Source organism: Quyinboa ferrireducens, assembly GCF_042436675.1.
Classification (GTDB): Bacteria; Bacteroidota; Bacteroidia; order Bacteroidales; family UBA5342; genus JBHJHP01.
The window spans coordinates 173,015-220,226 of the sequence record NZ_JBHMVA010000007.1 but is presented as its reverse complement, the minus strand read 5'-3'; the positions used below and the strand labels follow the sequence as shown (position 1 = coordinate 220,226).

General features: G+C 41.9%; 27 protein-coding genes (1 of these 27 only partly in view). 24 read left to right on the top strand and 3 right to left on the bottom strand.

The features are described from left to right. The 12 genes from ACE01N_RS12095 to ACE01N_RS12040 all read left to right on the top strand — a co-directional run. Window positions 1-381, top strand: a 381-nt coding sequence (locus tag ACE01N_RS12095) for a T9SS type A sorting domain-containing protein (protein ID WP_380589087.1), incomplete at its 5' end; no start/stop codon positions are given. Between the two features lie 325 nt (window positions 382-706). Continuing rightward, on the top strand, window positions 707-1,732 hold the full coding sequence (locus tag ACE01N_RS12090; protein ID WP_380589084.1) for a T9SS type A sorting domain-containing protein: 1,026 nt from the start codon (window positions 707-709) through the stop codon (window positions 1,730-1,732). A gap of 120 nt (window positions 1,733-1,852) precedes the next feature. Further along, complete coding sequence (locus tag ACE01N_RS12085) at window positions 1,853-5,116, top strand: SusC/RagA family TonB-linked outer membrane protein (protein WP_380589081.1); 3,264 nt, start codon at window positions 1,853-1,855, stop codon at window positions 5,114-5,116. Between the two features lie 41 nt (window positions 5,117-5,157). Further along, window positions 5,158-6,984: a RagB/SusD family nutrient uptake outer membrane protein gene (locus tag ACE01N_RS12080; RefSeq protein WP_380589077.1), complete on the top strand. Its 1,827-nt coding sequence runs from the start codon at window positions 5,158-5,160 to the stop codon at window positions 6,982-6,984. Window positions 6,985-7,013: 29 nt separating this feature from the next. After that, window positions 7,014-8,819: a T9SS type A sorting domain-containing protein gene (locus ACE01N_RS12075; protein WP_380589073.1), complete on the top strand. Its 1,806-nt coding sequence runs from the start codon at window positions 7,014-7,016 to the stop codon at window positions 8,817-8,819. 1 nt (window position 8,820) lies between these two features. Then, a complete protein-coding gene (locus ACE01N_RS12070) occupies window positions 8,821-10,284 on the top strand; it encodes a pectinesterase family protein (protein ID WP_380589070.1) in 1,464 nt (487 codons plus the stop codon). A 65-nt stretch (window positions 10,285-10,349) separates the two neighbouring features. Then, the gene (locus ACE01N_RS12065; protein ID WP_380589067.1) at window positions 10,350-12,050 is read left to right on the top strand and encodes a pectate lyase family protein; all 1,701 of its coding nucleotides are present in this window, start codon (window positions 10,350-10,352) and stop codon (window positions 12,048-12,050) included. Between the two features lie 69 nt (window positions 12,051-12,119). Then, window positions 12,120-13,859 carry a pectate lyase family protein gene (locus ACE01N_RS12060; protein ID WP_380589064.1) on the top strand — a complete coding sequence of 580 codons (1,740 nt, stop codon included), beginning with the start codon at window positions 12,120-12,122 and terminating at the stop codon, window positions 13,857-13,859. A 93-nt stretch (window positions 13,860-13,952) separates the two neighbouring features. After that, entirely contained in the window at window positions 13,953-16,733 is a 2,781-nt protein-coding gene (locus ACE01N_RS12055) for a glycoside hydrolase family 78 protein (protein ID WP_380589061.1), read from the top strand. Beyond that, window positions 16,730-17,860 (top strand): glycoside hydrolase family protein, encoded by a 1,131-nt coding sequence (locus ACE01N_RS12050; RefSeq protein ID WP_380589058.1) that lies wholly within the window; start codon window positions 16,730-16,732, stop codon window positions 17,858-17,860. Before ACE01N_RS12055 ends, ACE01N_RS12050 begins: the two co-directional genes overlap by 4 nt. A gap of 78 nt (window positions 17,861-17,938) precedes the next feature. Further along, window positions 17,939-18,601: an aspartate/glutamate racemase family protein gene (locus ACE01N_RS12045; RefSeq protein ID WP_380589055.1), complete on the top strand. Its 663-nt coding sequence runs from the start codon at window positions 17,939-17,941 to the stop codon at window positions 18,599-18,601. Between the two features lie 2 nt (window positions 18,602-18,603). After that, window positions 18,604-19,905: a bile acid:sodium symporter family protein gene (locus ACE01N_RS12040; protein ID WP_380589052.1), complete on the top strand. Its 1,302-nt coding sequence runs from the start codon at window positions 18,604-18,606 to the stop codon at window positions 19,903-19,905. A gap of 91 nt (window positions 19,906-19,996) precedes the next feature. Here ACE01N_RS12040 and ACE01N_RS12035 read toward each other — a convergent pair whose 3' ends face one another. Genes ACE01N_RS12035 through ACE01N_RS12025 form a run of 3 tightly spaced genes read right to left on the bottom strand, consistent with a single transcriptional unit; the run spans window position 19,997 to window position 23,111 of the window. Next, window positions 19,997-21,238, bottom strand: coding sequence for a pyridoxal phosphate-dependent aminotransferase (locus tag ACE01N_RS12035; RefSeq protein ID WP_380589049.1), 1,242 nt, complete (start codon window positions 21,236-21,238; stop codon window positions 19,997-19,999). Between the two features lie 42 nt (window positions 21,239-21,280). Continuing rightward, window positions 21,281-22,225: a transketolase family protein gene (locus ACE01N_RS12030; protein WP_380589046.1), complete on the bottom strand. Its 945-nt coding sequence runs from the start codon at window positions 22,223-22,225 to the stop codon at window positions 21,281-21,283. Beyond that, the gene (locus ACE01N_RS12025) at window positions 22,218-23,111 is read right to left on the bottom strand and encodes a transketolase (protein WP_380589043.1); all 894 of its coding nucleotides are present in this window, start codon (window positions 23,109-23,111) and stop codon (window positions 22,218-22,220) included. Before ACE01N_RS12025 ends, ACE01N_RS12030 begins: the two co-directional genes overlap by 8 nt. Before the next feature lie 259 nt (window positions 23,112-23,370). Here ACE01N_RS12025 and galB point away from each other — a divergent pair, with 259 nt between their 5' ends. The 12 genes from galB to ACE01N_RS11965 form a co-directional block, all read left to right on the top strand. Then, a complete protein-coding gene (gene galB, locus ACE01N_RS12020) occupies window positions 23,371-25,776 on the top strand; it encodes a beta-galactosidase GalB (RefSeq protein WP_380589040.1) in 2,406 nt (801 codons plus the stop codon). Between the two features lie 9 nt (window positions 25,777-25,785). Further along, the gene (locus ACE01N_RS12015) at window positions 25,786-29,097 is read left to right on the top strand and encodes a glycoside hydrolase family 2 TIM barrel-domain containing protein (protein WP_380589037.1); all 3,312 of its coding nucleotides are present in this window, start codon (window positions 25,786-25,788) and stop codon (window positions 29,095-29,097) included. Window positions 29,098-29,109: 12 nt separating this feature from the next. Next, complete coding sequence (locus tag ACE01N_RS12010; protein WP_380589034.1) at window positions 29,110-32,601, top strand: glycosyl hydrolase; 3,492 nt, start codon at window positions 29,110-29,112, stop codon at window positions 32,599-32,601. Then, the gene (locus ACE01N_RS12005) at window positions 32,573-34,057 is read left to right on the top strand and encodes a sialate O-acetylesterase (RefSeq protein ID WP_380589031.1); all 1,485 of its coding nucleotides are present in this window, start codon (window positions 32,573-32,575) and stop codon (window positions 34,055-34,057) included. The genes ACE01N_RS12010 and ACE01N_RS12005 overlap by 29 nt, the downstream gene beginning before the upstream one ends. Window positions 34,058-34,139: 82 nt before the next feature. Further along, window positions 34,140-36,482 (top strand): DUF5703 domain-containing protein, encoded by a 2,343-nt coding sequence (locus ACE01N_RS12000; protein ID WP_380589028.1) that lies wholly within the window; start codon window positions 34,140-34,142, stop codon window positions 36,480-36,482. After that, the gene (locus ACE01N_RS11995; protein WP_380589025.1) at window positions 36,479-37,525 is read left to right on the top strand and encodes a uroporphyrinogen decarboxylase family protein; all 1,047 of its coding nucleotides are present in this window, start codon (window positions 36,479-36,481) and stop codon (window positions 37,523-37,525) included. Before ACE01N_RS12000 ends, ACE01N_RS11995 begins: the two co-directional genes overlap by 4 nt. A gap of 55 nt (window positions 37,526-37,580) precedes the next feature. Beyond that, a complete protein-coding gene (locus tag ACE01N_RS11990) occupies window positions 37,581-37,907 on the top strand; it encodes an L-rhamnose mutarotase (protein WP_380589022.1) in 327 nt (108 codons plus the stop codon). Between the two features lie 27 nt (window positions 37,908-37,934). After that, window positions 37,935-38,981, top strand: a complete 1,047-nt coding sequence (locus ACE01N_RS11985; protein WP_380589019.1) for an L-rhamnose/proton symporter RhaT — start codon at window positions 37,935-37,937, stop codon at window positions 38,979-38,981. Between the two features lie 61 nt (window positions 38,982-39,042). Then, window positions 39,043-40,371 carry an MFS transporter gene (locus tag ACE01N_RS11980; protein WP_380589090.1) on the top strand — a complete coding sequence of 443 codons (1,329 nt, stop codon included), beginning with the start codon at window positions 39,043-39,045 and terminating at the stop codon, window positions 40,369-40,371. Window positions 40,372-40,499: 128 nt separating this feature from the next. Beyond that, entirely contained in the window at window positions 40,500-43,214 is a 2,715-nt protein-coding gene (locus ACE01N_RS11975) for a family 78 glycoside hydrolase catalytic domain (RefSeq protein ID WP_380589016.1), read from the top strand. Then, window positions 43,211-45,247: an aceric acid hydrolase gene (locus ACE01N_RS11970; RefSeq protein ID WP_380589013.1), complete on the top strand. Its 2,037-nt coding sequence runs from the start codon at window positions 43,211-43,213 to the stop codon at window positions 45,245-45,247. The genes ACE01N_RS11975 and ACE01N_RS11970 overlap by 4 nt, the downstream gene beginning before the upstream one ends. A gap of 215 nt (window positions 45,248-45,462) precedes the next feature. Further along, window positions 45,463-47,212 carry the start of a malectin domain-containing carbohydrate-binding protein gene (locus ACE01N_RS11965; protein WP_380589010.1) on the top strand. 1,754 nt of this gene lie beyond the right edge of the window, so the window shows 1,750 of its 3,504 coding nt (coding positions 1-1,750); it begins with the start codon at window positions 45,463-45,465; the stop codon falls past the right edge of the window.

Here is a 47,212-nt window from a genome sequence, read left to right as displayed (position 1 = left end):
TGTCAGAACTATGGTTCAATTATACGTAACTGGGGCAATAACCTGACAAGTGAAGGTTTGACATTATGGCGGAATGCTGTTTACATGTTGGCTGGACTTGAAGTACCAACCGAACTTGTACAAAGTTCAGTTGGAGTAAACAAAGTACAGAGTGAAGCTTCTGTAACTGTATATCCAAGTATAACTTCAGGCACATTCACAGTAGAATTTGCAAACGAACCTGGTATGATAACTGTTTACAACTTATCAGGAAAGGTTATTAAGCAGGTTGTACCATCTTCAAGCAAAGAAAACATTAGTATTGACGGCTCAGGATTATATATCATTAAGGCTGAAAGTGCTGGTGTAAGTAAATTGTTTAAAGTTGTAAAAACTAACTAATAAATTTAAACTAAATGGGGGACGCTCTGCGTTCCCCATTTTTAAACTTTTTCTATAGAAAATTTTTTTTACTCTTTAATTGGATTTACGCCTCGAATAAAGGATATCTAGGTTCGTTGCAGGTTTAAAAAATACAATTATAACAACATAAAGAATTTTAGTTCAGTAAAGTATGTGCATATATTATACTTTTCAAACATGCGGAATAAGAACCATAAGGAAGTTTTAGTTTGGAGTAAAAAATTAAAATTCGGTAAATTAAAGGAAAAGGCCATTACTTATTAAGAGAGATATAGCATTTCATATTAACTAAAAGTAGAAGATTATGAGAAAAAGAATTTTTACATTTATTGCAATAGCCACATTGGGTTGTGGATTAGGTTTATACGCCCAGGATACGGGTACAGGTACAGGATGGGAAACACTAAATCCCGGATCACCAAAGGTTTTAGATGAGGATTTTTCAGGGTTTGACTTTTATGGCAACTGGGATCTGATGGCTAACAGAACAACGGATAGTAAACCGGTGACAGATGACGAAACACTGGAAACAATTCCTGCAAATATTAGCGGAAGCAAAACTGTTAAGTATCTGAATTCTGATCTTGAAGTGATTTATACCTGGGATTCCTGCGCTTTTGCGCCGCAATGGGGTGTTGCAGCATCTATGGAATCTGATGGTACACCAATTGAACCTGATCCAACTACTCCCGGAGTGTCAGATGGATTTGTTGAGATAGCGCGTCTGGGCTATGGCAATAAGAGGGGTGAGTTCTATATTGACCTCAGGGCAATGGAGTTTGTAGAAGCCATACAATATTCGCATTCAAGCTGTGGTGGTCAAAGAAGAGGATTTATGGTTCTTTTTAGCCTGGATGATGGTGCAAACTGGGATACCTTGCGGTATCAACCCGGTGATGCTGCCTGGGCTTCAAGTTTTACAAAAGATCCGTTTACACTGGAAAAAACAGAAAGTACTTTTAACTGTACCCCATCAGCCAAAGGGATGTTGTGGGAGGATGCAATTTATGCTGAAAATGTGATGTTACAAATCCGTCCTGCGGATCCGGTTCAGCAGGCTGTTCGTATTCATGACTTTAAAGTCTATGGTGATTTGCCATCAGCAAACCAGAATATTCAGAATGATCTGATCAAAGTATTTAGCTATAAAAACACGGTAAAACTGAATAAGGTGGCTGATATTGAAATATTCAAACTGAACGGTCAGCTGGTTAAGTCAGAAAAGCAAACCAATCTGGTTACTTTGGATGATGCCCCTTCGGGGATTTATTTGGTAAAGGTTCAATCAGGAAACTATATCAAAACATCCAAGTTAGTACTATATAAATAGTATAATTCACTTAATTGTTTTATTGGAAGGATAGCGTTTGCTATTCTTCCAATTTTAATTAAATATAGCAGGTGAAGCATTTGAATTTATTTGATAATTTAAAATCTAATTCTAATATTAATGAAAAATTCCACATTTTTTAAATTAAAGGATATCTGGACTGATCTATTTCCCTATCAATTATCAAAAATGTTAGTCGCATTTTTCTTACTTTTTGTTGTGGTATTTGCTTCATTTGCTCAGCAAACTGGACAGATAAGTATTTCAGGTGATATAACTGATGAAGAGGGAGAACCTTTAATCGGGGTAAATATTTTAATCCTGAATAAAGCAAGAGGTGCGATAACAGATTTCAACGGTCATTATTCAATTCAAGCTAATGCAAGTGATACATTGCAGGTTACTTTTATTGGTTATGTTAAGAAGTTAGTTCCAGTAAATGGAAGAACTCTTATTGATATCACCTTGGAAAATGATAATGTAAATCTCCAGGAGGTAGAAGTTGTTGTCGGTTATGGAACAGTTAAAAGGGCTAACTTAGTTGGAGCCGTTTCTAGCATGACTACAGCAGAAATTGAAGATATTCCTGCAACAAGTTTAACGAACTTATTAGAAGGTAGAATGGCTGGCGTATTTGTTTCTCCCGCTCAACCAACAGGTAATCCGGGTGCTCAAACTAGAGTCAGAATTAGAGCTGAAACAACTTTTGGAACTTCCGGTGGAGGAGCTAAAGATCCATCTCCACTTTATATTGTAGACGGATTTGAAATGTCACAGGAAGCATTTGATATGCTGGATCCTTCTGAGATACAAAGTATTTCAGTTCTGAAAGATGCTTCTGCTGCAGTTTATGGTAGCAAAGGAGCCAATGGTGTAGTTTTAGTAAAAACAAAAAGAGGACGTAAAGGTAAGTTGAGAGTGAATTATTCAGGAAGTCAGGGAATAATGGACGCTACTCAATTGACTGAAATGTTAAGTACACATGATTTATTCAAATCTGTAGATGCTATTCAAAGTGTTAGAAATCCAGGATCATGGGTGCCAATTTCTGATGAGGAGTTAAGTGCTTTAAGTTCAGTAAATTATGATTGGCTAGGAGGGGTGTGGCAACCATCATCAATATCCAGACATACTATTAATATATCAGGAGGGGGTGATGTTTTTACCTATTATGCTGGTGGTACCTATGTATACACAGAAGGTAATTTCCCAGATCTGGGTGTTGGGAAATATACTTATCGTATTGGTTTAGATGCTAATATTACAGATAATTTAACAGCATCCGTTACTTTGGCTCTTGATAACAGAGATTTTAAAAGACCTTATTTGTCGGGAGTAGGTAATAATACGATGGAAGGATTATTTTTAGAACTTCTACAGGCACCGCCCTGGATGCCGCCTTATATGGATGGGAAACCGGTTAATAATAACCTTGATTTTAATCCATACGCTTTGTTTGATACTAAAAGTTTTAAGGATGATATAGATAAGGGAAATACACTTAATTTAAGATTAGAATATAAGTTTAAAAAACTTGATGGGCTTGTAGCAACAGCAACCTATAGTAGAAGAGAGAATCACAGTTATTCAAAACAATATAGTGTTCCATACACTTTATATGAATTTCAGGTATTGGATGGAAGATATATGCTGAGTGATATTGTTTTGGATGAGAAAACAATAACAAATAATGACAGAATTTCTGAATCTTACAATTTTGGACAGAATTATCAGTTTAATTTCAGTTTAACTTACAAGAAGAAATTTGGTCTTCACGATATAACATCTTTTTTTACTTATGAACAGACCGAGGGTAGATCATATGGATTTAGTGCTGTAGCACAGGGACTTCAGTTTTATGGTGTTGAAACACAGAGAGCATTTGACAGACTCGCTGCAGTTAGTGATGGTAATATGGGCGAAAGTGGTGATCTGGGTGCCGTTTTTAGATTAAACTATTCGTATGCAAACAAATATTTATTTGAATCAACATTAAGATATGATGTAAGTACATTATTTGCGCCAGGAGAACGTGCCGGACTGTTTCCTGCTTTTGCAGTCGGATGGGTACTTTCTGAAGAAGATTTTATTAAAACCAAATTGAGGTTTGTTGATTTTCTTAAAATTAGATATTCATATGGTTTAACAGGTTATCCTTCTGTTGGTCCTTATGAATATAAATTGAGCTATGGGCCATCTGGCAGTTATTTATTTGGTAGTGGTACCGCTATTGCTGGAATGGATGTTGCTGGCAAAACAGATGTCATAAGTTCTGGAGTTTCTTGGGAAAAATCTCAGATGCAGAATGTCGGTATTGATTTGAAATTTTTAAACAACAGATTAAGCATCACTGCTGATGGTTATTATACATATCAGTATGATATTCTTGATCAGACAACGACCACTTTGCCTGAAACAAGTGGAATTGGAGATATGCCAAGCCAGAACCTGGGCCGTTTGGAAGCCTGGGGGTATGACATGTCAGTTGGTTACAGAGGGAGAGTGGGCTCTGATTTTAGTTGGAATGTTAATGCAATATTTTCATTTTATTCAAACCGTATTCTGGAGAGACCTACCCAATATGATACAAATGATTTTAGGTATCCGATAGGTCAGGCTACATTCGCAGCAGGAAGAGAAGAAGGTTTTTTAAATAATGGAATAATTCGAACACAGCAACAAATGGATGCTATAAATGCTGAATGGAATGCAAAGTGGGGGCATGATTATTACGGAATGGATGGTACACCTGAAAATCCAAGTTCAGGCTTAGGAAGCTTTTATTTTCAGGATATTGGACGTCCCGGAGATCCGTCATTAGGTGAGCCTCAAATCGTATACGAACCAGATGGTTGGATAAATGAGGCGTATGACAGAACTTATGTGGAACGTGTAAATGATCATTTTGTTCTGAAGAACTTACTTCCAACATTTGTTACCATGGGGGCTGGTTGGAGACAACTCAAAATGAGTATGAATTGGGGAATGGCCTATGGTATAACAAATAAAGTTGTTGATAAAGCCGCAAGAAAAGCCCCAACATCTCCATACGAGAATGCACCATCTTTTTGGAAAGATATTTGGACACCGGATAACATTAATGCAGAATATCCAAATCCGGCTTATGATTCAGAAAATAGCCTTGTTTCAACATTCTGGATGAAAGACGTTTATCAATTAAGGCTGAAAACATTGAATATATCTTATGAGATGCCAAAAAAATTAGCTGATAAGTATAAGATACCTCAGTTTAGGGTGTTTTTTGTAGGCACCAATTTATGGACTCCAGTATCAACATTTAGTTATAAAGAAGATGCTATTGCCAGATTTAACACATATCCTTATTTGAAGAAATTTAATCTAGGATTAAGCTTTAGTTTTTAAATGATCAAGTCAGGATTTTAAAAAACATAAAAATGAATCAAATGAAAATATTAACCAATATTATAGCTCTATTTTTACTGGTTTTACTTTCTTCTTGTGAAAAAGTATTAGATAAAAGAGATTTAAACGTTATTGATGATAATATTTGGGAAAATGCTGATCAGTCAATATTGTATGTGAATAATTTATATGAGGATAATATGCCTGATATGTCGCTAGGAACGAATAGTCCACTTAGCGACGAAACTTTTTCGAGCTCTGATTCTTATACAGATCTCCTTTATGGAGGAATCGGTATGAATGATATAAATGCAGTACAAATTATACATCGCAATAAATATCAATTAATCAGACGTATTAATATTTGCATCGATGGTCTGAAATCTTCTTCTTTGAGTGATGATGTTAAGAACCCTATTCTAGCTCAGGCTCTTTTTTTCAGGGCCTGGAGATATTGGGAAATGGTAAGAGCCAATGGTGGTGTGCCTATGGTTATGAATACTCAGGATCCATTCTTTGACGATCTGAATGTTCCGCGCAGTAAAACATCTGTTTCGATTGATTTAATTCTAGCAGATCTTGATAGTGCTATTTCATGGTTGCCAGTTGATTGGGCGAGAAGTGAAGATAAGGGACGAATTACGAGTGGTGCAGCCACTGCTTTTAAAGGACGAATTCTTTTGACATGGGCAAGTCCGTTGTTTAACCGAAATAATGATCAAAGTAGATGGCAGAGTGCATATGATGCAAATAAGGAAGCTATTGATAAATTATCGCAGATGAGCACGCCCAGAAATTTATACCCTGATTTTAGCAAAGTTTTCACTACTAATGTTCTTGAAAATGTTGAAGCAGTTATCTATAAAAGGTTTGATGCAAATGCAGGAACTGATTATACCAGTGATTGGGAGGGCAAAGTTCGACCTCCATCAGGGGGTGGGGATGGAAGTTATGCTCCTACCTGGAACCTTGTTAAAGCATTTCCAATGGTGAATGGAAAACGGATAGACGAAGATGGTTCAGGCTATGATTCAACGGTTTTTTGGAAGAATCGTGATCCACGGTTTTATGCAACAATAGGTTATAATGGTTGCGAATGGATAATGAATGGTAGGGATGATCAAATTCAGTGGACATATTATTTGAATATGCAAGAAAATAAAAGAAGTCCGGCAACCGGTTTTTATTGTAAGAAGGCAACCGATCCGTTAATTGCTGAGGAAAATACAGGACAAACAAGTACGACTTGGCATGAGCTCAGATATGCTGAAGTATTATTGAATTTTGCGGAAAGTGCAAATGAGATTGGTAAAATAGACGAAGCACTTATTGAAATTAGAAAGATACGGAATAGAGCAGGCATTGAATCTGGAGATGGTGATTTTGGAATTCCAAACTCTGCTTCAAAGGAAGAGCTGCGGCAATTGATTATGAAAGAACGACAAATTGAATTTGCATTTGAAAACAAACGCTATTGGGATTTACGTCGCCGTTTAATGTTTAGGGAAGATTTAGGAAGTTTTACGCCAAAACTAAATGGGACTCAGCGATTAGGGTTCGATATTAGGGCTAAGTCTCCATGGAATAGGAGAATAAGTGATCGGAATTCACCGTATTTTGGATGGAACAGAATTGATACTGCAACAATGGGCGGTTATGTCGATTTAAATGATCCCAATAATTATAATTCATATTTTACAACTAATATACGAATAATGGAGAGTATTGTTGGTGGGGAAGTTAAATCTTTAAACTACCTTCCTTTATACGATTTTTTCGCAGTAAGTTCCTCTATGTTGTCTAAAAGCCCTGCCGTTGAGCAGACTCTGGGATGGGTTAATGGAACTTTTGACCCGTTAGCAGAGTAATGTAAAATTTAAAATTAAGATTGTTAAGGATGAGTTTTAAAAGGAAGGTTTTGGTTGGAGCAGGGATATTACTTTTATCTGTTTCATCTGTAGCACAGGAGCTTCTGGCATTTCCTTCAGCAGAAGGATATGGTAAATATGCAAAAGGAGCAAGGGCAGCAGGTTTAAGAACAAGTTATGGTATTGTTGTTCAGGTGACAAACCTTGAAGATGATGTGGATAATCCTCCGACAGGTAGCTTCCGTTGGGCCGTTAAACAGGGCATAGAGGATATTACAGTTAATGGTACTGTTATTCCAAATTTTCAAAGGCCTTTGTATATTGTATTTCGTGTAGGGGGTGTTATAAATTTGAAAGGAGAGCTAAGAGTAGAAAGGAGTTATATGACCATTGCCGGAGAAACAGCACCTGGGGATGGGATATGTTTCAGGGGAGGAACACTTAATTTTTCCGGTTCAGATAATGTAATTGTACGGTATATTCGTTCCAGACCTGGTGATGAACTTGGTGAAATAACTTCAGCCTTTAGAATTGAAAATGGGGGTAATTTTATTATAGACCATTGTTCATTTAGTTGGGCCATCGAGGAAACAACGCATTTCTCAAGTAATGATAACACAACGGTGCAGTGGTGTATCATTAGTGAATCATTATATAGTTCCTTTCACCCTAAAGGACCAAGAGGTTATGGTACACAGTGGGGAGGAGAATATGCCTCTTACCATCATAACCTTTTGGCTCATCATAATTCCAGAATGCCACGAATCAATGGATCAAACAAAAACGATGTGTATGCATTAGTTGATTACAGAGATAATGTGAATTTCAACTGGGGATCATCCGGTGCTTTTTATGGTGGAGAATGGGAAGGAACCCCAAGTTGTACAGGCTACAGCCATGTAAATGTAGTGAATAACTACTTTAAACCCGGTCCGGCCACAAGTGGAACAACTATTGCAGCGCCTTCTCTGAACCGTACTGATGTTCCTTTATGTGGCTATGCAAAATGGTATGTTGACGGGAATTACATGAATGGTAACCAGTCCGTAACCGATAATAACTGGCAGGGAATCAGTTTTTCTCCTAAGGACAGTATTAAATCAGACGTTGAGCATGTAAAGTCAGATGGCGTTTTGGAGGATTACAACGATTATACCCAAACAGCCCAGGAATCCTATGTCTCGGTACTCGAGAATGTGGGTGCCACATTACCTAAAAGAGATGCAATTGACGAAAGGGTTATAAAAGAAGTTAATGGAGAAATTGGTATTGTTAGATATCAATATGTAGTAGGTGATAAAACAACACCTGTTTTAGGTGTGAATTCAGGATTGATAGATACGCAGCATAACCTTGTGCCCAATGATGCTCCTGAAGGAACAACAGCATGGGATGTCTATCAGGAAACACCCGCAGATCAGGCTCCTGCTGACAGGGACAAAGACGGTATGCCTGATGCATGGGAAGAAGCAAATAATCTTAATCCAGATGACGGAACTGATTTTAGAATTATAACAGCAAGTGGATATTCCAATCTTGAACTTTATCTGTTTTCTTTGACCGGTGAAACGGTTAAAACTTCAACACAAAAAGTAATTTCAAAACCTGTTTTCAATGTTTATCCGAATCCGGTGAATGATAAATTCAGAGTTAGTTGTAATAAGGCAATCACAAACTTATGGTTGTTTGATGCTACTGGAAGGGCAGTGCTGAGTTTAAATGATGGTTACAGTGAGAATTCAGAAATTACTGTTCATTTAAATAGTGGATGCTATATTATTAAGGCAGAAACTCAATCAGGAGATGTTTTGGTCTCTAAGCTTATCAAGAATTGAAATGATCAGATCTATATTTATTATACTAATTTTTCAGATAGGTATTACTGCTTCTGTGGCACAGGTATTTGATATTGTTGTTGACACGGAGGGAGCAGGTGATTTTACCAATATTATTGATGCTCTCAATGCTGTGCAGGATAATGCTTCTCAACGCACACTGATATTTGTCAAAAGCGGTGTTTATCATGAGAAAATCTGGTTAACATCTGCAAAGACCAATGTAAGTATAATCGGTGAAGATGTTGAATCAGTAATTCTGGACTGGGATGATTATCAGGGCCGCACAGTAGACGGCACCACAATCTCTGGTGCAGATAGCTATACATTTCTGGCTGAAGGAGCGGATTTGTACATGGAGAACATTACCATTCAAAATTCAGCAGGACCTGTGGGGCAGGCTGTCGCCATCCGTACAATTGGTGACAGAACCGCATTCAAAAACTGCCGTTTTTTAGGAAATCAGGATACGTATTATGCGCATAAGCGCAGACAATACAATTATAAATGTACTGTGGAAGGGAATACGGATTATATCTATGGAGACGCAACCACGGTTTTTGACAGTTGTACCATCAGAAGTATCCCGGGGGGAAGTTATATTACAGCTCCGGCAGATGCAAAACTGATAACGTATCTTTCTTCCGGGAAATTTTACCATGGATTGCTTTTTCGTTATTGCAACGTTACTGCAGCAGAGGGTGTTGCGGATAATTCTGTTTACTTAGGCCGGCCATGGCAACCCAATGCATCATCGGTATTTATTGAATGCACTTTGGGAAATCAAATTAAGCCCGAAGGATGGAGTACCTGGTCCGATGACAATCATTTATCCAGTTACTTTGCAGAATACCATAATATAAACCCGGAAGGTAATCTTGTTGATGTCTCTCAAAGGGTATCATGGAGCTATCAGTTGAGCGAAACGCAATTAAACCGGTATGCATTTAAATTCTTTCTGCACAACAGCGATAATATACAGGAATACTGGGATCCGGTACCTGCAGTTACACCACTGTATGATCCACAGAATGTTCAGCTTTCTGGAAATCAGCTTTCTTGGGATATGGTGCCTGAAGCTGTTGGTTACGTCATATATTTTCAGGGAAACTTTATTGGTTTTGCCGAAGAAAACACGTTTTCTGTTATTGAAGGTATGAATATAATTGAGGATCTGAAGGTTGTTTCGGTAGATGACTTTGGTGCATTAAGTGATGGTTCTGTGTCTGTAAATACGTCACTGGATCATGTAGTTAAAAATAAACTGAATTACAGTTTTATCAATAAGCAGTTTGAACTGCCATATTTAGTAAATATTGATGTATTTGATATGAATGGAAGAATTCTTACTTCCATAAAACACAAAAAAAGTTGTGATTTTTCCGAATTCCCATCAGGTATTTACCTGATAAAAGTTGAGGAAGCTTCCGGAAGAATCAACAATGTGAAAATTCTGAATAATTAAGCACTTAGCTGGTTAATAATCAGCGTTTTTTCAGAATTCATATCCTAAAATGTAAAACAAGAATAATGAGTATTAAAAAGGTACTAACCGGCATTGTAGCCATTATCATGCTAAGTTTATCTGTTAATCTGCTTGCTCAGTATCCTGATATGAGTAAAGTACAGTCAACAGTGGATTCATTGAATCAGGTTTGGAATAAACTGGATCAAAAAGCCTGGGATAAGGCCTGGCCTGTAATTTATAATGATATGCAGCACTTTAAAGTTTACAACCAGTGGGCACGTCGTTCAGATGATTTGCCGCAGGCAGACATTCCGGCTTTCCCGGGAGCTGAGGGTGGTGGTATGTACAGTTTTGGTGGTCGTGGAGGTAAAGTTTATGTTGTTACCAGTCTCGAAGACAGCGGTCCTGGAACATTAAGAGAGGCCTGTGATCAGGGCGGAGCACGAATTGTTGTCTTTAACGTAGCAGGAATTATAAAGCTTAAGCGACCAATAAATGTTAATGCACCTTATATTACTATAGCAGGTCAGACTGCACCGGGAGATGGAATCTGCATCGCAGGAGAATCCTTTCTTGTGAATACCCATGATGTGGTTATCAGGCATATGCGTTTCAGGAGAGGAGATACGTGGGTAGGCAGGAGAGATGATGCTATTGGTGGAAATCCCGTTGGAAACATAATGATTGATCATGTGTCAGCGTCCTGGGGACTGGATGAAAATATGACCCTGTATCGCCACATGTTCACCGATGCACCCAATAACCCTAAAGCAACAAGACATAAGTATTCTACTATTAATATTACCATACAGAACAGTATTTTTTCTGAAGGGCTTGATACCTATGGCCATGCGTTTGGAAGCACATTGGGAGGACAGAACTGTATGTTCTCCAGAAACCTTTGGGCCAATAATTCAGCCAGAAATCCTTCAGTTGGTATGAACGGAACATTCAATCTGGTAAACAATGTGATTTATAACTGGGATCATCGTACTGTAGATGGAGGAGATTACAGTTCAAGATATAATATTATTAATAACTATTATAAACCCGGTCCGGCAACTCCGAAAAATGCACCGGTTGGTCATAGGCTTATAAAACCGGAATCCCGTTACGTTGTTAAAGGTACTAAGATATATGGTAAGATCTGGGTAGAAGGGAATATAATGGAAGGTTTCCCGGAAGTAACAAACGATAACTGGAAAGGCATTCAGATTGAAAACATGGACGGCGCTGGTGAATTTTTGCCTCAGATAAGGTGGAACAAACGGTTTGAAATGCCACATGTAAATTTGTTATCTGCGAAGGATGCTTATGAGGTGGTCTTGAATAATGCTGGAGCTACATTGCCAAAAAGAGACCCTGTTGACTTACGGATCATAAAACAGGTCAGGGACAACAAAGTTGATTTGGATAATTATACAGTGATAGATTCTCTCTATCAGTTTGAGCACAGACGTCTTGGACGTGATTCTTACAAACATGGTATCATAACTGATATCAGACAGGTTGGCGGGTATCCTGAATATAAAGGAAAGCCAAGAAAAGATAGTGACATGGACGGTATGCCTGATAATTATGAAAAAAAGTATGGTTTGAACCCCAAAGATGCATCTGATGCTAACGGAGATATGAATGGTGATGGTTATACCAATATAGAAGGATACATCAATGGAATTGATCCAAATACGAAAATCGACTGGACAGATTTAAAAAATAATCACGATACATTGTCTGAAAAAGGCGGAGTAGAAAAAAAGTAAATAAATCATGATCTGGGAGGTTCTTTAAGATAACTTTTCGTAGCAATAATTTTGATAAAAATATAAAACATGAAAAAATGTAGTTTAATACTCGCAATGGTATTATTTGGAATAGCAGGGGTAAAAGCACAATATCCGGATATCCCGGATGATGTAAAAAGGAAATCAGTTGAATTAATTCAAAAGACATACGAATTATCGGATAAAGCGTGGGAAAAAGCTTTACCAATCGTAGAAAAGGAAGCAGCCGAAGGCAGACCGTATATTCCCTGGGCAGGTAGACCAAGCGATCTGCCACAGGCAAAAATTCCGGCATTTCCGGGAGCCGAAGGTGGAGGAATGTATACCTTTGGTGGACGGGGCGGTAAAGTGATTACCGTAACAAGTCTGAAAGATCACGGACCTGGAACATTACGCGAAGCCTGTGAGACTGGCGGGGCAAGAATTATAGTATTCAACGTGGCCGGTATTATACATTTGGACCGTCCGATTATTGTCCGTGCGCCTTATGTGACTATTGCCGGACAAACAGCACCGGGTGATGGTATTTGCCTGGCGGGTGAAAGTTTCTGGATTGATACACACGATGTGATCATTCGTCACATGCGCTTCAGAAGAGGTGAAACCTGGGTTGGTAGACGTGATGATGCCATTGGGGGTAATCCTGTTGGAAATATTATGATTGATCACGTATCAGCAAGCTGGGGACTGGATGAAAATATGTCCATTTACCGGCATATGTATGATGACAAAACAGGTAGAAAAGCGGAAAAACTTCCAACGGTGAATATTACCATCCAGAATTCCATCTTTTCGGAAGGACTGGATACCTGGAATCATGCGTTTGGAAGTACTTTAGGAGGAGAGAATTGTTCTTTTATGCGGAACCTTTGGGCTAACAATACCGGAAGAAATCCATCCATTGGCTGGAACGGAACCTTCAACTTTGTTAATAATGTGCTTTTTAACTGGGTGCATCGTTCAGTTGATGGAGGTGATTATACCGCTAAATTCAACATAATCAATAATTATTATAAACCCGGACCGGCAACTCCGGTTGATAAACCAGTTGGTCACCGGATATTGAAACCTGAGTCTGGCAGAAGTACACTCACTCATCGCGTTTATGGAAAGGCATTCGTGGATGGGAATATTGTTGAGGGTAATAAAAAGGTTACCATGGACAACTGGGCAGGTGGAGTACAAATGGAGGATATTCCTGATAAGGATAACCCATATCAGGAAGTATTGCTATCTGATGACATATCCAAATACAAGGATATGGTCTATTGGAACCGGCCATGGAATATGCCATTTATGACCATAATGCCTGCAAAAAAGGCATTTAATTATGTGATAGAAAATGCCGGTGCAACGCTGCCAAAACGTGATCCGGTGGATCAACGCATCGCAAGGGAGGTAAAAACCGGTAAAATTGAATATGCAGATGATGTAAGTCTTGATGGAGTGCCGCAGTTCAAACACCGTCGTCTGGCACCGGATAGTTATAAAATTGGAATTATTACCGATATATCCCAGGTTGGTGGATATCCGGAATATAAAGGCGAATCCTATAAAGATTCCGATAAAGACGGCATGCCGGATTGCTGGGAGGCAAAATATACAGATCTGGGACTTGATCCTAACGATCCTACCGATGCCAATAAAGATTGCAACGGTGATGGCTATACCAACATTGAAAAGTATATCAACGGTATCAATCCAAGATATAAAATTGACTGGAGAGACTCAAGATACAATTTCGATACCCTGGGAGCCAAAGGTGGTGTGATGGGAGAAGATGATTAAGCACTTTTATTTTCTGGTTTGGTTATCCCTTTTTTTGTTGACATTTTGTGGGATGAGTTTGCGCTTGAAATAGAAAGCTTTTAGAAAACCTCAATGAAACAAGTCATAATTGTTATAGCATCTTTATTCCTTTTCGTGGCCTGTAATAGTCATGATTCCGGCCTTAATATTGTTAAAACAGCATGTAACCATTTTGAACAGCCCTTAGGTGTAGAAACCGTTCATCCTGAATTCAGTTGGGTGATTCAATCTGCAACATCGAATAATCTGCAAAAATCATATCATATTCTTGTGTCGGACGATGAAGCTTTGCTTGATAAGGACAGCAGCAATGTCTGGAATTCCGGAAGGGTTGAATCTGTTAATTCCATAAACGTGAGATATGAGGGTTCTGAATTAAAATCTGGTGAAACTTATTACTGGAAAGTTAAAGTCTGGGATGCTTATGGTAACGAATCGGAATGGAGCAGGATCGGTTCGTGGCAAATGGGATTGCTTAAGCCCGGAGATTGGAACGGTGCAAAATGGATTGGGTTTGAAGAGTTATCTGAAAAAGATCGGCTGGTCGAGGGCGTGACAGGTTATGGTGAATTATCGCACAATAAAGTTGAGAAACGGGCAATTGTGCCCATGTTCAGAAATGACTTTAACCTGGATAAAGAGATTGCATCTGCAACGTTATTTATAAGTGGTTTGGGACAATATGATGCCTACCTGAACGGAGAAAAAATCGGTGATGATTTTCTTACACCCGGCTGGACCCATTTCGATAAAACCGTATTATACAATACATATAATGTGACGGATTTGCTGAGATCAGGGGATAATGCCATCGGGGTAATTGTTGGAAACGGTTTTTATTACAATAACCGCGAGCGATACCGTAAACTAATCATTGCGTATGGTTATCCGGAAATGATCTGCAAACTTCAGGTTAAGTATAAAAATGGAACTTCGCAAACTATTGTATCTGGTTCGGACTGGCAAATGAAGCCTTCACCCATTACCTATTCCGGCATCTATGGCGGGGAGGACTATGATGCACGCCTGGAAGAAGATGGCTGGAATAAACCCGGTTTTGATGCAGTGAACTGGCAAAAGGCCAAATTAGTTAAGGCACCTGAGGGTAAACTAACATCTGATCAGAATTATCCGGTTAAAGTTGTGCAAAGCTTTGATCCGGTTTCAACTACCAGGTTGAACGATTCGGTATATGTATATGATTTTGGTCAGAATGCTTCCGGAATTGTATCATTGGAAGTAGAAGGAAAAGCGGGTCAGAAAGTACAACTATGGCCGGGAGAAGTATTGAAAGATGACGGGACAGTCAGTCAGCGTGGTTCAGGTTCACCCTATTATTACACTTATATTTTAGATGGTAATGGAACAGAAAGCTGGCAACCACGTTTCAGTTATTATGGCTTCAGATACGTACAGGTTATTGGTGCTCAGCCCGATTCTTCTAATGATGATCCGGGTCTGCCCAAAATAAAAGTCTTAAAGGCATTGCATACGCGGGGTGATGCAGCTCAGGTTGGCATGTTTGATTGTTCCAACGATTTGTTTAACCGCATTTTCGCACTTATAAACTGGGGTATTAAAAGCAATATTCAGAGTGTGATGACCGATTGCCCAACCCGCGAAAAACTGGGATGGCTGGAACAAACGCATTTAATGGGTGAAAGTGTGCATTTCAATTTTGATATGTATCCTCTGTACGCAAAGCTGACCAATGATATGATGGATGCACAGACAGCTAAAGGTCTGGTTCCTTCTATCGTTCCGGAATATATTAATTTTGAATATTACGATACAGCATTTCGTGATTCGCCCGAATGGGGAAGTGCCTCTATTACCATGCCATGGATGATTTATAAATGGTACGGTGATCCGACTGTGATGCAAAAAGCATGGCCGATGATGCAGGCTTACATGAACTATTTAAGCAGTAAAGCTTCAGATGATATCCTGTCCCACGGCCTGGGAGACTGGTACGATATCGGACCCAATACACCAGGATTTGTTCAGTTAACACCGGTCCCTCTGGTGGCTACTGCAACATATTATTACGCTGCAGTACTTATGTCAGAAATTGCTGCCGAACTTGGAAAAAAGGAAGATGAAGCAGCATACAGTGATTTAGCCAGTCACATCAAAAGCGCATTTAACAACACTTTCTACAATACAGAAACCAGGACATATGCCACTGCCAGTCAGACAGCCTTGGCCATGCCTTTGAGTCTGGGTTTGGTGCCAAATGGCGACGAGCAAGCCGTATTTAAAAATCTTTTAAAAACCATTAAAGCCGATAATTATAGTCTGACAGCCGGTGATATTGGATTTCATTACCTGGTGGATGCATTAACAAAATATGGTGCCTCAGAATTATTGTATCAGATGAATAACCGCGACGATGTGCCGGGTTATGCTTACCAACTGAAAAAAGGAGCCACTTCGTTAACGGAATCATGGCAGGCACTGGATATCAAATCCATGAACCATTTGATGCTGGGGCATCTGATGGAATGGTTCTATGCTGGGCTGGGCGGTATTGGTCAGGATAAATCATCGGTGGGATATAAATCAATTGTTATCAAACCAGATGTAATTGATAGCATATCGTATGTGAAAACAAGTTATGAATCACCATACGGCACCATAAAAAGTGAGTGGCAGCAGGATGGCAGCAGTTTTACATTAACCGTTGAAATACCGTTTAATACTTCAGCAACGGTCATTTTACCTTTTGAAGGAGAGGTTCGGATTAAATCTGAAAATGGCGTTGTACCCGAAATAACCGGAACATCAGAAGATAAGCCAATATATAAGATTGGTTCAGGCAGATATATATTTAAAATCAGAAAAAAGGCATGAAGAGGATTGTAGTACTTTCTGTGTTTGTGACAATAGTTTTAGTGGCTTGTAAAGTCCCGGAGAAAAAGTCGGATTTGCCCAAAATAGTGACACCGGCAAAGATGCAGAAGATCTATGAAACCGTAAAAACACCATATAAATACGGACTGATCCTGGTACCTGACAGCAACAAATACAAAATGGACTGTCCAACTATTTTCAGGAAGGATAATAGATGGGTGATGACTTATATCGTATTTGACGGACGAGGTTACGAGACGCATCTGGCAACCAGCGACGACCTAATTCACTGGGATCTGAAAGGAAAAATTCTGGAGTTTTCCGATTCTACCGACTGGGACTATAATCAGAAAGCCGGTTACCCGTCTTTAATTGATTACGATTGGGGTGGAGATTACGCCATCCAGAAATATGATGGTAAATACTGGATGAGTTACTTTGGGGGTGCTTCCAGTGGATACGAAAGCGGATTGTTATCCATCAGCATGGCATTTACAGAAAAAGATCCAGCAACACAACACATATGGCAAACATTAGGGAAGCCGGTGCTTATGCCAACCGATGAAGATGCGCGATGGTACGACAACAGTACCATGTATAAAAGTTTTGTGATCGAAGACAAGGAGAAGTTGACGGGCTATAAATTCCTGATGTATTACAATGCACGTGGAGACAGTATTAATCCTGCGCGTGGTGCAGAGCGCATCAGTATGGCAGTGTCCGATGACATGGTCAACTGGAAACGATACGGAAAGCAACCCATGATGAACCACCATAAAGGCATTACCGGCGACGCAGTATTTCAGAAAATTGGTGACATTTATGTGATGTTTTATTTCAGGGCTTACTGGCCGGAAGGCAAAACGGTGGTGTATAATAATTTTGCCTGTTCCTACGATCTGGTTAACTGGACGGACTGGACCGGTCCCCGTTTGATTGAGCCATCGGAAAACTATGATAACCTTTTTGCGCATAAAGCTTATGTGATTTATCATGACGGCATTGTTTATCATTTTTATAATGCAGTGGATAAACTCGGCAACCGCGGTATCGCACTTGCCACATCCAATGATATTGGGAAGAGTGATTTGCAATTTAAATCAACGGAAGAATCGAAAATTAAGTAAGGGGACAAAAGATGTCTGATTGCTTATCGTAACGGGATTTATTATTTTTACAAACAACGCTAATTTTAAACAGCAGGAATGACTAAACGACTTGGATTAATTCATACATCAGCTACCCTGGTACCGGTTTTTCAGGAACTGATTGACAAATATTTTGCAGAAAAAGATCTGAAAGTTTTTAATATTGTGGATGACAGCCTTATCAAACTTACCATTGAAAGAGGTGAGTTAACGCCCGACACATCCCGTCGTGTGGTAGATTATGTTGGTTCTGCTGAGGCTGCAGGTGCAGATTATATTCTGGTTACCTGTTCATCCATCGGGCCTGCTGTTGAAACTTCTGCGCTTGTGTCGAAAGTTCCTGTATTAAGAGTTGATCAACCTATGGCAGATAAAGCCATTCAGATGGGAACCAAAATCGGGGTCATTGCCACCTTGTCTACTACCCTTGAACCAACCAGCGACCTGGTAAGAAGAAGGGCGGTTGTTGCCAATAAAGAAATTGAGCTGACATCAAAGCTTTGCGAAGGTGCATTCGATGCCTTAATGGGAGGTAAGCCTGAAATTCACGACGAAAAAGTGGCTCAAGCCCTAAAAGAATTATCACAGGAGGTTGATGTCATTTTATTGGCTCAGGCCTCAATGGCACGGGTTGTTTCGCAACTTTCTGAAGAAGATAAAAAAGTTCCCATACTTACAAGTCCTGAACTTGCCATGGAACACCTGGCAAATATTTTATAACAATGGAAAAATTACAGAGGGTTAGTCTGATAACAGGTTTTATTTCCATCTTAATTGTTGCACTGACTTTTCTGTTTAAGTGGGATTCATTTCTGGCTCCGGCTGCTGTTGCAGCGTCTGTGTTGCTTGCGTTTGGAATGGGGTCCGTTAAAGTCTTAAAACCCTATCAATATACCGCATGGATTATTGCAGCTATCGTTTGTGGCCTGATGTATCCTTCTGCTTTTCTTAAATGGGGCGATTTTGATTTGCGAAATAAATGGGTGATCCTGATAGTCATCCAGGTCGTGATGTTCGGCATGGGTACACAAATGAGCCTGAAAGATTTTACCGGGATCCGAACCATGGGAAAAGGCGTTTTGGTCGGAATTATCTGCCAGTTTTCAATTATGCCCCTAACAGGTTACATGTTAACCCGTGTTTTTAATTTTGAACCGGAAATTGCTGCAGGTGTTATCCTGATCGGCTCATGTTCAAGCGGACTTGCTTCAAATGTTATGGTGTATCTTGCAAATGCCAACCTTACACTTTCAGTGACGTTGACAGCAGTTGCCACTTTACTGGCACCCATTATGACACCGTTTATGATGAAACTGTTAGCAGGCACCTACATTGAGATTAATTTCTGGGACATGTGCATACAGATCATTAAAATAGTGATTGTGCCTATTGGTGCCGCTATGTTGTACGATGCTTATAATAGGCTTGATAAAACAGTTTCCAAACGGTTGAATATTGCATTTGGGATTGCTGTTTTCTGGATAATTGCAAATAGCGTTGTACTCTGGAAATTAATGGACAGGACCTTATCTCCGGATATGATGAGAATTGCAGAATTACTAAATTTTCTGGCTGGTGCAGTAATCGCCGGCAAGATGTATTATCATCTGACCCTGGTAATTCCTAAACTAGGTAAATTAATGCCGAAGCTATCCATGTTTGGCATCGTTTATTTCACGCTGGTAACAACGGCAGCAAGCCGTGATAATATTCTGGCTATAGGGATATTCATGTTGCTGGCTTCTGTCATGCACAACTCATTGGGTTATTCGTTTGGATATTTAATAAGCAGAGCCCTCGGACTGGATAAAGATTCCTGCCGGACTGTTGCCCTGGAAGTTGGGTTACAGAATGGAGGAATGGCCACAGGACTTGCCGGTGTAATGGGAAAACTGGCCACGGTTGGTCTGGCATCAGCAATTTTTAGTCCATGGATGAATATTTCAGGGTCGCTTCTGGCAAACTACTGGAGAAAAAGGAAAGAGAAAGGAATGGCATTTAGCAATGTTGAGAATTCAGTTTAAACCACTAATAATAGAACCTGGGTTTCAACTACTTCTCTTCAGGGAATAAAAGGGTAAACGTAGTTGAAAGGTATACAACTTTTGAATAGTTCTATCCTCTAAGATATTTACTGATACGCTGCATGGCCTCATCAATTTTATCCAAATGATGAACCAGTGGGCCATAAGACAAACGAACGGCATTATTTAATGTTTTACCGAATCCCCAGCCCGGAACAACTATAACACCGGTATTCTCCAAAATTTTGTGGGTGAATTCGGAACTGTCCATATCAACTTTCATTACGGTGTAAAGTCCACCTTCGGGAATTAAGCAAGGCATTCCAAGATGCTTTTCTATGGATGCAACGGTTTGTTCCGCAGCTTTCTGATAAAGTTTTGCTGTTTCTTTAATATACGGTCTGATGCTGTTATGGGTTATGCCATTCCTGATATACTCAACCAGAGCCATCTGATGCAGGCTATCCGGACATAAAATGGTGGCACCCTGTACGGCTTCAAAAGCAGAAATAATTTCGACAGGAGCTTCCACCCAACCTAAGCGACGTCCCAATCCGCGGCACCATTTTGAATTGGAATGAATGGAAATATAATTATCGTTCGGACCCCAGCTAAAATATTCCGGAAGATCTTCCTGCCAAACCAATTCTTTATAGGCAAAATCGATCACCAAAAAAGCGCCAATGTCCTTTGCTGCATCCAGTGCCGCTTTAACAAATCCGGTCGAAGGAATCTGAGAAGTTGGATTATCAGGTGCACAAAGCATAATCATTTTTGGCTTTTCTGCTTTGATAAAGGCAGCAAACTCCGCTTTGCGTTCATTCGCAACATATTTCCAGTTTTCGGTATCCATAACAGAGAAATGAATTACTTCAATGTTATCAATAGAAGAAGCCTGTGCCGGATAATTGGCGTAGGTTGGATCCAACATACATATTTTGTCCCCTTCATCCAGAATAATATTCATCAGGTTTGCCGTCATCTGGGACGAATTGGCCCCAATGGCAATTTGTTCTGGTGATAAATCCATGTCATCACCATAAATATGCTTCTCAAAATCTACGATGGCTTTCCGGCATTCGGGCATCCCAATGGTTGGAGGATAGGCTCCACTTGCATGAAACTTTTGACTGTCATCAATAATTGAAGCATAGGCACTACGCATGGAATTCGGTGCTTCGTGATTGACCCATCCGCCGGAAAATGAAATAACATCGGCAGGATCGAGACCTACTTTCCTGAAGAATTCAGGATTAGCCAGATCCATAATTTCACGGATGGGTGATTTTTTATTTTTAAACGTAGTTACCTTTTTTGAAATCGACGGTTTCATCGGATGCTTTGTTTTTTGATGTTGTGAATTAATTGTATGGTATTATTTCCTGGCAATTGTAGCTTCCGCAGCTTTGACAATATCTTCAACGCTCATTTCATAATAATCCAGCAGTTCCTGTGGCAGACCTGAACCTGCAAATTTGTCTCTCAGTCCGATGCGATAGACCGGAACCGGATGATTTTCTGCAGCTACCTCCATGATGGCACTTCCCAGTCCGCCAATAATGTTATGATCTTCAGCCGTTACAGCAGCACCACATTGTTTTAGTACATTAGTTATTCCCTGTGTATCGATTGGCTTCACCGTATGTACTTCAACAACGGTTACGCCTATTCCCTTTTCTTCCAGAATTTTAGCTGCTTCAAAAATACGGGGAAGCAAGACCCCGTTTCCAAACAAGGCAATATCATTCCCTTTTTGCGAAATGATGTTGATCTTCCCCGGAGTAAACGGTGTATCCTTTTCAAAGACAACAGGATCACGTCCGCTTCCTAATCGAATATAAACAGGACCAGGTATGTCTGCTGCCGCAATGGTAGCCTGACGGGCCTGATCGGCATCGGCTGGAACTAAAATGGTAACATTGGCGATGGTGCGTAAAATTCCGATATCTTCAAAGAACTGGTGCGTTACACCTTCGCGTTCCCCACCTGCAATACCTCCGTTTACGCCTGCCAGTTTCACATTTAAATTCGGATAAGCTATAAACGTTCGGATCTGTTCACAGGCACGCATGGTAATAAAACCGGCATAGGTAGCAAAAAACGGAATACGTCCGTCCAGGGCAAGGCCTGCAGAAGTAGCGGTTGCATTTTGTTCGGCAATACCCACTTCAACATACTGATCCGGTCGTTTTTCAATGAATTCGGTGGCGCGCATAGCCAAAACACTGTCTGCACATACCAGCATAATCCGGTCATCTTTCTCCGCAAGGGTTTCCAGTCCCTGCATAAATCCTATTCGTGTACTTTCTGTTTTATTCAAGATCCAATCCTCCCAAAACTGACATTGCTAACTGATGTTCTTCATCGCTTGGTACTTTTTTATGCCAAGCATTATTCCCTTCCATAAACGGAACACCTTTCCCCTTTAAAGTATGGGCAATAAATATGATCGGCTGATCCGGTTTTGGTGCTGCCATGTCAGGAACAATAACCATTCCTGTCCTTTCAGCTTCGTTTGATCGACCACGCTTTGCCGCATTTTCAAGCGCAAAGGTCAGCTTATCAATATCATGTCCGTCAATATCAATGGCATACCACCCAAACGCTTCCCATTTTTCTTTCAGGTTTTTCAATCCGCTTATTTTTTCAACCGTTCCACCACTCTGAATGCCATTGTAATCAATAATGGCAATCAGATTGTGAAGCTTGTATTTTGGAATGGTCATCGCTGCTTCCCAGACAATTCCTTCATTTAACTCACCATCACCCGTTAAAACAAAGGTTAATGCATCAGAACCTCTTCGCAGGGTTGAAAGAGCCATTCCGCAACCCTGTGGTAATCCATGTCCCAATGATCCGGAAGTAGCATCAACACCAGGTGTGGATTTTTGAACAGGATGCCCCTGCATGCGTGATCCCAACGAACGCAAAGTCTTAAGTTCTGCAGACGGGAAATACCCTTTGCGCGCCAGTGCTGCATAATATGCGGGACAAGCGTGACCTTTCGATAAAATGAACCGGTCCCTGTCCTTCCAGTCCGGTTCTTCAGGATTTATGCGAAGAACATCAAAATAAAGGACTGCCAAAATATCTGCAATAGACATGCTTGGGCCGGGGTGACCATCACCTGCATAATATATGGTGTTAACAATATCGCGGCGTATCTGCGTAGCTGCAGCTTTCAACCGTTCAATACGTTCTGTCATTAGTGATTTATTTAGTTATAAAGTTAATTCCTGCTTTTCCTATAACTTACGTAAAACTATATCCTGAAAAACATTGTCCAAATATAGTGCAAAACATATACTTTATGAAAAGGTTTACATTATTATTTATTTAACTATTTACAATATATTGGTGAGAAATTAGATTGTTTAAATGTAATTTTTTTATTGTAAAAACATTATTTTTGTAAACGTTTACAGTTTTTGCAACATTATTAATTTATTTGGTAAAAAATCCCGTATGAAGCATCTTTTTACGATTGTTTTGGCCTTACTGTTTATTCTGAGTTCGTGTAGTGAAGGAATTTCTACAGGTAGCAGAATGGACTTTAACTCCGGATGGAAATTTTACCCTGGTGACGATTCTTCAGCTTTTCAGGCAATATATAACGACAACCACTGGAAAAATCTCAATCTTCCTCACGACTGGAGCATTGAAGGAAATTTCAGTATCGATAATCCTGCCGGACCTGAAGGGGGAGCATTGCCGACAGGCATCGCCTGGTATCGAAAATCGTTTGTTTTGAATGAACCTGTTTCGGATCGCTATCATATAGACTTCGATGGCGTGATGAGCAACAGCGAGGTCTGGATCAATGGACATTACCTTGGCAAGAGACCCTATGGATACAGCTCATTCAGATACGAACTCACACCATATCTGCATCGGAACGATTCAGTGAATGTGATAGCTGTTAAAGTGGACAACTCTGACCAGCCGGCTTCCCGCTGGTACACCGGTTCGGGTATCTACCGGAATGTGTGGCTGGTTCCTGAGAATGACATTCATATTGCGCACTGGGGAACATTTGTAAGTACCCCGACCGTGACTGCAAATCATGCCAAGGTTCGGTATCAAATTGACCTGATAAATCTGACGGGTTCAAAGCATAAAGTGAAAATCAAATCGGTGATTTATAATGCCGATGGATTAAAAGTGACAGAGCAAAAGTCTGGGAGTTCAATTGAGGAAGAGAAACAAATATTTCAGGAATTTAATATTGATGATCCCGATTTGTGGTCCCCCGAAAATCCCGTCTTGTATCGTGTGATTACTGAAATTTATAAGGGAAATCAATTGTATGATAGGGTTGAAACACCATTTGGTATCCGTACGTTTAAATTTACACCGCTTGAAGGTTTTTTTCTGAACGGAAAAGTTTTGAAGATTCAAGGGGTGAACCAGCATCATGATCTGGGTGCTTTGGGTGCTGCATTTAATGAAAGAGCTGCCGAACGACAACTGGAAATTCTGAAAGCCATGGGATGCAATGCCATCCGGATGGCACATAATCCACCGGCGCCTGAGTTACTGGATTTGTGCGATCAGATGGGATTTCTGGTCATAGATGAAGCCTTTGATGAATGGAAACGCACCAAGGTAAAAAGAGGATATCATCTGTATTGGGATGAGTGGCATAAACGCGACCTGCAGGATATGGTACTGCGGGACAGAAACCATCCGTCCATTATTGCATGGAGCATTGGTAACGAAATTCCGGAACAGTTTGATTCCACCGGGATCACGATAGCCAGGGAACTGGTGGGAATTGTTAAGGAGCTGGATACCACAAGGTATGTTACCAGTGCATTGACGGAGACCGATCCTGAGAAGAACAACATTTATAAATCCGGAGCACTGGACTTGCTTTCGTTTAACTATAAACATAAAGAATACCTGAAGTTTCCGGATCGTTATCCGGGAGAATGCATGCTGCCATCAGAAAATAACTCGGCGCTGGCAACCCGGGGTCATTATGAGCTGCCTTCTGACAGCGTACGCATCTGGCCACCGGCTTATAATAAACCTTTCGACGGGAATGCTGATTTTACGGCATCATCGTATGATAATGCCATTGCCTACTGGGGATCAACGCATGAAGCTACCTGGGCTGTGGTGAAAAATAATACGTTTATTCCCGGCATGTTTGTCTGGTCAGGGTTTGATTACCTTGGTGAACCAATTCCTTATCCGTATCCGGCCAGAAGTTCGTATCTTGGAATCATAGATTTATGTGGTTTCCCAAAAGATACCTACTACATGTACCAAAGCGAATGGTCGGATGAAACCATGTTACATCTGTTTCCCCACTGGAACTGGAAAGCCGGACAATTGGTAGATATATGGGCTTATTACAATAATGCTGATGAAGTAGAACTGTTTTTAAATGGCGCATCACAGGGTGTTAAACATAAGTCTGATGACCAGTTTCACGTGATGTGGCGCATTCCTTTTGAATCCGGTACTATCAAAGCAGTATCACGTAAAAACGGGGAAGTGGTTTTGGAAAAGGAAATAAGTACAGCTGGTGAACCATATAAAATTGAACTATCAGCAGATCGCAGTAAAATGTATGCTGACGGAAAGGATCTTTCTTTTGTCACCGTCAGGGTATTGGATCGGGATGGAAACCTTGTGCCACATGCCGATAATTTGATTAACTTCGAAGTTGCCGGAACCGGATTTATCGCAGGTGTGGACAATGGTTACCAGGCCAGCCTTGAACCATTCAGGGCAGACCATCGCAAAGCCTATAATGGCATGTGTCTGCTCATCGTTCAGGCGAAAAAAACAGCAGGAGAAATTAGTTTTACTGCCACATCGGATCAACTTAAGGCGGATTCGCTGGTGATCACAACCGAATAAGACGATGCTATGAAAAATACAAAACGAAATACATTACATGGAATTCTGACTGGTGTCATTTTAAGCCTTTTTCCCATTTGGGGTGCAACAGGGCAGACCATTGCAGGTGATCCTGCCGGAATACCGCCGGTTCCGCATATTTACAATTCGGTGCCCTGGGAAAATCCACAGGTTTGCGAAATAAACAGAGACCGTTCCAGGGCAACGGCTTATTCATATCCGACTATTCAGGCTGCGATAGCAGATGACCGCGAAACATCCGGACGTTTTAAATCTCTGAATGGTACGTGGGATTTTTATTTTGCGATCAAACCAGCCGATGCACCAAAGGATTTCTATAAAAGCCGGGTACATGGATGGGATAAAATAGAGGTGCCCTCCAATTGGGAGCTGAAAGGCTATGATGTACCCATTTATAAAAGTTCCATCTATCCGTTTCGTCCCATAAATCCACCTTATGTGCCGCGCGATTACAATGGTGTTGGATCGTATCAGCGTACATTCACCGTGCCGGATGCATGGAAGGACATGAACATTACGCTTCATTTTGGAGGTGTGAAATCGGCTTTTACAGTTTGGGTCAACGGAGAATTCCTGGGGTATGGCGAGGATGGCTGCCTGCCGTCTGAATTTAATGTGACAGCCTATCTGAAAGATGGTGAAAATAAAGTGTCTGTACAGGCCATCCGGTGGAGCGATGCTTCTTATCTGGAGGATCAGGATCACTGGCGTTTAAGTGGTATACAAAGGGAAGTATTCCTCATGGCTGAACCAAAATTACGCATAGCCGACCTGCACTACCAGGCCAAACTGGACAAGGATTATAAAGATGCAGTTTTGAGTATTCGTCCTAGGCTTGATAACCTGACCGGTGATACAGTGAAGGGATATACCGTGGAAGCACAGTTATTTGATGCGGCTCAAAACCCGGTATTTGAGGAACCCCTCAGTAAAAGTGCAGCGGATATTATCAACGAATCTTATCCACGGCTTGATAATGTAAAGTTTGGTGTGTTTGAAACAACCGTAAAAAATCCGTTGAAATGGAGCGCCGAAGAGTCCAACCTGTATACTCTGGTTTTAACGCTTAAAGATAGTCATGGGAACGTTGCAGAGGCTAAAAGTTGCAAGGTTGGATTCCGCGACATCCGGTTTGCAAAGGATAACAGTAAACTGCTCATCAATGGGAAGGTGACTTACCTGTATGGGGTTAACCGGCACGACCATGATCCCGTTAAAGGGAAAGCACTCTCACGCGAAGACATTAGAAGAGACATCGTGCAGATTAAACAGTTTAACTTCAATTGCATTCGTACCTCACATTATCCCAACGATCCTTATTTATATGATCTGTGCGATGAATACGGCATTTATGTGATTGATGAAGCCAACCACGAAACCCATGGAATAGGTGGCAAGCTTGCTAACGATCCGGAGTGGACCAATGCCATGATGCAAAGGGTTCAGCGCATGGTTGAACGCGATAAAAACCACCCGTCCGTTATTTTCTGGAGTCTTGGAAATGAGGCAGGACGTGGTCCGAATACAGCTGCTATGGCAGGTTGGGTGCACGATTTTGATATTACGCGCCCTGTGCATTATGAACCGGCTATGGGGGATCAGCACGCTGAAGGTTATATTCCCTTTGGTGATCCGGGTTATCCCAAAGATCACTCACACCGTATTCAGACACCTCTGGATGAACCCTATGTGGATATCATCAGCAGGATGTATCCTGCATTGTATACAGGCCCGCTTCTTGTTTATCAGGACAACGGTGACAAGCGGCCAATCTTTTGGTGTGAATATTCGCATTCCATGGGTAATTCTACCGGTAACCTTGCAGAATTCTGGGATCAGATTCGCACCCTGCCGCGTATGATCGGAGGTTGTATCTGGGATTACAAAGACCAGGGCTTACTGAAGAAAGATTCAAACGGGAATGAATTTTTTGCATACGGTGGTGATTTTGGTGCCAGGTTGAACGACAATAATTTTTGTATCAATGGAATTGTAGCTTCAGACGGACGACCAAAACCTGCCATTTTTGAATGCAAACATGTGTTTCAGCCTGTGGAATGTAAGATGCTGGATGCTGAGAAAGATTTGGTTCAAATTAAAAACCGTCAAAGTGTAAAATCGCTTGCAGATTATACCATCACGGTTAATTTCAGGGAAGACGGACGTGTGATCAAAGCAATTAAATTAAATAATGTTTCATTGGAAGCTGGCAGAGATACGGTCATTGATATCTCAAAAGACTATCCAAAATTTAAGAAGGGTCTGGAATATCTGGCCGATATTCACTTTACACTTTCAGAAGCAACACCCTGGGCTGATGCCGGTTTCGAAGTGGCATCCAATCAGTTTGAACTGACTGGTCTGCCAAAACCGGCAACAAATACAGGATCAGACAAAGAACTGAAAATTAAGGAAGCCGTAGATGGCTATGAAGTTTCCGGAACCGGTTTCAGTATGCTCTTTGACCATGAAAGGGGTGCTTTAAGTTCGTATAAACTAAAGAATAAAGAACAAATATATCAACCATTACTGCCGCATTTTACGCGCCCATTGACAGATAATGATGAGCGCGGCTGGAAACCACAGCAACTGCTTAAAGTCTGGTATGTCAACAAACCTGTGCTTGAAAATATGTCGGTGGATGCCCTGGACAAGACCAATATTAAGATTACCAGTGTGTATTCGTTCATTAAAAACAAGGCAGATATTGAAGTTACTTACAGCATTACTGGTGATGGCGTGGTGAAAGTTGATTTCACTCTGAATGCGGACACGGCTCTGCCAAATATCCCTAAGGTGGGAATGCAGTGCGGGATCAATCGTACTTACGATGATATTGAATGGTATGGCCGCGGGCCTCAGGAAAACTACATCGATCGCAGACAGGGTGCTCCTGTTGCTGTGTATGACATGCCAATAGAAGAATTTATGGAACCCTATGTGATGCCGCAGGAGGATGGAAATCGTACAGATGTAAGATGGATGTATCTGAATGACGGCAAAAATGATGGGCTTCTGGTCGTGGCAGACAGCCTGTTAAGCATGAGCGCATGGCCTTATGCAGAGGAAAACATCAATGAAGCAAAGCATACCAACGAACTGAAGGATGCCGGTTTCATCACACTGAATATCGATCTCATTCAGATGGGCGTTGGTGGTAATGACAGCTGGTCGCCGGTAGCAGCACCAATTAAAAAATACCAGGTTCCTGCAAAAAAATGGAATTATAGCTATTATTTATTCCCGGTAAAAAATTTAAAAAGTGATCCCGATAAAACGGCACGAAATATCAGGTTTTAAGCAGTCAATTCCATGAAGATCAGATACACACACATATCATATACGTTTTCAGTCATCATTTTAGTGACTTTAATGTTGTGTGTTGGATGTGAGAATCAGGGATCAAAAAAATCAGAGAGCATATTGAATGAATCGGATGAAGCAAATGCTAAACCATGGATCTTCTGGTACTGGATGCACGGTGCCGTTTCGAGAGAAGCCATCACAGCCGACCTTGAAGCCATGCATGAGGTTGGTATAGGTGGAGCCATGCTGATGCCAATTAAGGAGGTGCTGGATTCATCTTTTTATTATCCGTCTTATGGAACCATGACACCGGAATGGTGGGATCTGGTTCAGTATGCCATGGAAGAAGCCAAACGGCTTGGCCTGCAAATCGGCATGAATGCCTGCGATGGATTTACCTGTGCCGGTGGTCCGTGGATCACACCGGAAATGTCTATGCAAAAAGTGGTGTGGGCAGACACCCTCGTTACCGGCGGACATACGTTTAAAGGGAACCTGCCACAACCGGAAATCGTTAAAGGGTATTACGACGATATTGCCACATTTGCTTATCCGGCTCTTGCAGGAACGGGTATCAGCTCCTATGATCTGAATCCCAAGGTTACCACGAGTTTAAAACATGAGAACCTGCAATACCTGGCGCAAAAACATAATACCAGACAATTTTCAACACGCCAACCGTGCTGGATTCAGTATGCCTTTGAAAAGCCGTTTACCTGTCGCTCTGTGATGCTTAAAACAGGTTGGAATAATTACCAGGCTAACCGTTTAATTATCGAAATCAGTGATGATGGCGTACATTTTACTAAGCATACACGCCTTGTTCCGCCACGATCCGGCTGGCTTGATCTGGATGCTGATAACACACAGTCCATTCCACCGGTAACAGCAAAGTATTTTCGTTTTGTGTTTGATCCTGAAGGTTCTGAACCGGGAGCAGAAGATATTGACGATGCCAAATGGAGTCCGCGGTTAAGAACCTCCGGCATTGAACTTTCCGGTGATCCGAGGATCAGTCAGTTCGAAGGCAAGTCCGGTATGATCTGGCGGATTGCAAAAGAAACAACAGATAAAGAGATTTCGTCAGATATGTGCGTTCCGGAGGATCAACTCATTAATATATCAGAGCAGGTAGGTGATAAAGGTGAATTGGAGTGGGATATTCCGGAAGGGAAATGGATTATTCTTAGAATAGGACACACCTCAACCGGACATGAAAATTATGTTGGTGGAGGAGGTAAAGGTCTGGAATGTGATAAGTTTGATCCGGAAGTGATTCGTTTTCAGTTCGATCAGTGGTTTGGTGAAGCCTTTCGGCAGGTAGGGCCTGGTTTGGCAGGTGATGTGTTAAAGCGGTTTCATATCGACAGCTGGGAGTGCGGAAGTCAGAACTGGTCGCATGTCTTCCCTGAGGAATTTAAAAAACGCAGAGGCTATGACCTGATGCCGTATCTGCCGGTCATGGCTGGTGTTCCGTTGAAAGACACAGAATTTTCGGAAAAGGTATTAAAAGATATCCGGACTACCGTATCCGATTTGTTCACCGACGTATTTTACAGGACACTGGCTGAGGAAGCCCATAAAAAAAAGACCTTGTTCAGTGCTGAGTGCATCGCTCCGGTTGGCGTCTCTGATGGCATGTTGCACTATAAAGAGGTGGATTTGCCCATGGGTGAATTCTGGTACAACAGTCCGTCGCACGATAAGCCAAACGATATGCTCGATGCGATTTCAGCATCGCACATTTATGGTAAAAGAATTATACAGGCTGAAGCCCTGACCGAAATCCGTCTGGACTGGGATGAGTATCCAGGGATATTAAAACCGGTGGTGGACCGTAATTTTGCTTTGGGTGCCAATCGAATGGTTCCACACGTGTTTGTGCTGAATCCATGGATGGACCGTAAACCTGGAATGACGCTTGGCATGAATGGAAACTTTTTCCAGCGGGATCAGACCTGGTGGAAACCCGGGAAGGCTTTCTTTGAATACCTTACCAATTGTCAGCGGCTATTGCAAAAAGGTGATCCGGTGGTGGATATTGCTGTTTTCACCGGAGAAGAGATACCGAGAAGGGCCATTTTACCCGACAGACTGGTGGATGTACTGCCGGGAATCTTTGGGAGGGATAAGGTTGAACTGGAAAGAAAAAGACTTGAAAATGCAGGTATCCCGACAAGAGATATTCCCAAAGGCGTAAGAACGCAGTCTAACATGGCGGACCCGGATAACTGGATTGATCCGTTAAACGGCTATGCATACGATTCGTTCAACAAAGATGCCCTGTTAAGATTAGCAACTGTTGAAGATGGCAGAATCGTATTGCCGGGTGGCGCATCCTATGGCGTGCTGGTCATTCCCGGAAACCGGAAAATGGCGCCGGATGGAGGAAAAGAAATGAGTCTTGAAGTGGCAGAAAAACTGTTGAGCCTTGTAAAGGATGGTGCCATAGTTCTTATGATGGATAAGCCGGATAAAACTCCCGGATGGCAGTCCGGACCAAACGCAGACCAACAGTTGAAGAAAACCATAGCTGAGTTCTTTAACGGAGATAAGGTTAGCATTGAGGACGGGAAAGGGCATAAGCAAATGATGTGGAATATCGGCAAAGGTAAGGTGATTCAGGGACCGTGGATCCTTGATTCTTTTGACCCGATACATATACAACAGGATGTCCAGGGTTTTGATACCGAAGGTGAAAAAACCGATATCGCCTGGAATCACCGCACTGAAAAAGGGAAAGAAATTTATTTTATTTCCAACCAACAGAATGAGGCAAGAAATATTACCCTGTCGTTTCGTGTAGATGACAAGGAACCTGTGTTGTACGATCCGGTAAGAAATACACAATACAGATTACCTGATTGGCAGCAGCATAATGCCAGAACAGAGTTGAAATACCGCTTTGAACCTTACCAGTCTGTTTTTGTAGTTTTTGAGGATAATGATCCTGAATACTTAAAGTCTGCAGGTAAAAACTGGTTAGAAACGAAACCGGTTCAAAGGATAACTGGTCCGTGGAATGTGAAGTTTGACCCCGAATTCGGTGGGCCGGAAGAAGCGGTAAGGTTTAATAAACTGACTGACTGGAGCAAAAATGCAGATACGAAAATTAAATATTATTCCGGTACAGCTGTGTATAGCACGTCATTTGAATTTTCTGATGAATTAAAAGAGAATCAGTCGGTATGGCTTGATTTGGGTGAAATTGCAAATATTGCAGAGGTGACACTGAATGGTAAGTCATGTGGCATCGCCTGGACAGCACCCTACCGACTCAGAATTGACGGAGCCTTAAAGTCCGGGAATAACGAATTACAGATAGCTGTCACCAATACCTGGGCAAACCGGTTAATTGGTGATCATCAGTTACCGGAGGACCAAAGGATCACATGGACAACAGCGCCATACAGATTGGAGGGTAAGCCACTGGGAAAAGCAGGGTTGCTGGGACCGGTTAGTATAAATTATGAATTACGAAATAGGAATGGTAATTAGAAATTTAGATACTATTAAAGATATGAAGATACAATTTAAAAACATAGGATTAATTCTTTTACTGCTGGCTGGATTGGCATGGCCAGGCCAAGCTGAAATTAAACTTCCGGCACTGTTTACTGATCATGTGGTTCTGCAGCAGCAAAGCGATGTAGCAGTCTGGGGCTGGGCTGATGCGAAAGAAAGCGTTGTTGTTAAACCATCGTGGAGTGATGAAGTATATTCCACAAAGGCAGATAAAACCGGGAAATGGAAACTGAATATTAAAACACCGGTTGCCGGTGGACCATACGAATTGTCAGTCAGTGATGGCACTGAGGTTGTATTGCATGATATCATGATCGGAGAGGTTTGGTTGTGCTCAGGCCAATCAAACATGGAGATGCCCATGAAAGGCTTTCCGGGTCAACCTGTTGAAGGATCAAACATGGACATCCTGAAATCGAAAAATAATAATATCCGTCTGATTACAGTACCCCGTGGAAAAACGCCTGTCATTAAGGATGATTTTAATGGGAAATGGGTAACGGCATCACCGGAGAGCGTAGCAGAATTCAGTGCAACAGGGTATTATTTTGGTCGTCTGCTGAATGAGATGCTGGATGTTCCGGTTGGATTAATTGATGTGACATATGGTGGGTCTTGCATACAGGCCTGGATGAGTGAAGAAACCAGTGTGCCGTTTAACGATACGCCCTTACCTAAAATGGATGACATTCCCAAAGTCCCCAATCGTACGCCAACCGTTCTGTTTAACAGTATGTTGAATCCGGTCATCGGGTTTGGAATGAAGGGCTGTATCTGGTACCAGGGTGAAACCAACTACGAAAGTCCGGATCAGTATGAAAAGCTGTTTCCGGAAATGGTGGCAGAATGGCGTAAGTTATGGAATATCGGCGAATTTCCGTTTTACTACATGCAGATAGCACCTTTTGACTATTCCATGTTTCAGCATGATACAATCAATCCGAAATTTAACTCAGCTTACCTGCGCGACGCACAGCGCAAATCCATGAATAATATCTCTAACAGTGGTATGGCCGTGATTATGGATATTGGGGAAAAGACCTGTATTCATCCCAAAAAGAAAAAAGTTGGAGGTGAACGTCTGGCCTTATGGGCCTTGGGTGATACCTATGGTATAAAAGGGTTCGGTTATAAAAGCCCGTCATTTAAAGCCTTAGAGATTAAAGGCAGCACGGTGGTGGTTTCCTTTAATGATGTGGGTGAAGGATTATGCATATTTGAACAGGATCTTACCGGTTTTGAGATTGCCGGCGACAATAAGGTGTTCTTTCCGGCTCAGGTCTATTTAAGAAGAAAATCGGTGGTTGTTTCATCGCCACATGTGGAAAAACCGGGTGCTGTGCGCTATGCATTCGATGATTTTGTAATAGGAACCTTATTCGGCACAAACGGGTTGCCGGTGTCCTCGTTCCGAAGTGATGAATGGTAGTTGAAGATATAAGACGTAAGATATAAGATAAAAGATTTAAGATAAAAGATATAAGACACAAGATACAAGACTAAAGATTTAAATGAATAAGATCCCATCTAAAATATTGCTTTTTTTATGTTTTGTGTTGTTTGAACCGAACGCAAAACCGCAGCTGGCTGCATTGGATGCTTATAATGTGGTTTGGACAACGCAAAGCAAAAATGCTTCTGAAACCATGCCATGTGGAGGTGGGGATATTGGTCTGAATGTCTGGGTTGAAAACGGAGACATTCTTTTTTATATGGCTAAAAGCGGCACGTTTGATGAGAACAACTCCATGTTGAAATTAGGCCGCGTGCGTGTGCATCTGAGCCCTAATCCGTTTGAAGGAAAAGCATTCAGTCAGGAGCTGAAATTGAGTGATGGTTCGGTTAACATTTTTGGATCCGATGGCGATTTAAGTGCTGATGTAAAAATATGGGTAGATGTGTATAGTCCGGTCATACATGTTACTGTGTCTTCCAGTCAGAAAACAACCCTACAAACTACTTACGAAAGCTGGCGGTATCAGGACAGGTTACTGCGAAAATTGGAAAACTTTCAGAATTCGTATAAGTGGATCAACCCGGAGGACCTGAAAACTTATGCTGACTCAATTCACTTTGATCAGAACAGTGTAACTTTTTACCACCAGAATAGGCAGGAAACTGTATTTGATGTCACCGTGGAAAGGGAAAAGATGAAACAAGTAAAAGATCAACTTTTCAATCCTTTGGCAGGTCTGACCTTTGGCGGTATGATGTTTGGCGACAACCTTGAGCCGGCCGGCACAACTACCGGTAAATATCTGAGTACAGATTTTAAGGGCTGGAATCTGAAAAGCAAAAAGCCTTCAAAAACGCATGAAGTTGCTATAGTACTGAATACGGCTAATGGTAAAACTTCATGGCAGGAGGGCATAGAGAACTATGTTGAGGGATATCATAAACATAAAAATTCATCGTTGAATCTGACACTTAAGTGGTGGCAGGATTACTGGTCCCGGAGTTTTGTATTTATTAATTCTGAACAGAAAGCAGAAACTTCAGAAGTGTGGCAGGTTGGCCGAAACTATATGCTGTTCCGTTATATGCTTGGCTGTAATGCTTTTGGTGATTATCCCACAAAATTTAACGGCGGTTTGTTTACGGTTGATCCGGTTTTCACAGATTCCACCCGTGCTTTCACACCTGATTTCAGAAACTGGAGCGGCGGAACTTTTACGGGTCAGAACCAGCGGCTGGTTTATTTTCCGATGCTTAAGAGCGGTGATTTTGAGCTCATGAAACCACAGTTTTATTTCTATCAGCGGATTTTGCATAATGCAGAACTACGCAGTAACGTTTATTGGGGACACGATGGAGCCTGTTTTACCGAGCAGATTGAAAATTACGGCTTACCAAATCCTGTGGAATATGGCTGGGATCGGCCCGATGATTATGATCCAGGGAGACAGTACAACGCCTGGTTGGAGTACCAGTATGATACATCGCTGGAGTTTTGTTTTATGATTCTGGAAATGGCTAAATACAACGGATCGGACATTTCTGAATACTTACCACTGATTGAAAGTTGTCTCACCTTTTTTGACGAACACTACCAGTACCTGGCAGCTCAGCGTGGAGTGAAAAAGCTGGATGAAAACGGTCACTTGGTCCTTTATCCCGGATCAGCCTGTGAAACATATAAAATGGCGTATAATGCCACATCAACCATCGCAGCCTTAAAAACAGTTATCGAGGAAGTGATCGGTTTGCCGGAACAATACAATGAAAAAATTAACAAGATTCACTGGCAGGAGATGTTGGACCGGATTCCACCCATCTCTTTCGCAGAAATTAACGGGCATAAAACAATTGCTCCGGCTAAGTTGTGGGAACGGGTCAATAATACCGAAGTACCGCAGCTGTATCCTGTTTTTCCATGGGGCATGTATGGCATCGGGCATCCGAATCTGGATGTGGCAATAAACACTTGGAAGTATGATCCTGATGCTATAAAATTCAGAAGCCATAAGGGATGGAAACAGGATGTAATTTGGGCTGCACGCATGGGATTAACCAATGAGGCGGCTGCTTTGTGCCTGAAAAAGATGACGGATTCCGGCAGGCGCTTTCCGGCGTTCTGGGGGCCGGGTTTTGACTGGGTTCCGGATCATAACTGGGGCGGTTCGGGAATGATTGGTGTACAGGAGATGCTGCTGCAAACCGTTGGCGATAAGATCTATCTGTTTCCGGCATGGCCAAAAGAATGGAATGTGCATTTCAAACTTCATGCACCGGGGAACACAACCGTAGAGGCTGAACTGAAGGACGGAGAAATTAAAAATTTGAGTGTGTTTCCTGAGAACAGGGAACAGGATATTATAAATTGCTATCAAAGCGAAAAATCAGTACAGGAATGAAAATGACCCACAAAGATCGCTTTTATGCCACCATTAATTATCAGCCGGTGGATCGTCCTGCCTCATGGCTAGGCTTACCGGTTCCCGAAGCAGAAAAGGCGTTGACCGCTCACTTCGGAGTAAAAAGTGTGGATGAGATCCGTAAGATCATTGACGACGATATTTATCCGATAGAAGTACCATATAAGTATGCGCCATCCAACCATATCGCCTGTGCCTTCAGGTTTGCCAAGGTGGATCATCTGGATAAACCGGATGAGCGAACCCTTACAGCGCCGGGTTTTTTTGAGGATTATACCGATCCGGCGGATGTGGATAAGTTCGACTGGCCGGATCCGGCAAGGTATCTTGATCGCGCCGAATCATTCAGAAAAGCAAAGGCAGTGGATGATAAGTCGGTGCGGATGGGTGTGATGTGGAGTGCGCATTTTCAGGATGCCTGTTCGGCTTTTGGGATGGAACAGGCCTTAATGACCATGCTGATGAATCCGGATATGTTTCAGGCTGTAATCGATAGAATTACGGAGTTTTATCTGAAAGCCAACGAAATTTTTTATGAATCCACCAAAGGTCATCTGGATGCAGTACTGATCGGCAATGATTTTGGTAGTCAGACCGGTTTAATGGTTGATCCTGAATTATTGCGGGCTCATGTTTTTCAGGGCACCAAACAGCTGATTGACCAGGCAAAAAGTTATGGTCTGACCGTGATTCATCATTCCTGTGGTTCAGTGTTTCCGCTGATTGATGATTTTATTGAACTGGGGGTGGATGTGATCCATCCTATTCAGGCCCTGGCTGCAGATATGGATGCTTCAAATCTGAAAAAGCACCATTACGGGAAAGCGGCTTTTTGTGGTGGCGTGGATGCCCAATATCTGTTGGTAAAAGGCGATGCTCAATCTGTGGCCGATAAGGTAGATGAGTTGAAGGAACTGTTTCCGACGGGACTGGTAATTTCGCCAAGCCATGAAGCTATTTTGCCCGATATACCGCCGGCAAACATTGAAGCGATGTTTAAAGCTATTAATAACGTAAAATAACAACATAGAAATTGAGATAATCTTGTGTCTTGTTTCTTATGTCTTAAGTCTCGATATGATGAAAAGGTTTGGACAAATGATCCGGCTTAAACCGGAAGGTGCTGCTGAATATATTCAACAACATGCTGATGTGTGGCCGGGAGTGCTGGCGAAAATTAAGGAATGTAACCTGGTGAATTATTCCATTTTTTTCAGGGATAATGTACTGTTTGCCTACTTTGAATATACCGGATCTGATTTTGAAGCCGATATGGCAAAAATGGCTGGTCACGAGGAGACACAGCGCTGGTGGGATGTGGTTAAACCGTTGATGGAACCACTTGTGAACAGAAAACCGGGAGAATTCTGGAGCGATATGGAAGAGATTTTTCATCTGGATTAAAACTAACATATAACTTATAATCTTACTATGATCCCATCAAGTCCCATTATCGGAACCCTGTTACATGCTGTCGGCGGCGTATCAGCTTCGTCGTGTTATGTGCCGTATCAAAAAACAAAGCAATGGTCGTGGAGCACATTCTGGTTGGTTCAGGCCATGTTTGCCTGGATACTGATGCCACTTATAATTGGCGCCATTACGGTTCCGGATTTCTTTTACATCCTTGCTCATGCTCCGTCAAAAGCCATTTGGATGGCATTTATCCTTGGGGCGGTTTACGGTTTCGGAAGCATGTCATTCGGTGTATCGATCCGATATATTGGTTATTCGCTGACCTATACGCTGGCAATCGGTATATCAGCTATTGTAGGAACCATTCTGCCATTGCTTATTTTCGGAGGGCTGACAGAGCATTTTCAGGCGCCCGGTGGTAACATTGTATTGTTTGGAATGGTAGTGTCTGTCGTCGGTGTCGGACTTTGTGGATGGGCAGGTTTCAAAAGGGAACACGAGGTTAATCCAAAACAGGATGGTCTGAAAAGGTCGAATATGTTTATAGGTTTGATCCTTACCATCATTGCCGGTGTACTTTCAGGTGTGTTTAATATATCACTTGAATTTGGACAGCCCATAGCAGATATCGCAGCAGAGCATGGTGCCGGTCAGTTTGAAGGAAATGCCAAGATGATAGTTTCTACGGCTGGTTGCTGGGTTGTTAATATGGTTTGGTTTATGGTCATTGCCATAAAAAACAAAAGCCTGAAGGAGTTTTCTGTAAAAAGCGGCTTGCCCCGGAAACTGATCTTCAAAAACTTCTCATGGTCTGCTTTGGCAGGAACCATGTGGTTTTTGCAGTTTTTCTTTTACGGTATGGGACATGTCAATATGGGAAAATTTCAATATGCCAGCTGGGTTCTGCACATGTCAATGCTCATCTTCTTCAGTTACATCATTGGCGTCATCATGAAGGAGTGGAAAAATGTATCAGGCAGAACCTATGCCTTGCTGATTGTGGCGCTGCTGATTTTGGTTTCATCTTTTGTGATTATAGCTTATGGTGGAATGCAGGGATAAGGTTAAGGTACTTCTGAAATCCAAAAGCATAAAAAGGTTCGCGGAACAATTATTATAAGATATTAATACTTTAAATATACCAACAACATTAATAAATTTTTATATGAAGGAACATAATAATTTGTCGGATGCTGAGGTGAAGAAAGATCCGAATATCGATAAAATTACAAAAGAGCAATGGAAGGCTTCAGCGCTGGCAGGAATGGCTTCTTATCTTGATGCCGGTTCAATAGTGGCTTTAGGAGCCGGATTGTCATTGTTTCAATCGTACATGAACTTGTCAAACAATGCAATTGGCTTATTGGCTGCTATCGGTCCGAATGCGGTAGGATGTGCAGTTGGTGCATTTATCGGTGGTAGACTTGGGGATAAACTGGGGCGCAAACGAATCTATCAGATAGATCTTCTGGTGTATGCTTTTGGAATTTTACTGATTGCTTTCGCATTGAATCCGGTCATGTTATTTGCAGGAACCTTTATTATTGGTGTAGCAGTAGGCGCTGATGTTCCAACGTCTCTGGCTTATGTGGGAGAAGCTGCGCCGGATAAAGCCCGTGGAAAATTGCTTGGGTTTACCCAGGTGGCCTGGAGTTTCGGTCCGGTTGTTGTGCTCTGGATGGCCATGTTTCTGGCCCATCTCGACATTCTTGGAATTCGCATTGTTTTCCTTCATCTTTTTGTGGTAGCTATGGTAACCTGGTACTTACGCCGGAGTCTGGCTGAATCATCGCGATGGAAAGTAGCTGCCACAACGGCCAAAGTTAAGTTAAGGACCCTTTTTTCCGGATCGAACTTAAAAGGACTGGCTTATACCGTTGTGATTTATTTATTCTGGAATCTGGCTGCAGGGACGGCAGGAATTTTTAATCCATACATCATAAAAACACTTGGAGCAGGAAGTCAGGCTGCAAGCGTAGGTTTATCCAGTGCTGGATTTCTGATATGTATTGTTTTTACACTTCTGGTATTTATGCCACATTCTGACAGGAATTTTAAAACACGTAGAATAATCTGGGCTACAGGAGCCATTATGCAGATAGCTGCATACGGAATTTTACTGTTCCTCCCGTTTACTATTCCGGTTATTGTTATAAACATACTGATGTTTTCTTCTGGCGCGGCTTTGGCGGGCGAAGCCTTTTATAAGGTGTTTAGTCAGGAACTTTTCCCAACTGTGTTACGTGGAACTGCACAGGGACTGACCTTTGGAATTAGCAGAACACTGCTTGGCGTTTGGAGCTTTTTTGTACCTGCTTTGGCAAACGTAGGGATAGAATCGGTAGCTGGCTTACTCACGTTCTTTCTGATTATAAGTGGTGCAGTAGGTTTCTTTTTTATGCCGGACACCTCAGGTAAATCACTGGAGCAGATTGCGCAGGAACGGGCCTGATGGGAATTTATGAAATATTATTTTATAATTGAGGTTAAGCAACTAGAGAATAAAGTAGTAAATGGAATCTCGGATATTAATATTGAAATCTGCGAAAATCCGCGACATCAGCGGGAAAAGAAATTAAAATGTTATTAGTCACAAATTTAAAAACAGAATATAAAACGAATCCGGTTGGACTAAAACCATGTCAACCAAGGTTAAGTTGGATGATCTCTGATGATCAGGCTAATGTGGTTCAGGCAGCTTACAGGATTCTTTGTGCCTCATCAAAACCAGATTTGAGAAATGAACATGACCTCATATGGGATTCCGGTAAGATTGAATCGGACCAATCTGTTCACTTAACATACAATGGTGCGGAACTTAGATCAGGACAACGCGTTTACTGGAAAGTGAAAGTCTGGGACGACTACGGCAATGAATCAGATTGGAGTGAACCGGTTTTCTTTGAAATGGGTTTGTTTGACAGTACGGACTGGATAGCACAGTGGATAGTACCAGGTATTCCGGAGGATTCATCAGATTCCACACCCTGTCCCTTTTTAAGAAAGGAATTCGATACTGATAAAAAGATAAGTAAAGCAACAGCTTATATTACAGCTTATGGCTTATATGAGTTGCACATGAATGGCCGTAAAGTCAGTGAGGATTTGTTCACTCCCGGCTGGACCAGTTATAACCACCGTTTACAGTATCAGGTGTACGATGTGACCCGGGATATTCAGGCAGGTGCCAATGCTGTTGGAGTAGTTCTTGGTGATGGCTGGTATCGTGGCTATCTGGTCTGGCAGGGCAATAAAAACCTGTATGGCGATAAGCTAGCTTTGTTATGTCAGATAATAGTGCAATACGATGATGGATCAGAGGAGTGGATCATAACGGATGAGTCATGGCAATCATCCACAGGGCCAATTCTGAAATCCGATATTTACAATGGTGAGACCTACGATGCACGTCTGGAAATGGAGAACTGGGATAAGGCAGGATTTGATGCATCCGGTTGGGGTTCAGTCCTCATAAAAAACTATGGCTTTGATAAGCTTGTGGCATCGGAAGGTGTTCCTGTAAGAATAACAGAAACACTGAAACCGGTCACAAGGTTTGTCACACCTAAAGGTGAACTGGTCTTAGATATGGGCCAGAATATGGTGGGTTGGGTCCGGTTCAGACTGAAAGGTGAAAAAGGCAGGAAAATTACATTAAACCATGCCGAAGTTCTGGATCAGGAAGGCAATGTGTATCTGGATAATATTCGGGATGCCAAGGCTGAAGATGTCTATATTTTTAAAGGTACAGGCATTGAAGAGCATGAACCACGATTTACTTTTCACGGTTTTCGCTATGTACGTGTTTCAGACTACGATGGGGAAATTTCGTTGGATGACATTGATGGCCGGGTTGTGCATTCAGATATGGCTCAGACCGGAACCTTTGAATGTGGTGATTCCCTTATTAACAGGTTGCAGCAGAATATTGACTGGGGTTTACGCGGGAATTTTCTGGATGTACCGACCGATTGTCCGCAACGCGATGAACGTTTGGGATGGACCGGAGATGCACAGGTATTTGCACCAACCGCATGCTTTAACCGCGATACAGCTGCTTTTTATACCAAATGGATGAAGGATTTTATTCCGGACCAGAAAGCGAATGGAAGTGTGCCATGGGTGGTTCCGAACGTCATTGAGGATGGAGCCGGAACAGGATGGTCTGATGGGTTTGGTGCGACCGGCTGGGCCGATGCGGTAGTTGTAATTCCCTGGACGGTTTACCGGAAATTTGGTGATAAACGTATTCTGGAGGAGCAATATGCTTCCATGAAAGGATGGGAAGAGTACATGATCAGTGAATCGGGTGAAGATCTGATCTTTAATGCAGGTTTTCATTTCGGCGACTGGTTGTCGTTTGCTGAATATTATTCTTTGTTTTACAATGCCCCGGATTACGGTTATGCAGGGGCACATACGGATAAAGATCTGATTGCGACAGCCTATTTTTATTACACAACCGGTTTGATGCAGAAGATTGCAGGTTTACTGAGGAAAGTTGATGATGAACAGCGCTATGCAACGTTGCGCCCAAAAATTAAGACTGCTTTTAATACTGAGTTTCTGACGCAAACAGGCAGACTGACATCCAATACACAGACGGCTTATGCGTTGGCGCTGGCTTTTGGTTTGATTCCTGATGAGTTGAAAGAACATGCAGCCAAACGGCTGGTGGACGATGTCAATCATTTTGGTCATTTAACAACCGGTTTTCTGGGAACACCCTTGCTGTGCCAGGCCCTGACAGACAGTGGTTATCCTGATATTGCCTATAAATTGCTCTTTAACAAAAAATATCCGTCATGGCTCTATCCGGTAACGCAGGGAGCAACTACCATTTGGGAACGCTGGGACGGAATTAAGCCGGATGGCTCCTTTCAGAATGTGGGAATGAATTCGTTTAACCATTATGCCTACGGTGCTGTTGGTGACTGGTTGTACTCCTACGTGGCTGGCATAACACAGGATGAGGAAACACCGGGTTATAAAAAGATTATAATAAAACCTTATCCAACAAAAGAACTGGGTTTTGCAAAAGCAAAACTGCAATCCATGTATGGAGTAATCCGATCGGAATGGAAATATGAATCGGAAAAGCTGTTGCTTGAAATTGAGATTCCGGTCAATACTACGGCAGAGATTCATTTGCCTGTTTCAGAATCAGAAGAAATATATTCAGCGGGGAAACCGTTAAATCAGAACAGGGAATTTTCAGTAATCGGGTACGACGGGAACCGGACGCTTGTTCAGGTTGGTTCGGGCGTGTATAAATTTGAAATTCGGAGGAAATGAGACATTTAAAACATATCATACCAGTGTTGCTTTTGATGTTGGCAATACAACTGGGAGCACAGGAGAAAAGCCTGGTCAATACATCAGAAAGTCCGTATGCCAGAATGGCTCCGCTGGACATATCGGATGTGACCTGGACAGATGGGTTTTGGGCAGACCGGTTTAAGGTTTGCGAAGAGAGCATGGTACCGCATATGATGGCAATGTACATGAATGATTCCATCAGCCACGGCTTTGCTAATTTTGAAATTGCAGCAGGGTTGAAAAAAGGAGAACATGTGGGACCACCATTTCATGACGGGGATTTTTACAAAATTCTGGAAGGCCTGATCATGGTTTATGCCATGGATCCTACAGAGAAAGTGGATCATGAACTGGATTCCATCATCACAATCATCGGAGAAACACAGCGACCGGATGGTTACATTCACACGCCGGTTGTTATTGAACAGCTGAAGGAAAAAGGAGCAAAGAATGAATTTGCTGAACGGCTTGATTTCGAGTCTTATAATATGGGACACCTCATGACAGCTGCCTGTCTGCATTACCGAGTAACCGGTAAAACCAATTTGCTGGACATTGCCATAAAGGCGACTGATTTTCTGTATAATTTCTATCAGCGGAATAAAAAGGAACTGGCTTTAAATGCCATTTGTCCTTCTCATTATATGGGTGTTACGGAAATGTACCGAACAACGGGTGACCCGAAATACCTGGAACTTGCCAAAGGATTGATTGACATACGGAGCATGGTGGAAGACGGACATGACCATAACCAGGACAGGATTCCGTTTCGTGAGCAAACCAAAGCAGTGGGCCATGCCGTCCGGGCCAATTATTTGTATGCAGGTGTAGCTGATGTATATGCCGAAACCGGTGACACGACATTGATGCATGCACTGGATGCCATCTGGAACGATCTGGTTGAGACCAAATTGTATGTCACCGGTGCCTGTGGAGCATTGTACGATGGTGTTTCTCCTAACGGTACAAGCTATGATCCGTCGGAAATTCAGCAGGTTCATCAGGCATACGGCCATGATTACCAGTTACCGAATATGACGGCTCATAATGAATCGTGTGCCAACATCGGAAACCTGTTGTGGAACTGGCGCATGTTGCTGGCATCCGGTAATGCGAAATATGCTGATATTATGGAGGAGGTCATGTATAACAGTCTGCTGGCAGGCGTAAGCCTTGATGGGAAACGGTATTTTTACACCAATCCACTGGAAGTATCACAGGATCTGCCCTATAAACTGCGCTGGTCAAAGGACAGAGAGGAATATATCAGTTACTGCAACTGTTGTCCACCCAATACCATTCGCACGGTGGCTGAGATCAGTAATTATATGTACAGTATATCAGATGATGGCTTATGGGTCAACTTCTACGGGGGCAACGAACTACATAAGAAATTGGGTAAAAAGCAGGTTCTGGACATTGATCAGATAACAGATTATCCATGGAACGGAGATGTAACGTTAAACATTAAAAACGCTCCTAAAGGTCAGTTTCCTGTTCATGTAAGAATCCCGGGCTGGTGTGACGCTGCAATTGTAAAAGTAAACGGTAATCCGGTGGAGAAAGAAATCATAAGTGGAACCTATGTTCGCATTGACCGAAAATGGAAAAAGGGAGATAAAATAGAACTCACTTTCCCCATGGAAGTCGATTTGATTGCTGCCAATCCACTGGTGGAGGAAAACCGGAATCAGATAGCTGTAAAACGTGGACCAGTAGTGTATTGTCTGGAATCTATGGATTTACCAAAAGACGTAAATTTGTTTCAGGTTGGTATTCCGGTTAAAAACGATCTGAAGCCCGAAATGATTGAAATCGATGGGGCGAAGATCATGGCTTTGCAGGGAGACGGCGTATTGATAAACGATAAAAAGTGGGATCAAAACAATCTTTACAGGAAAGTGAAAGCCGTTGAAGAAAAGAAAGTGCCATTGAAACTGATTCCGTATTATGCCTGGGATAACCGGGGAGTAGGCGATATGTCGGTTTGGTTGCCGGTAGTATACTAAGATAAGGGCCAGGATATAGAATACAAGTTGTCCTCCTTTTTCAAAAGGAGGTGTCCGTCAATTGACGGACGGAGGATTTGGTTTTAATAAAGCTTGATGGTATTTAGTTTGTAGCGATTAGCGCTAAGGGATTTGAGGTAAATGCAAATCATGTCTTCAATTCTATATCTTCAGTCGAAATTAAACGGAAAAACAAAAGTGGAAAAATAAAAATTATGCAATACCTGAAAACGTTTATATTACCGGTTCTACTCATTTTTATTCTGGCATCGTGCGGTAAAAAGAACCCGGTCCGGCATGAAATTTCACTGAATACTAACTGGCAAACCATTGCCAATGATACTAATATTCATGCTTACGATGGATTTGAGGCTGCCGGTTTTGAAACAGATGGTTGGATCAGGGTTGATGTTCCACACAACTGGGATGATTACGGAGGATACCGTCGTCTGATGCACGGCAACCGCCATGGATATGCCTGGTACCGAAGAACATTTACTGTAGAACATAAAAAAGACAAACAGTATTTCCTTTTCTTTGAGGGAGTTGGGTCGTATGCATCTGTTTGGTTGAATGGTGTCTTCGTGGGATATCATGCCGGCGGACGAACCACATTCACCCTTGATATAACGGATCATGTCCGTTTTGATGGTGAAAATATTCTGGCGGTTCGTGCTGATCATCCGGCAGCTATACGCGATCTGCCCTGGGTTTGCGGAGGCTGTAGCCCTGAATGGGGATTTTCTGAAGGCTCACAACCCATGGGGATTTTCAGGCCGGTTTCCCTAATTATTACCGATCCGGTTCGAATTGAACCTTTCGGAGTACATATATGGAACGATACTACCATTTCAGAAGATCTGGCAAAACTGAGTCTGACAACCGAAATAAAGAATTACGGTGATAAAGAGGAACGAATAGAATTGAGATCACTTCTGCTTGATGAAGATGGCAGAGAAATCAAACGGGACATCAAGTCTGTTTTACTGAAACCGGGAGTACCCGATACTGTAACACAGTATTTTGTGAATATAGATCATCCAAAATTATGGTCCATTGATGATCCGTATCTCTATACCGTTCAAAGCAGTATTATTATCAATGGTAAGGTTGCGGATGAGATAAACACGCCTTATGGCATCCACTGGACTAAGTGGGATATAAAGGGTGATAATCCTACCAATCGTTTTTACCTGAATGGTAAACCGGTATTTATCAACGGAACCGCAGAATATGAGCATATGATGGGGCAAAGTCATGCGTTTTCAAAGCAACAGATCCTGTCTCGGGTAGATCAGATCAGGGATGCCGGTTTTAATGCGTTTCGTGATGCACATCAGCCACATAACCTAAGATACCAGAGCCAGTGGGACAGCTTGGGCATATTATGGTGGCCACAAATGAGTGCTCATATCTGGTATAATGAGCCGGGTTTTAAAGAAAACTTCAGGACGCTATTGCGTGACTGGGTGAAAGAACGCCGCAACAGTCCTAGCATTATTTTATGGGGATTGCAGAACGAATGTACCATGAGTCCGGAATTTACAAGGGAATGCACCGATATTATTCGTGAAATGGATCCGGGAGCATCAACGCAACGTCTGGTAACAACCTGTAACGGAGGAACCGGAACAGACTGGGATGTGATTCAAAACTGGTCAGGTACCTACGGTGGCGTTCCCGATAATTATGACAAGGAACTATCAGAACAACTGTTGAATGGCGAATATGGTGCATGGCGGAGCATTGACTGGCATTCAGAAGGTGGTTTTGATGCTCAGGGACCGTTGACAGAAGACCGGATGTGGCAACTGATGGAATCGAAAATCCGGCTGGGAGAAGCAGCTTCGGACAGGGCTTGCGGGCAATTTCACTGGTTGTTTAACTCACACGATAATCCGGGACGTACACAAGCCGGTGAAGGTTACCGCGATATCGACAGGGTAGGTCCGGTAAATTATAAAG

Excerpts from the sequence above, each read along its gene's own strand:
- ACE01N_RS12055 (WP_380589061.1), top strand. The coding sequence starts at position 13,953 with ATGAAACAAGTCATAATTGTTATAGCATCTTTATTCCTTTTCGTGGCC.
- ACE01N_RS11990 (WP_380589022.1), top strand. The coding sequence starts at position 37,581 with ATGATGAAAAGGTTTGGACAAATGATCCGGCTTAAACCGGAAGGTGCT.
- ACE01N_RS12025 (WP_380589043.1), bottom strand. The coding sequence starts at position 23,111 with ATGACAGAACGTATTGAACGGTTGAAAGCTGCAGCTACGCAGATACGC.
- ACE01N_RS12075 (WP_380589073.1), top strand. The coding sequence starts at position 7,014 with ATGAGTTTTAAAAGGAAGGTTTTGGTTGGAGCAGGGATATTACTTTTA.
- ACE01N_RS12005 (WP_380589031.1), top strand. The coding sequence starts at position 32,573 with ATGAATTACGAAATAGGAATGGTAATTAGAAATTTAGATACTATTAAA.
- ACE01N_RS12080 (WP_380589077.1), top strand. The coding sequence starts at position 5,158 with ATGAAAATATTAACCAATATTATAGCTCTATTTTTACTGGTTTTACTT.
- ACE01N_RS11970 (WP_380589013.1), top strand. The coding sequence starts at position 43,211 with ATGAGACATTTAAAACATATCATACCAGTGTTGCTTTTGATGTTGGCA.
- ACE01N_RS12010 (WP_380589034.1), top strand. The coding sequence starts at position 29,110 with ATGAAGATCAGATACACACACATATCATATACGTTTTCAGTCATCATT.
- ACE01N_RS12060 (WP_380589064.1), top strand. The coding sequence starts at position 12,120 with ATGAAAAAATGTAGTTTAATACTCGCAATGGTATTATTTGGAATAGCA.
- ACE01N_RS12090 (WP_380589084.1), top strand. The coding sequence starts at position 707 with ATGAGAAAAAGAATTTTTACATTTATTGCAATAGCCACATTGGGTTGT.
- galB (WP_380589040.1), top strand. The coding sequence starts at position 23,371 with ATGAAGCATCTTTTTACGATTGTTTTGGCCTTACTGTTTATTCTGAGT.
- ACE01N_RS12035 (WP_380589049.1), bottom strand. The coding sequence starts at position 21,238 with ATGAAACCGTCGATTTCAAAAAAGGTAACTACGTTTAAAAATAAAAAA.
- ACE01N_RS12045 (WP_380589055.1), top strand. The coding sequence starts at position 17,939 with ATGACTAAACGACTTGGATTAATTCATACATCAGCTACCCTGGTACCG.
- ACE01N_RS12065 (WP_380589067.1), top strand. The coding sequence starts at position 10,350 with ATGAGTATTAAAAAGGTACTAACCGGCATTGTAGCCATTATCATGCTA.
- ACE01N_RS11995 (WP_380589025.1), top strand. The coding sequence starts at position 36,479 with ATGAAAATGACCCACAAAGATCGCTTTTATGCCACCATTAATTATCAG.
- ACE01N_RS11985 (WP_380589019.1), top strand. The coding sequence starts at position 37,935 with ATGATCCCATCAAGTCCCATTATCGGAACCCTGTTACATGCTGTCGGC.
- ACE01N_RS12070 (WP_380589070.1), top strand. The coding sequence starts at position 8,821 with ATGATCAGATCTATATTTATTATACTAATTTTTCAGATAGGTATTACT.
- ACE01N_RS12000 (WP_380589028.1), top strand. The coding sequence starts at position 34,140 with ATGAATAAGATCCCATCTAAAATATTGCTTTTTTTATGTTTTGTGTTG.
- ACE01N_RS12085 (WP_380589081.1), top strand. The coding sequence starts at position 1,853 with ATGAAAAATTCCACATTTTTTAAATTAAAGGATATCTGGACTGATCTA.
- ACE01N_RS12040 (WP_380589052.1), top strand. The coding sequence starts at position 18,604 with ATGGAAAAATTACAGAGGGTTAGTCTGATAACAGGTTTTATTTCCATC.
- ACE01N_RS11975 (WP_380589016.1), top strand. The coding sequence starts at position 40,500 with ATGTTATTAGTCACAAATTTAAAAACAGAATATAAAACGAATCCGGTT.
- ACE01N_RS12015 (WP_380589037.1), top strand. The coding sequence starts at position 25,786 with ATGAAAAATACAAAACGAAATACATTACATGGAATTCTGACTGGTGTC.
- ACE01N_RS12050 (WP_380589058.1), top strand. The coding sequence starts at position 16,730 with ATGAAGAGGATTGTAGTACTTTCTGTGTTTGTGACAATAGTTTTAGTG.